We start from the raw sequence: 55,701 nt of genomic DNA on the forward strand, positions 1-55,701 counted from the left end.
GTTCTAATGTATATGCAGGATAATAGCGCTTTTCGCTCATCTCTTTATCTTTTGCCACAATTTCTTCCCACATCTCTTTTACTTCTCGAGAAACTAAACAATCAATTCGTGCTTTTTCCTCCACATGTGGAGCTGTTAGGTTCACATGTGGACCTGAATTATTTTTGGACATTTTGTACCCTTCTTTCCCTCACTGAACATTGATATTTATACTCATCCCAAGTAGTAAACAAATAGATAAATAACAAAAAGAAAATAACTAATTTAATCAACAACGGCAAAAATTGCATTAACATACCACATAAAATCATTGCGACCACCAATCGTTTATTCATCTTGTATTCACGTCCTTTTTTCAGTAAAATATAGTTAGCTTTTTTATTTTGATCCCTTTGTTTTCGGTACTTGTTGCGAACAAGTACCTTTTTCTTATTCATTACTTTTATCCCCTCCAGATATAGTTTTTACAAACTTCATCCAACTTTGTAGCTCTCCTTCAGAAATCAGCTTATCAGCCTCAAAAGAAGTATCCCAACGTACAAATATCTGATGCGCATTCAACCATTCAGCCAATTCGCCATACGTTTTTACTTCAGATAAAGGGATGTCTGACATTTATATCATTCCTTCCTATTACTCCATATACCTAAATGTTGTTGCTGCGCTAATGCTTGTTTTTCTTCTAACTGTTCTAAGTATTTTGCTTCTTTATTTTTTACGTAAGCAACTTTTGCTAAACCTTCACTTACTAAGGTTTCCTGCAATAACTGACCATCCACAAACACATACGCCAATAATCGACCATAGCGATCTGTTTTATTTGCTTCATCAAATTCTAGTTGGATTTCTTTCGCATTACTCAACAATGTTTTTGTTCTGTTACTCGCCTCTTTACCAAATGGTTGAACAGGTGTATTTGGTTTAACTGTTTCAGGGGTATCTATTAATAAATATCTAACTTTTTGTTCCTTGCCATTTACAAGAAACACGCTTGTATCACCGTCTACATGTCTAACAAAATCTACAGCTACTCTTTCTGAAGAAGTTTGTTTTTGCTCGATTTGTTGTATCGATTGGTGTAGTTCTTGCGTTAATCCACCGATTATTTCTTGTGTGCTACAGCCCGTCAATAAAAGAAAGCTAAGAAAAGAAACAAAAAAGAAGCTTATTTTATTTAGTCGTTTCCTCATTTTTTATCCTTTCTATAAATTCTTGCTCTATGCTTGCTTTATTTAAACATAGAGCAAGACTATTTATATTTTCATAAAACATTACTTAACAAAGCTCTCAGAACGGTAAGTCATCATCTGAAATATTTATTGGATTTCCATCAAATGGGTCATCATTTGGCATTGGATTAACTGCTGAAGAATGGTTGCCTATATTGTCTACAGTATCATTCATAGGTGGATTCTGATTCGTTGACGTTCTTTGTTTTTGTTCTCTTTCTTCTGCTTGAGAACGTGATTCTAACAACTGAAAACTTTCCACGATTACTTCAGTTACATAAACACGCTGACCTTGTTGGTTCTCATAAAATCGAGTTTGAATTCTTCCTACTATTCCAACCAACGTGCCTTTTCTAACATAGTTCGCAAATGTCTCTGCCGGCTTACGCCAAATCACACAGTTGATAAAGTCTGCTTCACGATCACCATTTTGGTTTTTATAATTACGATTTACAGCTAAAGTAAACGTTGCAACAGCTATTCCACTAGCTGTATAGCGTAAATCAGGCTCTTTCGTTGCTCTACCAATCAATGTCACATTATTTATCATTTATTGTTCCTTCTTTCTTTTTATTTACTTTACTGCATGAATAAATTTCTGATATAGTCGCAAACATTGCTTTTTAATCAACAAATACACAATAATAACGACTGCTATTGTAAGTAATCCTTTTATCAATACAGATAAAAGAGGCACGAAAAAAATAAGTATTGGTACAAAATATATCCAAAAATAACAAAATGCCGTCAAAAGAAGCGCACATAAGCTAATAAACGCCAGAAAATAACAAACTCTTTCTAATCCATGCGTTTGACTAAGCCCTTTCATCACATGTAGAATCGGCCAACCAACAATACGAATAACCAACGACAATAGAAAATCAATCCCTGCACTAATCAAATCATATAGATTCTCAAAAAATAAACGGATTATTTCCATAGAAATTCCTCCCCTCACTGACTCCTTTTATCATTGGAAAGGAGCAGCTACGCTGCCCACTGTTCCAATCGTTCAATTGCTTTTTTATCATGTTCAAAGTCGGTTGTAGTGTACCATTTAGGTAATTCCTTCTCAGAGAATAAACTATAGAGAAATGTTAATATTTCCATACTTTCTTTAGCTTTACTGACAGATCCGCATTGATTCACGTAAAATCGAACTTCTTGTCTTAACCTATCAACATAAGCATAATGAAAGGTTTTATTTTCTTTTACCATGTTTTTGAGTTTGTTTTTTTCTTCTTTTGTAAGCATTTTTTCGTTCTCTCCTCTGTTTTCTTTATGATTGTATTATAGCATATCAACTATAGTCTTACAACTATAAATTGATTTTTCTATAGTACTTATGCTATAGTTAAAAAGGAGGGATATTATGAATACGCTGTATGAAAAAGAAATTCAAGAATGGATATATAAAAACTTAGTAGATAAACATAAAGGTGCAGAAATTACCGGACAATCCGTTAAAGGGTTTGAACAATCTGTTCGCTTAAAATACATTACGCCTTTTTATGAAAATGAAGGAGCTGGACCTGCAAAAATACGTTTATATAAAAGATCTGATTTAGAAGAGTATGCTAAAACAAAGAAAAAATAAAGAACCTTTATATGATAAAGGTTCCTCACTAGTATTTATCCTATAGATATGCTAAAATATACATGAAAAGAGAGCTGTGCGCTAACACAACTCTCTAGTGTAGAACCGTTAAAAAGACGGTAGCTATCGAAAAAATAGTTTTTTAACCATCTTAACGACCTGCTAAAGTGTTAGAAGATGGTTATTTTTTTGTGTTCGTATGATCTATAATCAGCAAAACTAACGTTGCAAATGCAATCATTAGCGATAATGCTTCAAATACAGACATGCTTACTCCCTTCTAGGGATAAAGCTATGAACCATAGGCATCACCCCTTTATTCAAGAGATTAGCCACCATCTTTTCACTTTTCTACTAAGCTAGTATACCATATCTTTTTTTACAGAAAAACACTCGCTTCTACAGTGTTTAACGACCACTCAATGGTTTCTAGGTTGAGTGGTCGTTAAATTTACACGCGAGCCATTTCTTTTGCTTTCGCATATTTTCTTTGGTCTTGTTTATCTACTGCTTGATACCCGTAATTTTTAATTAAGAAGGCCATTTCATGCGCTGACTCTGCCTCATAAAATCCAACGGTCTGTTCAAACCGTTTGCGGGTTGCCACAACCGTCTGTTTCCCTTCTTTTTGCTGCATCGTTACTTCTAAGTGTTCTCCGTCTTTTCGCTCATAACTTTCTTCCAGTAATTTTTGTTCAACACTCCGTGCTGTTCGAACTTTTAAAATATCATTCCAATCCTTATAAATGACATCCATCGGCTTGTAACGTTCCTCTTTATATTGTGTATGATACGTGGTTATTTTCGATTCTAGGCGACGTAACGCTTCGTCTGTTATTTCTAGTTGTGGCTTTCTTAAAAAGGCTTGAAGGTCGATATAGCCTGTGTTTGGATTACGAGACTCATTCAACGCTTTTGCTACCTGTATAGAAGCTGCGCGCACGTCTATCTCATGATCATTTCTTTTTTCTGGATCTTTTGCCGCATAATACCCACGATAGTTCCATCCATTGCCCACTGTCGTTTTATTAGACATATTCGTCAACGCTTTATGAACTCCTGCAATCAACTCCCAATCCACCGCACCATTTACGGCAGCTGAAGCCGCTTGGTAATGTTGAATGTTTTCTTTTAATATCCAATGGTCTAAAGGAATAAGAGAATGAAAATGTTCATAGTGACTCATTCGATCCCAAAACTCATGACCTGTTGGATCATTATCCAGACCAAAATAAACACCTGCCGTCGGTCGCGTTCCTTTGGTTTCTTTCATGTATTTCATCGCAGATACAACCGTTTCAATATTCATGCCGTGCCGACCGTCTAAACAGAACAACATACAATCTTTTAATCGGTCTTTATTTAACGACCAATACGACAAAGCATCGATAGGCGCTTCAAAAAATAAAATCCTATCTGGGTTTTTACCAATCGTCACATTAAAGCCAAAGTGTTTTTGCGAATTTTTAGCAATTTTCTTTACTACGCCTCGTGGCTCATTCTTATCTGGTGCAATGCCTTGAACAGTGGCACCTACGCGTCTTCCTGCATCATTCCAAACAAAAATGGCTTGGCCTAACACGTCTTGTTGAATCATTCCTTTTTTTATTAGTCCCCGGACAATCTCTTCATCCAATCCCCGCTTGTTGATTAAATAGTTCTCTACTTGTTCTGTTGATGGTGCGTGTTTGAAATAATAACGAAACGGTTCTTTTTTCTCTTCTTTGATAGTGGCTTTTGGAAATTCTGTTTGTGTTAATAGCGCCACACACTCTTTAAACGAACCTAACTGTAAATAATGTTGCGCAAAAGAAATCGTATCTCCGCCCAGCGTCTTACCGTCTGAATTGACCACTGAATTTTGCCACCACTGATTGGTGAACTTATTAATACGTAAGCTATCATGTGCAGCATCCGTTGCCCACTTGTTCCCTAAGTCAATAATTTCTACTCCTTGGGCTCGGGCAAAGTCGACAATCGACACTTGTTTCGCTTTTTCCTTCAATTCCGTAAATGTTGGCATCGGTCTTCCTCCTTTAATTTTCATACACAAAAAGCACAGCGTATATGCCTTACGCTGTGCTTTTTATCGACTATTTTCTTGTTCACGGAGTAATTGTTGATAGATTCGTTGGTTCCGGGCATGTTCAACCTGTCTATCTAATCCCCGCTTGATTTTATTTAGTTGCTTCTGACTCACTAACGGTTTTTGCTTAGTGGTTTTCTCCCACTCCTCTTGATTCGTTTCATACTGACGAGGGGCACGCTTCTTTCGTTCCTGGTCTTGTTCCTTCATATCTCGCAATAAGGAATTTCCTAACCGCGTATACAACTCATGATATTTATTTTTCCGATAATCCAGAATTCGTTTGTACTCTATATCCCCTGTTCCGTATGCTCGTTCCCGAACATCCATTTCTTCTTGTAACTGTTGGTCTAATTGCGAAACTAAATAAGGTTGATACTCCGACAAGTACCGCTCAATGTATTGATCAATGAACGGACGCGCTTCTCGTAATACGTGATTGTTGTACTTCCATAAACGTCGATCGTTTGGCAAGCGATCATAAATTTGTGTATACAATTGACGATACGGTTCTTCTCGTAACGCTGCTTTCCACGAATAACCAGGACCTGTAATTTCTTTCCGTATTAAAGTAGAAATTTTTGCTAACGATTGATCACGGTCTAAGAGATTACTCACCATACGACTTCGCACATGGTCCAAGGTCTTTTTGTGCCAGCTCCCCTTTCTAGCCTGATACGTTTCTCCTGTTTTTCGATTCGTATAAATCCCATAGGGGCGTGTTGGTGCTGGTTCTACAATCGCAAAATGGATATGAATGTTATCAGTATTGTAATGAATAGAAGCCGCCCAATTCGCCGAGTCTGCCAACTGTTCTTCCACTAACGTTTCTTTCATCATATGTCGAAACGCATTTTTTATATCGTCTGCTTGTAACTGCTTTGTCCGAGGATTCCAAAAACCATAGTGGGCTAACCAGTCATTGTCAAACGACACCACCCCTTGCCACATAACCGAGTCTTTCTCTTGTGCCTGTTGAAAGACTTCTTTAATCGATCGCCGTTCTTTGGTAGTTAATTGATCTTTATTCGCAGTGAACAGACCATCGCTTTTTTCAGGGTTGCCCATGTATTCTAAGTACCCATCTTTGTCTTTGGTTGCGGCATTGAATTTCTCAAAGTGTTCATTACGAACAGCCTCGTCTCGGTCCAAATAATCCACATACGTTTTAAAGGTTTCTGCTTTTCCTGTGACATATTGAAACGCAAAGACCACACCAGGTCGTTTCTTCTCGGTCATTCATTCCCCTCCTGTGGTCCCTTGTATCGTTCACGGTTTAACTTCTTCGTTCGATACGCAGCAATCTCATCACTCACTCGTTGGATTGCCTGCTTCATTGGCTTAGCTACCAAGTCACTCATACCACCTAGAGAAGAAATTCCCTCTTTGATTAACCGACCATTCTCGATCTCCATCAGCACACGCGTATTTTTATCGATGTATCCTGTCCGAATACGTATCGGGTCCAGCTCTTTTTTTACGTCTGCAAGAATTGCCTCACGCAGCTCTTGCATCGTTGCAACCTCTTCGCGCAGTTCAGTCAGTTCCATGCATAAGTCCTGCAAGATATCTGCTTTTGTTTTCTCTTTATCTTCTTCCAATAGCTTTGAATAAAACTCAATAGCAAACGCATGTGTCTCAGGTATAAATTTCGCTTCAAAGCGGACACGTTCTTCCATTTACACACCCTCCCCAAATTCTTTGAGGAAGCGATCAATGACCGCATCCTGTTGTTGAATGATACGCAACGCTTCAGACAAAACCCGCTCGTGGTTTTTGACCAGCGCCTCCCACTCCAAACGTTCGCCGGTGAACTCGGCGCCTGCCACGTGAGAGGCAAGCACAGTCTTTGCGTAAGCTTCTCGGCTGACGCCTTTTTTTGTCGCTAGGTCGTCCAGACCCGCCACCGTTTTTTTTGAGAGCTTCCTTAATAAAATATCTGCCATAAGTGTCTTCCTTTCGTTCAAAATATCAAGCGAAGCACGATAGAGGAAGCGGAGCTTCCTGCTATCGCGTTACAGAGAGTCTGTGGGCTTGGCCACAAGTGCACAGACTCTTTGTAAGAGCATAAGGGGAACCTGATATCAAAATTGATATAAACCGCAGTGCGGTTTGGTTTTAGCGTGATATCAATTTTTTCGTGAAAATCGGCTGAAATGCCCTTCTAGCCGACTGGCTCTAGCCGTCTAAATAGCAATTCTAGCCGACCAGTCGGCTAAAACCTTACATTAGCCGGCTGATTTCCCTTAATTTTCTTTATTTTTCTTTCAATTTTTCAGCTAATTTTTGGTACTGAACCATCATTTTTTCCTGTTCCTCCACTCGTTTTTGCTCTTCCTCTATGCTCTGAGTCAACGAACGAATCTTGGATTGGTTCTGAGAAATTTTCCCTTCGTCCGTCGTTCGTTGCTCACTTGTTTTGAGGGAGAGGTGCTCTTTCATTTCTTGATTGGCTACTTCTAAAATTTTAATATCTTGCCTTGCTTTTTGGATCGTCGCTTCCGATTTTTTAACTTCTTTCTGTGCTTCTTTTTCTAGAAAAACATACAAGGTTTTCAAGTAAGCCTCTTCTGTTTTTGGCTGGAATTTCTTCTGATGGTTCGCCCTTTTTATAGAGACTGGAAAGAACTCAGAGCCACTAATCAAACTCTTCTGTTCACTCTTTGTATACATCACCGCAAGGACAAAATCTCTATCTTTTTTTACGGATTTTACAAACAGTTGATAGTAATCGTCTGTGATTTTTTCCACCTTGACGTCTAGCTTACTCAACATGTTTTTAGTCTTTTGGACGACGGGTTGAATAGGGTCTAGCGGGTCAATTTTGTTGACCTTAAAGTACACACCTAGCTGTAGAAGCTCTTGGTCTTCGTAGTAGTTGGCTTCCACTAACTGAACCACATTTTGCCCTTGTTCAATGTCCTCTCCAATCTTTACTCCTTTGTCTTTTTCATTGCCTGAATAGAAAAATAAACTACCAAACAAAACAAAAAAAATCGTTAAAAGGACTCCACCCATTCGCCGATATTTTTTTACACGTCCATCCTTTAATGACAGTTCTGGAATCATGGTTTCTCCTCCTCTCACACATTATTTTTTACGCACCAGACTCGTTACAATTGGGTATTCTTTTCCCCAATGACGCGTGTATTTTACAGCTACACGCCCCTGCTCTGCGTTCTGTTCATAGATGGTAAGTTGACCGTTTCCGTCAACGCTGGCTACCACACCGGTATGGCCATAAACTTGTGGGGCATACCCACCTTGACCAAAATTAATAACGTCTCCGGCACGCACGTCATTGTAGCTAGGATTCAAGATAACTTCCCACCCATAGGCAGCCCAATCATAGTCTGTTCCTATCTGTGAGGCATACCATTTATTGGATCCCATCAATTGCGGACCACCTAATTGTGTGACATAGTAAGCCGTGAGCCCGTAACACTCTCCATTGTTCAAAGTTTGACCTAAAACACCATCAAGCGTATTAATCGCACCTGTACTTCCTTCTTGTTGTTGCGACGTCACATAGCGTTTTACCTTGTCACAATAAAAGAAGTTCCCGCCATTCAAATAGAGGTACCCACCATTGTACGCAACAGCGATTGGATCATTGTAGGTGTATCTTGCTCCAGTGGTATTTCCTAAAGACGGCGCCACCACCGTTAACGAATATTTATCCGCCAATTCTGTCGAGTGCTTCTTGCCATTTTGAGAAACAAACACATTGTAATTACTCCCGAAGTTGTACGATTGAACAGCCGTCCAACGGTCATTGCCTAACGCTCGCGCTTGGTTCAAGCACTGCTTGTAATACCGAACCCCTTGTCGTATCGACGACTCAGAATCTGCCAACGCAAACTGAGGCAAGCCTGCCGACTCACTACTCTGCATAGGGTCAGGTTCTTTCCCTCCAGACTCCACCATCATGATGGCCAATAAGACGGGGACTTCTTCAGAAATGTTTTCCTCTTTGGCATATTTTTCAACGATGGCTTTTTTTGCCAACACTTCTGGACTAAGGTTTTGATTCCCCAAAACCCCTGAAACATTTCCTCCTTGTCCGCTACTTGCACTGTCTGCTTGCGCTAAAAACAAAGCACCTGTCGCAAGAAGTATCACCGTGAAAAAAATAGCGATCGTGAGAAAAAAACTACCAGGAAGAAGCCAACATAATAACTTATGCTTTAGGAGTTTTTTCACTAGGCATTACCTCTTTTCTTCAAAAGAAACCTCTTCGATTTTCCAGTCATTCCCACTTTGGCCAAACAATAATTTTCCAGTCATTAATACGCCTCGATTCTGTTTATCTACACTCATAAAGGAGTAAATCAATTGCTCTTTTGCCCCATAATGAACCACTTCTTCCTTCTCTATGTTTTGAATAAACTGATAAAGAGGAATCTGTCCAGAAGCCAATTGTTTCTGAACAGATTCGCTTGTGATGGCTTTAATTGCTGGGTCTTTTTTCACGTCTGGGTTCATTAATGAAACGATAAATTGCGTGCCTAGCGCTTCTAATTTACTAATCGTATCCAAAGACGACGCATTCCAATTGGCTTGGTCTACAGCACGTTTAGAAGGCTCTTTTTCTACTGAGGAGGACGACGTTTCCATTGACTCAGACGAACGGTTAATCGTTGAAGCATCTTCTTTCATGGTGGAAGAAAGAACATATTCTTCAACGTCGCCTTTTCCTTCATTACGGAAGAAAAGCGAAACCATGCCTATAAGTAAAAACACGACAAAAAAGCACGCAATAAACACCCGAAATTCTTTTGGCTGTTTCATTACGCACCACCTCCAAAGAGAAGTATTTCTTCTTGCGTACGTTCAGTCGTCATTAATAAATTTTCTGCGCCATCAATACAGAGAAGTCCTTGTCCAACCTTTAAATTCGGCAACAACTCATATTGAAGTTCGGAAATACTATCTCCAAACAATTCTCGAATAATCTTTAAAGAAACTTGACTATGTTTCAATAAGAAACGATACTGACACAACCCATACAATTGCGAAATATCATTCGCAGCTTCTGCCATGTCTTTGTCTGACACCTGATCCATATTTGGAAACATTCGCTCCAAGCGTTGGGTCGCTAACCAAATGCCTCCAAACAACTTCCGTGCTTCAGACATCATGGTCATAAAGAACCGTGTAACATAGGACTTCGTTGTATTGATCCAATTGTGGCACTCGTCTACCGCTATCACAAAATGCCGAGCCAAATCAAGGGCTTCTTCTGAATTCATTGTTTTTATCCGTTCGTTATACAAATCAAATTCTTTCAACCCTTGACGCATACACGCTTCATGCGTTTGGTCAATGGCATTGTACATTTGTAAATCTTGAATTTCTCCTGAAAGCTGTCCCAAAGTATTCGTGTTATAACAAACAACCTGCACATTGCTTAAATCTTTAAACGTCGTATGACCATTAAACATGTTGCCATACTGCTTTCTTAATTTGGTTAACGAAAGAAGAATACTTGAATAATAGCTTTGATACTCTGGATCACTTTCTTCTTCCTTTCGTTTTTCAAAATAAGCGATCACGTCACTTAAAATAGGATATTCTTCCACTGGAAGCGACGTGACAGGTTGTGTTTGTCGTTCTCCAATCAACCCAATGTCTTCATAAAAATCATGGAGAGTATTCGTATAAAGGGTTACTACGTCCTCTTTCGCTTCTTTGTTAAACATACGATACTTAATTCCTGCTTTTGAAATATGTTGCTGAAAAGACGCTTTTTCGTCCACCGTGCCGTCCTCACGGACGACCGTTGGAAATACTTGATACATATTAATCATGCCGTCTGTGCCATCTAAATTAACGACTGCGCCCTGAAACAAGCGAACCAACGCATTGGCTTCCTTCGTTGTGCCAAAAATACGAATCAAATCACCACGCATTGCGCGATCAAATAACATCGCTTTTAATAGCGTTGATTTTCCCGCGCCCATATCTCCAGATAAAAACACATTGTAGTAAGTGCGTTTGTCTGTTTTCGCAAAAAAATCAATGTACACCGTTCCACCAGAAAACGTCGTACCATAATAGCGCCCTCGTCGGTCATTTAACGCTGTTTGGTTATGAGAAAAACCTAACCCCATGACTTCACCAGGCAAAGGCAAACTTTCCCTGGAATTAGATAGTTTTTCTTGTTCATGAATTGGTAAAAACATCGAACGGTATTCATCGTCGTTTTCATCCATGAATACCGTTCCTGTATACCCATCACTACCCAAAGTCTGCATAATCGTATTGACGCGCTTTTCTAGCCCTTCTAATGTGGCATCATACACAAAAATTCGTAAATGAACTTGTTTGATTTGTTCTCCTGTTTGACTCAATGCCAAAGACCATTCCCGTGAAATTTGCTCTTCTGCCGCTAAATCATCCGCTGTAGTTTGATTAGGGGCACGTCGTCTTTGAGAGGCAATTTCACTGACAGAATCAGAAATTGCTTTTTTATAGTCTTTGTCTTCAGGCGTATAATAATCTACAATTAACAACGTATGTGGCATTACTAAATTTTTAATCCAGGTATCTGTAAACAACGTGGGGCGATCCACCACATGAATACACGTATTGTAACTATCCCCAAAACGTAAGAAAAACTCATGAGCAGTAGATACGCCACCTTTTGGTTGCGTATCATAAATCAACTGAAGATCTCTTCGTGTTTGTTGGGTATGTTCTGTTCGATCTTTTATCTGTTTATTCTTCTTCCACAAGTCGAATCCCTCCCGTATTATTCATTAGTTGTAAGACCAACACTTTATCTTGTTCAGAAATTACCTGATAGTCATATACTTTGTACTTCTTAATTTTGCTTAAATTATTTTCTAACTCTTTGATGGTATCTCCGAAAAACCACGTAAATGAGGTGAATCGCATCACATTTTTTTCTAACCACTTTAATTTTTCTAATTCCGTGTGTAAGAGTCGTAAATGAACGGGATCTGTCGTTGAATCAATCATTTTTTTATAATATTGTTGTTGCGTTTGATTTCGTTCAGGGAAATTCATATACACTTCTTTGACGGAACGTTTGTATTCCCGCATAAATTCCCACGCATTCTCTTCAATGTAATCTAGTTCATCATAAGTTAGATAATCCAAATCATACTTTTTAGGCACTGTAATTTCTGCATACAATTCCCGGTAACTATTTCTTAACTTGATGTACCCTTCTGGTGTCATGCCTGCAACGGGATACAATTTCGTTAATTCCAAAATCCGCTTTTGATTTTTCTTTGCTTCTCGGGTTTGTTTTTTCTTTCGTTCTGCAATCGCATCAATTCCCATGGTTTTCCTCCTCTTCTTTTGGTGGGTGAATAGGGTGATAGACCCCGCGTGTTTTATAAAACGCGCGGAGAATCACCTGAAAATTCTTTTTGTTGTGTACTTCAGACGGACTAATCAAAAAATAAACCGTTATTGGAAACAAAATCAGCACAATCACTTTGAATATTCCTACAAAAAAGGTAGACAGTAAAAAGCCAAAAGGAATAGCTAAAACCGCAAGAAGAGCGTCTTTTAAGCTTAATTTTTGATTGTATTTTTCTTTTTCAATCAATCGTTTTGGCACAGGAATTTGTCTTCTCATGGTTTATCTCTCCATTTCTCTCCTGTATTTTTTCCTAATTCATAACTTCGTACGCCACCACGTACCAGTTTGGTTTGTGCAAGATTTTGGCGTGTAGAAATGTATTTATCTACCATAGCGTCTTTGAATGTATCGTCAGAGCTTGGTGTAGATAAATCTCTTTCCAATCTTGCTCTTGCCTCTTTAGCAGCCATTGGTAAGGTCGCTGGATTAGCCTTCGGTTCTGGTTGTTCAGCTAAATTGCCTGCTTGATACGCAGCTAAATGTCCTGGAGAAACCGAAACTTGTTTTTTCACTCCATTTTTGGAGAAATCATTTGCCGGTGTTGCTTTTCCAGCTCCTTCTCCTAGTTTCGGAGGTGTCCCTGTAGAATCTGGTTTGGCTCCAGTTAAATCATTTAGTAAATTAGCCGCTTCTTTAGGATCCGTAATCATTGGTGGTGTAGATTGTTCACCATTGCCTCCTGAAGGTGTCCCCTCTTCCCCAAAGCCATTCGCAGAAAGATTGGTCTTTGGTTCTGGCGAATGATTAGGTTCTGTGTTTTCTTTGTTTCCTGCTGTTGGTGGGTTGTCTTTTGTGCCATTTGTTTGAGTAGTCTTTTCAGGTTTAGCTTTTGGCCCTGTGGAAGCACCGTCTTCTGGAAGAGGACCTCCTTTAAAGCCTTTCAATAAACCGCCTAAACCTGCACCAGTATTCGTTGCGCCTCGTATAGCTTTTCCTCCAACAGATTTTGCCGTCTGCATAGATTTAGATACGCCACTTGCCATGGCTTTTCCTGCGCTAGTTGCGGCCATACTGCTCTGTGTAAAGCCAACTAAGCTTCTTCCTACAGAACTTAAGCCTGCATCAATGCCAAATAACTGTTCTACAATATTTGGACCATCAATAGCGGCCATTGCACCAGCAAGAATCGCAATGATATCCCATGGTTTTTCTAACGACAGTTCTTTTACCGTAGTCATATACAAAACAAAAATGTTCAATAAAACAGAAAGCAAGTACAAAACAATAAACGAATCTCTGATTTTAAACAATAAGGTCTTGTTTCGTTGGCCATTCTCTAAATCCGTCAGTGTCACACCATAACCCAACACCCGCATAACACCAATTTCATAACAAATTTTTCCTGTTTTAAAAATGGTAAACACTAAAACAAGCCCGTAAGCAAGCAGTTCTAATAAGATATACCAAGGGTGCCAAGAATAACGGTAATAATACTCGTCCCACTTTGTGATGCCTTTCATTTTGGCAAGTTTGGCTTCACCATTTACTTCTAGTACTTTCTTCGTTAAAGTTTCTTTTCCCTCTTTCGATAGTGGCGATTCTTTAAACAAATGTAAATCGGTATCTACTTTTTCAGATATATCCAATAGGTTTAAATTTTGTACTTTTTGAATATCATTTACACCTACATCATTGGTTGGATATTGCCACCCTTGTTTGTCAATGGTATACAAATCCGTAATATTGTCTTTAAAGATCTGTAACGTGGCTTCGGAAGGCTGTTGTAGTCCTTCTCGACCAGCTGAAACCAATTCTCCCGCTTTGCCCATAAAAAAAGGCAATCCTACAAACATTAGAATTGCCATCAATATATTATTCACGATTTTTTGTTTGTCTTTTTTCGGGTCACCGATTAAGCGAAAGGCGATCCACAACATCGCCAACGTCATTAACGAAATGACTACCGGACGATACGGATCAATAAAATTTCTAACTGCTTGACTGTCCCAAAAATTCATCAATTGATACATTTGGGACACACCTTCACCTAAAGCATCCACAAACCCTTTTATACCAAGCAATAGATTGAATGAGATATCTCGAAAAGCGCTGACCCAAAATTTTTCGATATTCAATAACGGGTCAAACTCTAACAATCGAGCAATGATTTCTTCATTGGACATCGATTCCTATTCCTCCTTCCTAGCGTTCTACCATACTGTAAAATAGTTCTTGAACCTCAGGAATATCGAAATAAATCAACCAATTTTCTACTTCTTCCACTGTATCTAAAGAAAGAAAACGATCGTATTGGTCTTCTTCCACGGAACGTTGAACAATGGCGCGCATCAAGGTTAATTGATCCTCACTGAACACGTTGGTTAATAAGGTAAACGTGTCATGAATAGGTTCTAACTCTTCAATCATGGTAGAAACTTCTTCTTCTGGCAACGTTTCTTCTGTTGTCCCATGTATATACTCCACTTCTTCCACCTCCCTTGGCTCTTCTATTTCATCATGAGAAATTTTTGGTTGCGGATCTTTTGTATAAACCCCTGTATCTTCTATATCAACTGTATCAATCTTAAAGTCGATAATTAGCTCCTCCATGCAAAGATACGCATGTGGACTTGGTTCTCCATGTAATTCCTCAAAAGTCATTTTGTGATCAAACCGAGGATTTAAATACTCATAGCGGTGCAACATTTTGGTTCCCTCTACTTCACACGCTCGAATCGGTCGTGGCTCAACGCCATTCCCTTTTAAGTCTCTACGCATTTTCGTCCGATAAACAATCCATTCTCCAGGCTTCAATAATCGTAGCTCTTCTTCTTTTAACAATTCACGTCCGTCTTCTGATTCACCATAACTTTTATCCATGCTTAATGGATCCCCATGTCGGCTAGTAGAAATAACCGTTGTTTCCCCTAACATACTACAGAAATACTTCGCATCGTCTTCTCCGTCACCCATAATATAAATCTTATTTCCACACGCATTTAACAAGGCACGGGCACCTTCTTTTCCATAGTTTTTGTCTAATTGTACCATTGATTGGGTGATCAAATAATAAATCATGCCACGCTCTAATCCAACATTCATATGGCGTTCTAAGCCTGGTACAGCTGGAAAATTGGCTACCTCTTCCAAGACACTTTTTACTCTACGTGGCAATTTAGATTCTCTAGATAAGGTCGCACATTTCGCCAATACAAAATTCATTTGTGTCAAGAAAGTGGAAATTAACGCATAATTGGAGTCGTCGTAGTCTGGATAAACAATAAACAACGCCACTGGTTTTTCCCCATACGCCAATTGCTCAAAATCAAAATCACTTTTTGCCGTTAAACGAGCAATGCTATTAAATGTAAAATTCTTTAATTTTCCCATTGTTCCTACATAAATACCAGAACGAGTAACTCCTTGAGAAAATTTAATCAAAGAATATTGAAGCTTCGCGGGATTCGTTGGCTCTAAATCGCTGAAAAATGCGTCCAAAGACGTCATACCATTTTCGTCTGGATCTTGGCCCAATTCACTTAACATAACCGAAACGGTATACATAGTAACTTTCTCAGGTTCGTTGTTCTCTTTACAAATGAAACATACTGCTAAAATCAATGCATTCACTAACGCAATAGACGACTCTTCCCAAATTGGATCCGTATTAGATTTATCATTATGATAAATAGAATAAGATAACGAATTACATAACAACTCAGCAGTATCATAATCGCCTTCCCAATACGCTTTTTTGATTAATTCTAGTGGATTATAACCCATTGAATACTTTGGCTTCACTAAATTTAAACACCAAACATCATAGCCAAAACGCTCAAACTCTGCTTTGGTATTTTTAATCATATTCCCCTTTAAGTCAGTGATAATCGCTGAATCTTTTATTTTTGCGCGCATAATCAGGTCTAGCGTAGGATAAGTATACATTTCTGTTTTTCCTGATTGTGTTCCTGCGTCTACCCATGCGTTGGTTTTATTTCTGTCTATAAATACATACCCATTTGAACAAAAAGGCAGTGAAAATCCTTTAAGTTTCCAGAAAAGATACTTCACAGGGGACAAATTAAAATGAAGGACGGGAATCCCACTTTCTCCTTCATATTCTTCCTCATTCAACGCCACGATTGGATATTGTTCAAGCATTTCTTTAAAGGTTGTCCATCGAGCAACCCCTTTTGTGCCTTTGTTTAAATCCCGATAAGCAATCCGCATTTGGTATAGTTTTTTTGGTACAAGCAATAACCAAATAACCAAAACTGCTAGTGGGAAAAAGCGCATGTACGCACCGAATAAAGGAGCCGGTTGTAACGGAGACGTTTGTAAGAGATAGGTCCCTAATTGTTGCCCAATAGACGGCCCGTTTTCCATCAGTTCTGGCGATATTCCTTGATTTTTTACCGTAACTAACGCAAATAAGCCTACATAAAGAAGCTTTGTGAGAACATTTAATCCTATAAGCAATGCAAAATAAGAGACTACACCAACAAAAGCAATCACCAAAGGATGGGAAAGAAACACTTTCCATTGTTTATATTTCTTATGCATGAATCTCCCTCCTTAACGACCAAGACCTTGCGTCCTCTTTTTAGCGGTCGGTGCAGGTTCTTTTCGTGTACTAGAGGGGGCCTGTGTTTTTTCTTGTTCATTGGTCTTGGCTAAGCTTTTTTCGTACTGTTGATCAATTTCTTGTATAAATTGTTTACATGTTTTTTGAATATCTCCTAAAATAGCCACTTGTTCTTCTGCGTTTTCCTCATAAAACATTTGGCCATTTTTCGTCCAGTTAGCAATGTAAGGAATCGCATGTTCTTTCGTATCTATCCCATAATGACTCGAAACAACATATGACACCATTTCTGCTTGTAATTCCTTGATATTGGTCGTTTGCGCCGTTACTTGTTTGGTGGACCAGTACGAATTCGGCTCATTTTGTCGCGTACGATCATGTAATTGCGCATGGGCCAATTCATGTATCAAAGTAGCCACTTCTTCTGTTGGCGTGTTTCTTGGATTGAGTACAATTTCTTTTTGTTTACCGTCTATACTTGTCGCAAAAACGCCTTTAGCCAAACCCAACTCCCGAAAACCCAGACGAGACGTTTGCGGCGTACGAATAGGTACCTGCATTTTTTCTGAAACATGGATCAACGATTGTTTTAAAGCAGCTAAATCAGTTGTTTTTTCTATTGAAAAGGCAAACCGTTTATTAGGAAACAGCTTAGGATAATCCTCAGGTTTCGCATTGGTTTGCGTAATATCAAATACAGTTGTTGGCGAAAACGAATAAATACTATGTTTCGTTAATTCTCCTGTTTGAATCTTTTCTTTTTGTTCTTTGGTGGCTTTCGATAAAGGAATACATTGCCCATTTTCTCCTTTAATGTATTCAAAAATATTGGGTTTTAAAATACGAATCCCTTTCTCGCCTCGTTGAACAGAGAAGCCCATTTTTTTGAAAAAGGCAAAGCTTCCTACTGCCTGAGCACCTTCAAATTGCGCCTGAATCAATGCTTGATTCCGAAAAGAATACTCATAGAAACGATCCATAAACCGCAATAACTCTAATTGATCTTCAATTGTTTTGGTATGGTTTTGAATGTAGGTCAAGCTTTTTTCAGTCATTTGTTGGACTTCTTGTTCAATTTCTTCTTTTGTCCGTTTTTGCCACTTAGCCATTTAGAAACTCCTCTCTAGTCATAAAGACCCCTTCGCCAAATTGATGTTTTTCTTTTAGTATTCGTTGGAAATCTTCCGAAATCACTTCGTCTACTTCCAACGTTAATTCTTCTTTTGTTTCTAAATCTTTCGCGTATAGCCGATTAGGCTCCACCTTTGTGATTCGAACTAGCTTATTTTTATTCATTTGTTCCTCCTAAAAACGTTATTTTTAGATACAAAAAAAGTCCCTGCAAATAGGCAAGGACTCTTTTATTCATTACAATGTGTAGTTCATGTTATACCTCTACTAATGCCGCTTTCGCATGTTGTAGCGCACTTACTGCGTCATTTACTTGTTCTTGTGTTGCTTGTGGATCTGCCATTACTTGATTGGCTGTTTGCAACGCTTGAGCCAATATTGACCAACTATCCGACGTATAGTTTGAAGCTTCTAACTGAGTAACTTCTTGAATCAGCTGTGTTAAGACGGTCTTATCTGTTTTCTTTACCAATTGCTCTTTGGCTTGTTGTAAAGCTGCTAATTGTGCTTGTGCTGCTTCTTCTGTTACTTCACCACTAGAAACAAAGGCTTTCGCTCTAGCCAATTCTGCTGTAAATACCGCTACTGATTGTTCCGTATACTCGGTTAAATCCATTTGTTCGCAAACTTCAATCAAACGAGTCAACTGTAATAGACTATAATCTGGTTCACCAATCGTTTGTAATTGAGCTAACGCTGCTTGAACCAATTGAACACTTTCGTCCACTTGGGCTTGTGTAGCATCCCCAAATTGCAAGACTTGTTGTGCTTGACCTACCGCTTCGTCTAATATTTGTAAACTTTCAGCTGTATACAACGCACGATCAATGCCTTTAGCTTGCTCAACAATCGCTTGAAGCGCTGCTTTTTCTCCACGTTCTACTAAGTGCATAATCGCTTGATTCAACTGATTTAATGCTTCATCAATACGTTCTTGTGTCGCTTCACCTTCCTGAATCAACGCTGTTGCTTGTTCATACGCTTGATCTAAGCGTTGGGCACTTTCTGTCGTATAGTTTTCTCGTTGAATGAGCTTCACTTGTGCGACCAACTGCTCTAAATCAGAAAAATTGCCTCGTAGTACCAATTGATCAATGGCTGCTTGTAAGGCTTCTACTTGTGCATTCACTTGAGCTTGCGTTGCTTGACGTTCTTCTAACATAGTTTTAGCTACCTTCAGTTGGTTTTGCATCGCTTGATAAGAAGCTGTCATATAAGCAGAAGCTGGTAAGCCTCCCGCATTTTCAACTAAGCGTTCCAATACTTGATAATCCACAATCGCTACTGGTGGCTGCGGATCAGGTTGTGGCGTTGGTTCTTGCGGTGTTTCTGGTTGAACAGGTGGCAATGGAACAACTGGTTTGTCCGTTTCTTCGCTTGGTTTTGTTTGTGTATTATCCGTTACTGGTTTTTGCGGAGATTTTTCTGGTTTAAAAATTGCTGGTTGTTGCAATACTTGATCAAGAATTGTTGGTTGTTTTGTTGCTTCCTTGTCTTTGATTGATTGTGCAACAGCGACCAGTTCTTTCGGCGATAAGGAGGACTTCGTTGTTCCTTTATTGTCTGAATCTTTCGCTGTTTCTACCAAGCCAAACCGTTCAAAAACATCCATTGAAACGTCTGTGGTTGTTTTGTTTTTCTTTGCTTGACTTTTTTTAGTCGTAATACTTGATTTTTTTCGGCGATCTTCAGGAATAATCCAAGAATCAGTTTCTTTTTCTTCCTCTCCAGAAAATTTTTCAGTTGCTTGCTGCTTTGGTGGGGTAAATGCTTGGTAAGTCGCATAACCGACAGTTCCCGTACAAACCGTCACAGCGGCTACAATACCTAATAATTTCTTGTTTTTTAATAACTCCTTGTCAAAAATTGGCTTATTCATTTTCATAATAAAGCTCCTCTCCTAATTGTGTTAAACGTTGTTTCCACAGTTTTTCATTTTCTGAATCTTTCTTTTCCCGATAAAGAGCGATCATTTCTTGACATGTTTTTCCCGTCTCGATCAATTCCTTTATTTCTTCACTTTTCAAGCGCTTATTGATTGATTCAGCTTCTGAAAATGCTTCTTTTCGAATCGCTCGAATGGCTTTTTTTGTCCAAGCTTTTTTTAATTCTGTGGCTAATTGGGTACTTTTTAAAGTTTTATTCAAGATTTCTGCTTCTTCTAATTGATCCAGTTGAATATACGCATAGGCCAACATTACTTTTCGATCCGTATTTAATTCTGACCCTTCAGTTTGAATGACCTTTTTCCATTCTTTTTGGTAGAAAGCCAAATCAAAGGTTCCCTCATCAGTGGGAAATTGCGCATTAAATGTTTTCAACTCCTGAAACGCTTGTTGTTCCACTAAATATTGTTCAATGGCTTCCCGTTTATCAGGAAAGGCAACAGCTGCTTCCGCATATTTTTCTTCTTTTAACAATTGTTCATAGGTTGGCTTGCTTTGTACGTCTTGCTTTGAAAAAGAACTTACCCAAAAACCACCTATTCCAAGAAAAACGAGAAGAAGTACCCCTAGGATTATTCCTTGGGTACTTCTTACTGAAAAGGTTGGCAAAGAAAAAGAACGCTTTGACGCGTTCACTGCGGGCTTACGATTCCTTTTTTCCTTTTGTTTTTTCTCTCGTTTTTTTGGTTCTTCTAAAGTATCTGGCGCTTCTAATGCTTGTTGGATACTAGCTAACAGCTCTTGGCATTCGGCAGAATCTGTCCGTTTGTGTAACGTGGTAAATGTATGTTGGACAACTAAAAGAAGGTTGCGTGAATGACCTTCTCCTATTACACAGTCATCCCGAAAAAGAATGTCTTTGTCTTCCATAATGGTTAATCGGATCGTATCTTTTTTTCCAGTATCTTCTGCAAACGTTTCTAACTTTTGCAAAAGCAAGTTGGCTTCTTTCACCGTTAATCGTTTTCTTTTAGAAGGGAGAAGTGTCTTCACCTTCCTCCCTCCTGTTATCTGAACATACATAAATTCTCCTCCGTTACGCGCTCATTAACCAAGAAACAATCGCTGCTCCCGCTACAGCAATACAAATTCCTAATACAATGTGTTCTATATGTTCTTTGGCTTCTTCTACTTTTCGTTGATTTTTACGCATAATATTCCAAGCCGCCATTAAAATCTGTAACGTTGCCCAAGAACCCACAAGACCTGAAAAACCACCGATAAGAAAAGTTAAAACTGTTTGAATTCGTTCCATTAAGCTTGTCCTCCTCCATGATTTTTATGATTAGAATAAAAAGACCCTTGCGTTTTTTCCGCTTGTGTTTGTTTGGTCATCATCGCTAACGCTTCTGTCAACGTGTCTTGGTTCGTGGAGATATATTGTTGATACAATTCCCCCAACCACGTATCATGGTCTTCTTTTTTTGCTGCCATGATTGCTTTTGCTAATTTTCGCCGATTGTTTAATTCGGTTTGTGTAATTTTCATTTGTTTAAGTGCCTCCTAATAACTTACTTTTCGTTTATTTCGTTTTAATTGCTTCGCTTGTTGTTTCTTTTCCTGACGTTCACTTCCAAATGTCGGGGTAAATCGTTGGCCAATCAAGCGCAACTCATGTAAAAATGCTAATTCCTCGTTATATTGACCGACAGGAACTTTTTTCACCCATTCTCTTTTTCGACCATAGCCTTGCCAGATATAGCCTGCTTGGTAAAGGGCTTGTTTGCAATGAAACCCTCCTGAAACGCCGATATAGTAATGCATACACAAAAGTGCTTCAACGGGTCGCAAAACACTTATTTGACTCATTGGAAACTGTTGCTTTAGAAAGGCTGCTTCTTGTTCCGCTTCTTGCTTTGTTGAAAATTCCTTTTCCCAAGCTTTACCTAACGTAAAGTAGCGGTAACTTCGATTTTTTAATAGCATTCGTGCCTCGTAACTATTCGTTACATGGACGGTAAAACCATTGTTTGTCGTTTGATTGGGCAACTCCCACGAAGAAACCTCACCAAATCGTTCCACTAGTTGATCATATTCTTTCACTGCATGGATAAGCAGTGTGTCTTCTGTCAACAAATCCATCGCCATAGCCGTACTCACCAACAAAAAGAATCGTTCATAAAACGCGTCTTTTTGTTTCAGCTCTCCTTCATCCATGAACAACACATGACGTGTCAATTCTCGTAATAGCGTTAATACCGTAGCTTCAGGAGACTGCGTAAGAGTAAACAATTCAATTTTTCGGTCATTCGGTACATATTGGGCCTGCTTACTTTTTAATTCCTTTGGGACAATAGAAACAGTAAAATCCAAATAAGGCGTTGCGTCCTCATACGTATTGGTTAATACCGTACACAACAAGTGATGCAAGGTTTGTTCTTCTCCAACCATTCCTTTCACCCCCTTTCAAAGCAACAAAAAAAGCAAGTAAAAACTACTTGCTTCAAAAATTGCTTTATGTTATAAAATAGTTATAAATATCACCAATCTTTATGGTGTTGTCACTAAACAAACTCCTTTAAAGTCCAGTATTTGCGGTACTGGACATTTTTCTTTTTTTGCTTGAAATAACAAATAAACTTATGGTATAAATGAAGAAAGAATGGCGATTCTTTGTCACACTCGAACGCCCGTTAGCGGAAACTAGCGGGCGTTTCTTTCTGGTTTAATAGTCTAATTATTTATAAAAATACCCCGTCAATCAGTGGTCGATTGGCTGGGTATTTTTTATATTGACTGTTCCTCTTTTTTTTATATAATAATAATTAACTTTGTATTAACTACCATCACATTTTTCACTGTCTCAACTACATTTATTGAGGCAGTGAATTTTTTATTGAAAAATTTTTAAATTTTTGATATAAAGTAGTTAAGCCAGTAAACTCAAACATATAGTGTAATCCTTAGTAAATTCAACGCATCGAATTTACGACTGCCAGTCTAAAAGACTGGTATTTTTTATTGAATTTAAAAAAAAAATATGTTATATAAATAACATACTTACCTCAAAAAAAAAAAAATTAGAAACTATTTTCTAAAACGCTGTTGAAGCAATCAGTCATGATTGCTTCTCTTTTTTATTTCCTTTACTCAGAAGCTTCTTGTTTTAGAAACTATTAGCTTTTCACTTTTTAAATACCTCTTTTCTTTTTATTCTCATTCACTAGCTTCTTCTAAAGTGAATGATGAATCAGTTTCAAGCACACATTCTTGCACCGATAAACTTTTCGGTTCGATAATTGACCACTTCAATTTCACAATAACAAATGTTTCTTTTAGATATTTTCCTATATGAATATGAGAAGATTGTCCTTCTATATAGGCAGGTTGTATTTCGCTCTCATGTTCAACGATTTTAAAACCAACTGGAACAAAAATCTGCCCAGCATAATCAAATAAAATAACTTGATCTTGAATACGTTTAGGAATAGAAGCAGCATCTCTTTTTTCTCTGTAATCTGTAATAACAGCTAAATAGTTCCTTGCTCTTTTCCAAAAAAGATAAATTGCAAGGCTACTTAAAAGAAACGTTACTAAATTGGAAAGGAAGGTAACATCAAATTCCCTTGGAATATCATCAAATGTTTGGATATTCGGAATTTGTTTTTGCCAAGCGGAATAAACTCTCAATACACAACTATAGCTAATAAAAAATTTTACTAAATGACAGAATCTCTCTCTTTTATAATCTGAGTTAGATATGTCCCATAACAAACCTACAAAATGGCCAAAAAACCAAATAAGTAAAAAACTACTTAACGTGGTGACTACAGCAGTAAACAGCTGTTGTTTAGATAATCCAAGACTTTTGTCTAATTCATAACAAAGTAGAATAAAATTCAAAGCATACAATAGACAAACTATCATTGCACGATATCTAATAAAATAAATAAGATTCATCAATTGCACGCGATAAAATGCAGAACTTGTTAGGGTTGCTACACATTTATTTTTCGTTTCTTTCATTTCCCTTTTTAACTCGTTGAACATTTTTTTAACATCATTTTTCATTTGTTAACCTTCTTCCTTCACAAATTCTACAGAGTGACTGTTTGCTTGTCGCAACGCACGATTTTGTGAACGTAATTCTTCATTTTCTAGTTGAACTCGTTGTATTTCATCGTTGAGCTGCTTTAAAAAATCCAACGACTCTTGAATTGCTTTTTGTTTGTCAGTCAATAAACCGAGTTGAGGATCTTCTACCTGTGAAAATCCACTTGATAGTTGTTCTTCTAGCTTTTCTGAATGCTTCTGTTGTTCTTTTAAATGATTTTTAGATTCTTCCAATAGTCGACGTTCTCTAAATTTTTCCCCCATGAAACTACTTAATGTCAATGATAATACCGTTGATATCGGTAGTAGCAATACCAATAAAAAATGGTTCATTGTTTGAGTTTCTCCCTTCTACTTTTCTTCTTATTATTTTTGTAATTTTGAATAACAAAAAACTACTAACATCCCATTTGTTAGTAGCTAGTGTTGACTTAATTCATCTTTTTTCAATTGCTTGAGCGATTTCTTCAATTGTACTATGTTCATAATCAATATACTTTAAATTCCCCAATCCAAACATAATATCATAAGGGTCTACTTGGTCTAGTTTTTCAAAATCCTTTCTCGTAGAAACAAAAGAAAAGCAGACACATTGTCTGCTTTTCTCTGTTTCTTTATTTGGGCATGATATAACTCAACATACTTGTTTGAGTTGCTGCAATTGTACGAGTAGATACGACGTTTAAGCCTTGTACATTCATTTCTGAAATGTAAATTGAACCGTCTTGATTCACTTTTTCTACAAATGCGACATGACCATAAACTGGGTCTGCACCTAACACGCCTGCAGGAAAGGAAACAGCTGTTCCAGCTTGTGGTGTGCGACTCACTTCATAACCTCGAGCTTGGCCAGTCACGCCCCAATCTTTTCCATTTCCCATGGTTAAATCAATGTGTTTGCCTAATTGCGTGATTCGATTATAGACATATTGCGTACAATTTCCCCACGCGTAACTATTAGACGTATCATAGTTTTCCCCGTTATACGCTGGAAAATCAGATCCTGTCATTTCTACTGTTGCTTTCGGATGATCATACATGGTTAAGTCGTAGGTTTCAATTAAGCCGTTTAATTTCTGATTGTACTGACTATCTGTCGCATAACGTCCTGTCAAATACTGAGTTGCTTCTTGATAGGTTTTCGCTTTACTTTTCCAGACACCTTCATAAAAAGAAGCGTTCCCTGCCAAGCCTTCTTTTAACAGTTTCGCATAATCTTTTAGGCTCTCCTCGTAGCTCTGATATTGTCTAAAGGTTGCTTGGGTAGTATAAAGTGTTCCATTGCCTAAATCCTCTTGTGTCGCAAAAGAGACCCCTTTTCCGTTATGTGTGCCTTTAATGCCAAATAAATTATAGTTTGGTGCTTTTGATAGTAAACTTTGACCACTAGCAGATTCTAAAATCGCCTGTGCAATCATAACAGAAGCATACAAATCATTTTCTTGCCCCACTTTTCTAGCTGCTTCTCCAATTTTTTGAATAAATTGTTCTACACTTTCATTTTTTTCAAAGTGAATTGTTCCATCTGAAGAAAGCGTACTTTCTGGTACTAACTCTTGAATAGGCGCTGATGGAGCTTGGTGGTATTCTTTGACTTCGTCTACAACAGGTGCTGCTGTTTCTTGATTTGTGGTGCTTGTTTCTGTATTAGTAGAAACACCAGATTGAGTGGACACATTTGGCTGATTCGTCGGCGTTTCTGTTGGTTTTTGTGGTGTTTGTGTCGTTGTAGAATCCGTTGGCTTAGACTCTTCCACAGGCTGATTTTCTTCTGGTTTTTGTTCGGGTTCTACGGGTGTCGTTTCTGGTTTGCTTGAATCTGGCACTGTAGGCGTTTCTGGTTCTACTGGCTGTTCAGGCGTAGTCGGTTGTTCCTCCGTGGAAGAATCTGTTGGTGGTACTTCTGGCGTTGTTTCTGGTGTAGAATCAACGGTTTCTTCTGTTTGTCCTCCAGTACTTCCTTCTTGAACCGTCGCAGATTCTGAAGAAAGTGTCGGCGACGTAGGTTCTTCATTTGCAAAAACTGCTGGTGTATAGCCGAACACTTGGCTAACAACTAATAATGCAGACAATAATTTACTTGTTTTCTTCATGACTTTTCCTCCATTTATTTCATTTTTTTCTTACCAAACAGAAGTATATACATCTGTTTGTGAAAGCTTTTTTAATACACTGTAAAAATTTTTTTAATTTTTTGCTTTTAGGTGCCACTTGTTTAATTTTCGTTTCTTTATTTTGGATGATTTTGGTACGTCAAATCCAAACAAATCTTTCCAAACTCCATGACTTCCTTGTACAATCGGTATCGGCAAACACTTACCTGAATGTATCAAAAGTATCTGGGTGTATGCCCTTAACTGATCTGGCTTCAACAAGCCGTTCTTCTGAAATTCCAACACTTTATTCGGTAAAAGTGAAATCCGAATAAGATAATTGTTTTCATCATAATAAAGTTTTACATCTGTTTCTCTCACTGCCAAAGCTTTTCCTTCGGCTTTAAAAATACTTCCCATAAAGTTCCTCCTAAAATTTTATCAATAACTATAAGTAAAAACAGTGAACTTCACTGTCAAAAAATACTATGTTACTCAACGTGTAAAGCTAGATAACTTAAGCATACGCCTAAGAAAAGACCAACAAGTAAGCCACAAGCAAAAAGAATGCCACTCATTTGTGAACTTCCCCTTCTATTTTCTTATCATTTACAAACAACTCTGTTCCATCTTGATTGACACGTACTTTTTGATTATCAGTTGTAATTCCGCTTAACTCTCCTGAATATAAAAAGTCCACTTGATACAAATCAATAGCATTGTCTGCAAGTTTTTTAAATTGTTTTTGTTTATTTAGATAGACCTCATTAACAACTTGAATATTTTTTACTTCTTTTCCTCGAAGCTCTCCTATTAAATAAAATTTTGGAAAACTTGCCCTTTTTGACATGTTCTCTATATTAAAAGTAACAGCAAAAGAAGGTCCTTCTTTTTTTAGCCTATCTTGAATCTTTATAATTGGTTCAAACTTCCTATTTACCTTTTCTGGTAACAGATAATGTTTTTCTTCTAAACTCTGGTGAATCGTATCTTTCCACTCGTGCTCTTGCTGAATATAAAAATAGCTAGTTGTACATATAGCAATAAGAAAAAGGCCTAATATTATTAGAAAATTTCTTGTTTTCATTTGTAAATACAAGGCAAAAAAAACATAGCCTAAACCATATAAAACCAATAGTACTAACAGCAAAAAAAACAAAGGCCTTACTATCTTTAACAAAACATCTATTATCAATAACATGCTCTCTTGAATAATCGAAAAAGCTAACATTTATCATTCCTCCCAATTTCACTTCAAATATCATAACAAAACTAGAGATAGCCTCTTTGACTATCTCTAGTTCGTTTCATTATTCTTTTTTCGTTGGCAAACAATACAAAACCATTAACACAATTGAGCCAATATATGAAACAAAAGTAAAAAAAATGAATGCCCAATGAAGTCCTGCATCTCGTAAACGTCGTACACTAATAGAGATAGACGGAATGAAAACTAGGAGACAATAAGCCACTAATACGCCAATCAAGCTAACAATTATTGTTCCAGAATCATTTAGTGCGCTTGTAACTCCTATCAATATACCGAATCCAACACCAATGAGAACATTCATTAATGCAACAAGCCAATACTCTTTCCTGGTTGCTCTTCCTGTATAATTGAAACTATTTTGCCAAAATTTTTTGTAATTTGTAAACATACATTGCTTTCCTTTCTTTCGCAAAAAAATATATATTCATTCAAACTTATTTAAAAAACTAGAGATAGTCATTTTAAGCTATCTCTAGTTCGCTTCATTATTCTTTGACTTTACGACAAACCAAAACAACACTTGCGCATACAAAAAGAAACAGCCCTAATGCCACATATGCAACATTTGCTGTTTCTCCTGTTTTTGGTAATGCTTTTGGTGTTTTGAAGGTAACTGTTTGGTCTTTATTGGCCAAGTTATCTTCTTTACCAACAAGTTTTGTTTTTTCTTTATCGTAATAGATATAGTGAGTAGCTACCCCTTTTTGACCGTCTTTCATTGTATTTTTCGCAATTGGAATATCTACATGGATCGTTTCATTTTCGGCTTTTGCTGTATACGTTGATTCGACAGTCGTAATCACTTTTTTCGTTTCTGGATCTACGTATGGAGTAACGATAGTGTACGTGTGGCCAACTTCTGCACCTTTGATTTTCACTTCATCACGTAACGTATTGTCAATCGTTGGATTCGCTTCTTTCTTACCGTCTACAGTCGCTAAAAGTGTCGTAATTTCAATTGGTTTGCGTTTATTGACTGCTTTAAGGGAAATGACTTGACCATTTGTTTCTGGCGTTACTTCAAAGCTCAAATCGTCGGCATTTGGATAGTACCAGCTCAATGGTTTTGTTTCTTTAAAGCGATAGTTTCCAGTTGGCAATTTCTTCACAGCGATTTTTCCGTCTTTATCTGTTTTGTACGTATTTACCACAGTTTCTTTTTTACCGTCTACACGGATCAATTGGAACTCAACGCCTTCAAGAGGTTTGTTTCCTAAATTATCCGTTTTGATTAGCTCTACGTCTGTATACGCTAATTTGTTTTCAATCTCTTTTCGAGCCATTTTCGTCAAGATTTCTTTATTTTCAGCGTATCCGTCCGCAAATACATGAATCGTATGCTCTTTTTCATTCGTAGAAGGCACATATTTAAATCCATATTTGGTTTCGTCCAACACATGGTCATTACCTGCATCAATTTCCTTCAAGTAGAAATTACTTTCTACGTTTGGTAATGTTAAGCCTTCAAAAGCTAATTTACCGTCTTTTACTTTCGCAAAAGCTAATGCTGTGTCGTGAGGTAAAATATCAAAGCCAATTTGAATACCACCTTCACCAACAAACAAGCCAAAGACTTGGCCATTCTTCGCATTTTCTAGCTCAATTACTGGTTTGCCTTCTTCCCAACCAGTCACAACTTCTTGTTTCTTATATCCATATACGTTGATTTTTTGTAGTGGGTTTTCTACTTTCACATCAATAGAAGCTAATTCCACTAGTTGGCCAGCATATTTAATCTCAAAAGGAATTGGTTCTTCTAACATCACAAAACCATTTGGTGCTTCAATTTCAACTGCTTCGTATTTACCTAAATATAGATTCGGATCAGACTTCGCCATTCCTAAATCGTCTGTGATCAATTCAAAATCTTTGCCGTCTTTTTGAACATATTCACCTTTGGCCAAACGAACAGTACCATCAGGCGTTGTAATATCTTCTCTTGCACGGATTTTGAATTTCACACCTGCTAAATCCACTTGGTCATATTGAATTTCCGCATATTTTCCATACTCACATTCTTTTTCAACAGTAGAAATGCCTTTTTCGCCCGTTTTATGGATCATTACTTGACCTTTTTGTGGCATATTCTCGAATTTGATCGTAATTACACCACCTGCGTCGGCTTCAGTAACAGAGAAAACAACTGGTTCAGTCGCAATTAAATATCCTTCTGGCGCACGTAACTCACGAATTTCATAACGATCTTTACCGAATGGTAAGCTATCGCTTGTCACCAATTCCCCTTTTTCATTGGTTTTGAATTCGTCACTAATTTCTAATGAGTTTGGTACACGCATGGAAACATAATCGCCTTTGCCATCATTTGCCCAACGGTCCCAAATTTTGAACGTTGTATCGCGTAGCGGAATATTTTTTCCTGTTTCTGCGTCAACTTTCACTAAATGTAGACGGGCTTCAATGATTTTATCTTCCAATACCCAGAAGAATTTTTGGTCTTCCTCTGAAATGGTAAATTCGATTGGCTCAATTGGTAAATAACCTTCTGGCGTTTTAGTTTCTTCCATAACGTAAGAATCGTACGGCAATGTTTTACCTGTACTTGCTTTACCATCTTTATCGGTTGTAATTACTTTGACTGGTTTCCCTGTTGTTTTAGAAGTGATAGTAAATTCTGCCCTTTCTAGCTTAGGTTTCACATTATCAGACTTACCAGTCAATTTATCCATCATTTTATTCACTAATGGTTTATTACCAATTTTAACAATTTCCACGCCACCTTTAATCACTTGGTCTTTTAGCGTCATTGTTTTTACTGCGACAGTTTTATCTTGCCCTGCATATGCAATGTTTACTGGATATTTTGTTTTATCTAACGTATATCCTTCTGGTGCTTTGATTTCTTGAACATAATAGTCATGCATAATTTGAATGTTTTCAAAAGAACCTGTGACTTTGTCTCCAGATTTTTTCAACGTCACTTCTTTTACTTTTTGACCGTTTGTTTCAAATAAACCATACACAGCACCTTCCAACTTAGCAGAACCTTGCGCTTGATTGCCTGTTTCCTTATCTTCTTTGATAAGATCTAAGCGTCCCACTTGTTTTTTATTTTTGAAAGTAACTGTAATTGTTTTATTTGCTTCAATTGTGATTGTTTGTGGTGTTTTGTTAAGAACGTAGCCGTTCGCTGCTTGAATTTCTTGAATAGTTACTTTTGTGCCATGTAAAACATCTTTTAAATCAGCTTCTCCATTGGCATTTGTGACAACTTCTACATTTTTGCCACCATAAGAAAGTTTGAATTTTGCGCCAGAAATAGCTTTTCCCGTATCCGCATCTACTTTCTTGATTTTAGCATTTCCATTTTTTAGAACTTTGATTGGAATACTAATTTTAGCTCTATCAGGATCTCCTAAAACTGCAACTGTCTGACTTCCTGGTTTAACATATGCAATATTATTAGGATCTTCTGAATAACGTAAAAAACTAACATTTCCTGTTTCATTACTTGAGGCAGTTGCTGTTAGCTTTAATTGATTGCCATTTTTCTCTACTTTTACTCCTGCCGTGTTACTACTCATTTTTTGATAATCTTTAAATACACCATTTGTATCTGTTAACGTTACAGATTGGCCTACTTTTAATGTTACTTGTTGATTGTTAAATGAAGGTCGTTTTGCAAGATTCGCAATTCCATTATGGATTTCATTAATAATCTCTTGATTGCGTCCACTGTTTTGAATCCATTGAACACCTAGTTCATCCCACAAAAATGTTTGGGTATTCCAATAATGTGGAATATCTTTAGTTTTAGTATAGCCAATTGTAGCTCCTTGTTTCATTCTTGTAGTAATTTGACTAGGCATTACCGTTTGCGTATAACCACCAAAACCATTAACCAAAAGCCCTGGTTCAATACAAAAAAGTGGTTTTCCATTTGGAGTAGCCATTTCATCATAAACTGATCCCCATGTTTCTAAGCCACTATTAGGCATCCGAATATGCCAATTAACTGCAAATTGACGAACAACTTGAATCGTTATTCCTGCTCGTTCTTCTACTGCTCTACGCAATCTAGACGCTGATTCAACTGGAGTGAATTCATACAACTTACCATTTGAAGCAGTAAATCCTACGTGTGCTTCGTAAGAAGCGCCTTTAATCGCTTGAATTTCTTGTGTATGTGCGTCCATGAAAGCAAGTAATTCTGCTTTTACAAGCTCTGTTTCATTTCCTACTAAATAAGTATAGGCAGATCTATCAGAAGAATACAGTTGTTCTTCACCTTTTGCCACATCTGGACTTGAATTATCAGTGTTAACTATTGATTCACTCATTTCCGTATCTGTAGACGGCTGAATTTGTGTACTTGTTTCATTCTCTTTTGTCTCACTTGTCTTCTCTTTTTCAGAAGAACTTGTTTGAGTTTTTTCTGTTGTTTCTTCTTTTGAATTTTCAGTTGTACTAGACGTACTTTCAGAAGCAGTTGTTTCTGTAGTCGCCATAGACGGAAATCCTTCCGCTACAACTTGTGTTACAGGAGTTAAAGAATTCATTCCTAACACTGCTAAAGCAAAGAGTGTACATAATTTTTTTAATCGCATTTGTTTGCCCCCTTAATTAAAAATTTATCTATATAAACACCTAAATTGGTGAAATTTTTGTACAAAAAAAAGACCTTTAACATAAACGTTAAAGATCTTTCATAAGTATAGTGCCTATCTTAATTTAATGTTACACAATATCTGATTGTACCATCAGAAAATGAGCTAGTGGCAAGACCTGATCTATTGTATTCTTCATCAGTTAGATTTTTTTCTGCCCAAGCTTCAGCTTCCTCATATGTCATGAACCAAGGACTTACACGTCCAGCTGGTTCATTATCTGGCGTTGGTTCTTGTGGAGTTTCTGGTTGCTCAGGAGTAGTTGTTCCTCCATTTGAACCACCTTGATTGCCTCCACCAGGTTGGCTTGGTTGTTCTGGTGTTGTCGTTCCCCCATTTTCCGGAGTTGACGGTTGATTATTTTCTGGTGTAGAAGGCGTTGTTTGTTCGCCTTGGCCCCCATTATCTGGTTGAACTGGCGTTTGTTCTGGTGTACTTGGTGCTGCTTCAACATTTCCAGTTTGTGTGTTATCTGTTACTACATTATTCGTTGTTGTTTCTTGTGCAGGTTGGCCTACTGGCTGACTTGGATTTACTTTGTCTTTATCTTGAATCACTGTTTGAGCCACAGTTTCACCTGCGCTGTTTTGCACGCTTGCTACATTGCCATCAAAGCTCAATTTGTTTCCTGCGTAGATTAAATCTACATTTGCAATTTTGTTCATATCTGCTAATTTTTGCACTGTAATATTTGTTGCTTGGCTAATAGCACTTAGTGTATCTCCCCAAACAATTGTATATTCATTTCCTTTAATTTCAGCTTTGATTTGTTCTGCTGTACGTGGTGTCCATTCTGCTGCTTCAGCTTTTTCACTATTCATTGCTAACGCAATTCCACCCACTGTTACTCCGATAGTTAATACTTTCATGATTTTCATGTTCAATTCCTCCAAACTTATCAATAATTTTTATTCTTAATGATTACAAATTTATGATACCAAACTTATAATCATTTGTAAACACTTTTTGAAAACTTTTTTTGATTTTGATATAATAAATTTATAATCATAAAATCGAGGTGAATGTATATTGGATAAAAAAAGTTTAGAAACTTTTCAAGCATGGGCACAAGAAAACCTTGTTACTCGAAAAGGTGCCGCTAAAATCACAGGACAAAGTTATGCTGGCTTTTCTCAAGCTATCAATCGAAAAGTCCTTACTCCATTTCTTGAATTTGACGGTGAACCTGCTACATCACTCGTAAGACTATATCTGAAAAGCGATGTTGAAAAATATGCCGAACAGCTCAAAGAAAAAAGACAGAAACGGCAATAAGTCGTTTTCTGTCTTGCATTATACTTAAAACAATAATAAACAATTTTACAACGGAGGTTCTATGAATAAGAAATACATTGTTGCTATTGGTGCAATCTTACTGATTGTACTTACTATTATTGCTTTTACTGTATCTAACAAAACAGAAACACAGTCACAAAATACTGTTCAATCAACTACTACAAGCCATTCTAGCGAGCTTGTCATTTATCCTTCACTAAGTAGCTTGAAAGAAAAATATGGACCAGATTTAACCGATCTTGGTTCTTCTCAAATCACTACTGTCTTGTTTGAAAAGAAAAACGTAGCTTTTATCACTTCTGAAAAAGAAAATGATATTGAATTTTCACTTACCGTGACAGATAAAGCAAAAAACCTTTTTTCAATTCCTAGTATCAAACATACCCCTAATAACTTAAAGATAGGTGATACTTTTGGTCTTGCAAAAATCCATGAACAATACCTTGCATACTCCCGTTAAGTAACAAGAGAAGCTCTCTTGTTACTTTTATCACATAACCGTTATTATTATACCAACTTTTAAAAAACGCTTCAATATTATAGCTAATATATAATTTAAATAGTTACATAGTTGTTAACTTTATTAAATAAATGACTTCTTATCTACAATAAGCTAAGCGCTTCTTTTTTTCTTAATTTTATAACAGCGAGCGTACGTCTACTTTTCAATAGTTCCACTTCTATTTGTTGCTTCCCTGTAACTTGTTTTAAAAAAGGAGATTTTTCTTCATATTGGTAAAGATACGAGGAGTAGCGACTCAATTTCACATAATCTCCATCATGAAGTTGTTTTCCTGTAATATCATTCATAGCTTCACCTCAAAAAACTTAGTTGTATTTAACTTTTTTACTAAGTATCGAATTTTTATCAAAAGTTCTAACATCAATGCCCCAAACAAAAATAGTGGTAAGACAATCGGCGCACAGACATAAAATTGAATAGCTTTCATAATAATTTCTCCCAAGTTAGATTAACACTCATGTTTCTCAATTGATTCACGAATTGTTGAACAATCAAACGTATTGTGGCCTTCTGAATTACATTTCAATGTTGTATACTGCGGGATAAGTTTGTCTTCTTCAGTTGCATACACGGAAAAATAATCAATACCTGGTTCCGCTACTGCTCGTTCAAAATAGTATACATATTCAGCTGGAATCTCCCCAATTCTAAAACTATCTGGATCAAATCCTTCTTTTTCCAACATTTTACGCACTTTCAAAAAGTGCTTTTTTTCTGGAACATCTGGAAATGATTGAATGGTATCCAACGTTAATAATTTTCCTTCAAATTCTCTACAAATACTATATTCTGACATATGATTTTCTCCTTTTTAAGAACAAAGCAACCGATCGATTCCTAATACTTTTGCTTTTTTCTGTTTGATGGCATTCGTGATACTTCTCATTGCTTCTTCCATTCCAATTGGCTGCATGGTTTCTTCACTAATCGTTTTGGCCATCACTTTAATAGCCTCATTTCTATTTAACGGAATTAACTCGTTGAAAAATTCATTACGATCTTCTACTTCACCTATCCACTCTTCATAAAGTGGCAAACAGTCTTCTTTCTTTTCAACAATAAGCAATGCCCAAAAAGGCGAGTCTACTTGATAAAAAATCATATAATTCACTCCTCTATTTCTTTTCCGTAACTGTCCATGGAACGATCGATTCTGGCATGTAATTTACTTCGTATTTATATTTATCGACTTCTGCTCCAGCCAAATCTTCTACCACGTACATGTTCCAATCAGTCATATTTACTAAATGTTTTTTGTAGACACCTTTATCTGTTTCTGCAATAATTACTAATTTATTTTTGTCACTTGTATCTACAGAAATGTTCCCGATTACTTCAAATTCTACCTTATCTGTACGCGTATTAATCACCGCAACACGTCGAATTACATTGAAATTATCTGCTTCTTGACTCACATTATAAGAAACTTTTTCCGCTTCTGTACAAGCAGTCAACGCACTTCCCAACACACATAAGCTTAATAAAACAATGATTTTTTTCTTCATTTTTTCTCCTTTACTAAATTGACAATCCTTGTTCAAATCGCCATTTTCTAAGTTTAGTTTCGCTAATATTTAGTGCACGACGAATATCCATCACTCGATAACCTATCTCACGAAGTTCTTGATATCTTTTAACAGTTAGAGTTTCTAACGTCATTTTTGGTAATGGTTTAGAATCAAAAATGTATTCAGAGCTGATTCGTTTTGCTAATTTTTGTACTTCTTGCAATTCTTCTGGACTTAAATCTAGAATAGAACGATTAGCAATGATCTCATACATTTCTTTTCGAATCTGCTGTTTTTCTTGTTTAGATAACATGTTCTTCCTCCCTCTTATTTAACCTTCTTCAATTCTTTTCCTCTAACACTTATTTTATCCCCAGCCTGAAAATTTGGTTTTTTTTCTAAATTATAACTAGCTGAAACTAAAATAGGTTTACCATCAATTTTTGATTCAACAACGATTTCCCAATAGGTACCAATGCCACTGTGCATCCTTCTTTTAGTTGATATTTCTGGATGAAATTCGATTTTTTTTACAATTACATTATCTTGTTTCTCTAAAAATTTTTGATTTTTACTATTGATAAACGTGCTAAAAATAGTAAAAAATATAGTAATGATAGTAATGATTAGAAAAACAACTACGATTCGTATTTGATATTTTAGAAAAACATTACCAAAGAACAATCTATCACTCCTATCAGATTTCTTTCTCGACTTCGTAGCCGTGAATCCAAGCATATTCAAAAATGGTTTCATTTTTATTAACCCAATTTGCTAGTTCTAACTCTTTTCCCTCAAGATAAACAGTTCCGTTATTTAACCAATTAACGTCACTAGCATAAAGGTCTCTTAACGTTAGATATTTATCTGCTCAAATAATCAAGGCTACACGTAGAAACTTCTAAGCATTCTAACTCTTCAATCAATTCTTGTTTATCCATCGCTGTTTCCTTCCTACAATAAACCGCTATCGATTAACAATACTTCGCCGTTTGCTTCAAGATTTTCTAACTGATTGAAAGCTTCTTCTGCGCCCAATTCTCCACCATCTTCAATATGACTTTTAGCAAGCATTTTGAACGCTTCGTATTTATCAATTGTTTTCATATCATCGAAAAATTCTTTTTCGTCTTCGACTTCACAAACAATATCCTTGTAAAGTTTTAAACATTGTTTTTCATCTTCAGCAACGATTAATGCAAAATAAGGTTCTTTAATTTCGTAAAATTTCATGTGTTTTTCCTCCTCAGTTTTTACTCTAAATAAACGACCTTTACCAGTTACTCCCTCTATATTTCCATTTTCTTACTTATCAGAATATCTAACACAGTTGATACAACAAATGAAATAATCAGTAAAAAATACCAACAAAAAAAGGTATCTAACACACTTTTAATAGCACTATAGTATATAAAACCTTTTACTAATAAACTTATCAAAATGAGAAGGAATAGCCTCTTCTCATTTTTTATCTTCACAAATTTTCTATTCACTTCTCTTTACTCCTTTCTTTAGCTCTTTATAAACTTTTAAAACAGTTAATACCGATTATTCACCACACATCAAAGCATAATCAATTAGCAAGACTTCGCCTTCTTTACTAAAGTTCTCAATCTCATTCAGAAATTCTTCCATGCTAAATTCTCCAAACTCGTCGTTATGACATTCAGAAAGCAAGTGAAATGCTTCGGATTTATCAATTGTTTTCATGTTAGCGAAAAACTCTTTTTCATCTTCGACTTCGCAGCCAATTCCTCTATAACGTTCTAAACACTGCTTTTGATTTTCAGCAGCAATTAATGCATAGTAAGGGGATTTAATTTCGTAGAATTTCATTTCTTCTTCCAACATCACACTATAGTCTAATGATTCAGTTTCCCAATCACTTATTTCACCTACAATTGGCTGATCTTCTTTTAGGATAATTGCTCCTAATTCTTCCAAAGTCCTCGCAACATTTTCTTCGTAAGGCGAAATTTCTACATAATGTAACAATTCAGCAACATCTTCGTCGTATTCGACCTCAATGTACCGTGTCGCACTCAATGTTTCGTTTACTGCGATTTTGTATTTCATTTTTCTGACTCCTCAATTTTCACTCTAAACAAACGACCTTTACCAGAAAACTCATGTGGATTTCCAAATTCATCTAATATAACAAACGTATTCTCAAGATAATCAATTGAATCTATTTCAAGCCATACAGAAAAATTGTGCAACCATACTTCTATTTTGGAAATCATTCTTCTTCCTCCTCCACAAAATCAACAATTTCCACGCCTACAATATAATCTTTCAAACATTCCCACTCATCATTAACTAACAATTTGTCGCCTTTATCATTTTTCAAAGTCATTGTAAACCAGTCTTCGCCATCATCATCTGTATCAACCCATTCAAAATTGACTGGGTTTTCTTTAAATTTCATGTCATATAAATCGTCTTCGTCTATTCTTAATACGACTAAGCCTTTACAATTTCCACTTTTTACAAAGGTTAAATATCCTTTATAGTCCCACTGTTGAAAACTTACCTTGATAGTATGCAGGCCCCATCGGATGTTTGGATCATAATTTTTCATTGCTTTTAGCCTCCTTAATAACCTTTTCAATATTTTTTATTGGCGTGGTAGGAGTCGAACCTACATTTGAATAGAAAGGAAGGATTTTTTGCATCCCCGATGCGTCACGCCAACCAAAAGGAGCAACCTTTTAGTATTTTTTTGAGATCGACCAGTATTGTCAACCTCGATATCGCTGGCAAGGATTTGCACCTTGCATGGTTTTATTCGTAAGAGCACCCACAACGAAGCCGTTGCCTGAAACGCAAAAACCTTATCTTTCCTATAAGCGTCTGCCTTTTCCGCTCCAGCGATTTATCTTATGTAAACACAGAGCGAATTTGAACATATAAGCAAAGCAAAAAAATTATTCAAATTCGCCATTAACACATTTTTGCACATTCAGTTACACATTTAGCAGTTCAGCAAAAGCCCGCTAAATAGCTTATTTCTCTATTTGTTAGCACAAAAACAAATAAACGAAAATCTTTCATTAATAAAATGATATTCAGTTTTTTTCTTTTTTTGTTAAGCATCTATGCCATCAAATTAAAACTAACCGAAAGGTTGTGTTCACATCCTTTCTTTTTATTATTTTTTTAAGATTGGCCAATCTTAATATCGCTGGAGTGGGATTGCACCACTCATGTACTCACCCTAGTTTTGTACAAGGTGCAATAGTGCGCTTACGCTTTCTATCTTCACCTTTGCGTCTCTCTACTTCCGCCACAGCGATCGTTTCTTTTAATTTTTATAAGATAAACAACATATTTTGTAGTCATTTTATACTCCAAAAATAGATTTATTGCTCCACTTTTTCTGTATTTTTTGAATATGGCCAATAAGTTGAATCAATTATTTCAGTGTATACACGTAAGACATCTTCTGCGACAGTCGCAAAATTCTCCTTATTTTTTTGCTCATCAAAAAAAATTTTACTAATAAATCCTTCTGGATAACTCATTAATTGAAATAACTCTATTTTCATATTTTCTACAACCCAAAACATTTCTTCAGGCATTTCTTTTTTCTTTAATTCATGAAGAATTACGCATTCTTTATTTAATTTTTCCAGTGTTTGGTCAAAATAAATTTGTTCTTTTTGAACCCTTCCACCTAACGTAAACGCACCTATAATCATTCCTACACATGCTATTAGTAAAGAAACTCTCATTATTATTTTTGCTTTTCTACACTTTAACTGCTCAAGCAATTTTCGTGTATTCATTGCTGCTCCTCCAATTCAGTTAAGCTAAAATAAAAAGCTTCTGCTTCAGCTTTGTTATTGAAATTTCGATACAGCTGAGTACAATAATTTTTTAGATTATCGATACAAATACTTACAGAATAGCCACCTTTACTGTATACCATGCTAATTTCAGTATCTTGTCCTATAAACTGTTTATGAATTACTTTCATTTGCTTCCTCCCGTTCGTTGCACCATTCACCAAATACTTGTAAGACTTACGCTTGTTGCTTATTATCTAAACTAGTAATCGCTAAACTTGAAACCTATTTTCTTCACTAGCTTTCTTAATCCGCCCAATAGCAATATCAAAATATTCCTTTTCTTTTTCAAAGCCAATAAATTGACGATTAGTGTTAATTGCAGCAACTGCTGTAGTGCCTGAACCGATGCAGTTATCTAATACAACTTCATTTTCATTTGTGTATGTTTTGATTAAGTATTCAAACAATGCAACCGGTTTTTGGGTAGGGTGTCCTGTACGCTCATGGGCATTACTTTTCACTTGATTAATATCTAAAATACTAATCGGATTTTTCCAATCTTTATCGTAGTGTCTCGAATCTACTACACCTCGTATAATTCCGTAATTATCCGAATTAGTGGATTCTGGTAAAACATAACCGTTTGCTTGATGTTCTGCTATTCGTTTGCTTATTCTTGGAATCATCTGTTTGTTGTAGGTTGGAAGCTTTTTGTAAAAAACAAGAATGTTCTCATGCACCTTCAAAGGCATCTTATTAGCTAAGAAAAAATTAGTAGAATGTTTTTTGTTCCAAATTAATTCGTATCTAAATAATTTTCTGTTACTCATGATTATGTCTGTCGTAAATGGTTGTGAGCCTGTTAAGACAATTGCGCCATTGTCCTTGATGATTCGCTCATATTGTTCCCACAATTTCTCAAACGGAATAATACTATCCCACTTATTTTTCGTAGTCCCATACGGTAAATCACACAAAATCATGTCTATGCTTTTATCTGGTATTCGTTTCATTCCTTCCAAACAATCTTCGTTATATATCTTGTTTAATTCCATATTTTTAAAGGAGCAAAAAGCTTTTTCTTGCGGCCGCAAATCTCCACTCCTTTCATTTATTCATTCTTTCAGCTGACTTTTATGCAACACTTTGACCACTTTTATTGCATAACGAACAATCTGTTGTCATTAGCCTCCTCAATCAAAATGTTTAGAAGCTTTTAAAGCAAGCTCTCCAAAACCAAAACAGTCGTTTATGAAATCTTCAATATCTCTTTCTAATTCCTCAGTTAGCATCTTTCGCTTCCTCCCGTTCGTTGCACCATTCACCAAACACTTGTAATACTTGAGCTTGTTGCTTTGGATTCAAACGACAATAAGATATATCTACGCTCCTAAGCTCTTTTGAACCTATCCGCGTCTGCCATTCTCCAAGAAGAAATACAGCGCACATTGAACTTACGTTATCTTGTTCAACATTTGCTTTCAGCCAATCAAGGACAGTTTGTTGATCAGGATTGAGTTCTGATTGAGTTCTTTCAGAAGCTCTTTTATTCCAAAGAACTGATAATTTTTCCAAACAAACTTCATCATGCTCTTTTTCATCCATGCCGTCCCATGGAACAGATATTTCAATGCTTGCATTACACTGTTCACACAATACATAGGCATCTGATGAAATACTAAACGAATTGAAACTAATATTTTCTGAACCACAAAATGGACATGGCTTTAAATGACTATTACTCATTTATTTTCCTCCAGAATAAAAATTAATGATAAAATGAATGCACTATTTCTTGACAACCGTCTTTAAGAGTAATGACTCCGTTTTTATATAAATACCAACAAAATTTTTCAAAATTCAGCCTTTCAAATCCAAAAAGTTCATACAATCTTTTTGCTATTGAATATTTCATTGTGCTTTCTCCTCCTGTCAAATTCTTTCATGCTTTCTCTAAACAATTTTTTTGAAAAAATCATATTTCCTTACTAAAATAGTTTTAGAAACTAAATCGAAAGGACGAACTACTATGCAACTAACTGTTTTTATTTTATTTCTTGCTTTTTTAGTGTTTGCTGTTGCCTTTTTATTACATAAAATCAGTTTAGGCATTTTCTTGCTATTCTTCCCTGTAGCTCTGCTTCTATGGTTTAGCCTCCCAGCCATTAAGAAACGTAAAGCAGACAAAAACACGCACTGATTTTTCACTTTGTCTTCTTGGACCCACTTAAAAATTAATTTCGACTAGTTTATGGCGTCCGAAACTAGAAACCCTAATAGACAACGGTAAATGTAATGTCCTGTTTTTCATTACAAGTGTCTACATGTAGTGCAGCACACAACCTACCTTTTCCAGATAAGCGCTTCCCCATTACGAGAAGCCTTTTCTTTTTTATCAAAAGAAGTGTCAAAGCCTAGATCCCTTAGTAGCTGCTCTGATAAATCTAGGCGCTATAGGTTACTTTCCTTTTGGCATCCTTTCTACGTGCTCCAATTGTTTACCAAGAATCGTCATCATTCTTGTTCATTTACAAAAGTTATTCGCAAGCGTGTACTTCTATGCACCAATTCGTTGTTGTACATAGACTAAGAACGACCTTCGTTCATTCTAAAAAGGACTGGCAATCGTTTGCCCTAACTTTAACCGCTGACCGCTCACGCCACCTTCTTGTGTCCAACATTTCTCTTTTTCACATCACAGAAATCAACCAAAAGTTCCATAACATTTTCAAGCACGTCCAAGAAGACAAATCGTTTTTTATTTAGTTTTCATAACGTAAAAATTTGCTCATTCCTTTTCCCGTAGGTTTTAAGGGAGCGCCACGTTGAATTCTACGGCCAATCAAAATACCGTTATGATCATAGACATGTTTAATTTCAGGATAGACATCTTTTAACAAAATTCTCGCCCTTTCTCTTACTTTTTTCTTGGTTCCTTCGAAATAATGCTCAATTTCAATCGCTTCTAACCCATCAATCCGATAGTTTTTACTGCTTTTATGCGTTTCAGAACGTGTATTTCTTAACTGGCGTTTTTCCCTAGACGAAAATGTCGTCACTCTTGCGCCATAATACCCAATATCCTCTTTACGTAAGACTCTAATCACAAAAATTCCTCCTCGACATCATCATGAAAAGTTAGCACGCAACAAAAAAAGGGGAGATTGCGCCAAATTGCACAATCTCCCCTTTGAAACATCCTACGTACAGCAAAAACAGATTATACCAAAATAAGCGTCCCAAAATTCAGTTTCTCAAATGAGAAGAGAAAAAGAATTCAAAGGAAATCAAGAAAAAATGTTTTTCTTTTTGCGCATAAATTGATATAATACAGTTTGTTGTAACGCAGGTTGCAACAAAAGGACCGTTGGCAATTCAGGCCGGCAAGCTGATGAATTGTCTTAATCTCCCTCTAGGGTTGGTAGCCCTATGGAGACGGTTCTTTTTTTTGTTGCCTGCTAGCTTCTCATGCTTATTTTTAAGCCGGAAACTCAACAAACAATGTTACTATGTATGATTTCTTGCTTTAAATTACAAAAAAATCATATCATGAGTTATTAAATAAAGTCAAACGCTTTTATTAAAAATTTCGACTTTATTCATGCTAATCGAAAAATTCTTTCCCTTCTCAATTAGCTCAAGCAGATTATACCTAATAATATCAACTAGTTTCAACTAACTTCATACGTTATAAATTCATTTATGCCCTTCTTGGTATAATTTGCATTATATCCAGAACAAGAACTCTTTATTTTATAACGTTTTTCACCTTAAAATTATTGTTAATTTTTGTAAAAAAAATAATAAAATTTCCCTTTTTTTAGCAAAAAATGTAAGCCGTTTATTTATTTGTTATTGGCTTTTTTTATAGAATTTGCACAAAAATAAACTTCCATATCTTTTTTTATGTATTTCATAATCTCTGTATTTTGAAAAAATTCTGCAATACACAAAGTTTGTTTGTACTCAAAGTCTGCATTTTTACCTAATTGATATAAATTAAATGCCTTTTCATATAACAAATACTCTAAGAATTTTCCTGAACAACTTTGCCGAATCACATCTAATCCTTTTTCGCTGTAAGAGACAGCAATTGAATATTCTTTTATTTCTGAATAAAATTTAGCAGTATTATAAAACATGCGACATGCTTCAACTGGATATTGATATTTAAATTTATCAAGTAACCGCATTGATTTTTCATAATAAATTTCAGCTTGCGCATAATTGTGCTCTAACTCATAGACTGTTCCCAATGTATTTAAACTTAATATATTATAAATGGTTATAAAACCATTTTCAGATTTTGAGCTCTTTAATAAAAAATTTCTTGCTTGATTTAAATCATTAATTCCTAATAAGTTTGTAAGACCTTTAAAATATAAAAATTTGATATATAGCTCTTGATTACTTTTTGTTTTATCCAAATGAATAGGCTGAATTAATTGATAGGCTTGTTTATGCTTTAACTGTATACATAATGTATTCACCATATTTAGTAAATTTTCAAGATATTGTATATCGTTTTGTGATATACACTCTTGTATGTTTAAATTTAATCGTTCACATAAGGCTATCAAAACAGAAAAATCCTTACAAATCCCTATATTTTCAATATTACTAAGTGTAGATTGAGAACAAATTCCACTAGCTAATTGTTTTTGCGACAATTTTTTTAATTTTCTAGTGTTCTTTATTGTTTGTCCTCTTACTATCACGCGTATCCCCCTTAAATAGTATATTAAAAGGTCTTACTTAAATAGTAAGACCCTTTTTCTCTAAACGTGTGGGAGATTCCCATAAGGAGAAGCTCCAAAAATTAATGAAATTAAAGAACCCATAGTTTATACCTCCTCTCATTTATCATATAATTAATTATATCATTACAAAAAGAACACAGAAAAGGAGTTTATTATATGAGAGTTCGAGGGCGGTTAATACGGGCAGTACGCAATAAAAAAAACCTCAGTCAATCAGATTTAGCTAATGAAATTTGTACACAGTCAACTATTAGCAATATTGAAAAAAAAGGCTTTTGTGATAATGTTTTAATTTTTTCACGAATATGTAAGCGATTAGAATTAGACATGAGTAATTGTATTATTGATCCTACAGAAAAATATCTCATTCAACTATTAACTGAAGCAGAGCAGTTATGTGTTTTACTAAAACATAAACAGGCATATTACCTTCTAAAAACAATCGATAAAAACACTATTTTTCTAAATGATTTAATAAAAAAAAAGTATCTCTATCTTAAAGGAATTACTTGTCTTTTAGGAAAAATAAATAAAACGGAAGCTTTATTTTATTTACATCAAGGCGCTGAAATTACTCATAAAGCAAATATTTTTAATTATCTTAGTTTAAATGCATTAGGTATTTTTTATGAATTAGAAAAAGAATACCAAAAAGCAGAAGGCTATTTCAATAGATCGCTTTCTCAATTAAGAAAATTTAAAAAAAATTATCCATTCGAAGCTTGTCGCATTTATTACAATTCAGCAAAATTTTATTCCGAAATAAAAATGTATCAAAAAAGTGTTGAATTATGTGATTTGGGAATGGAAATTTGTAAAAGCAATAAATCAATTTATTTACTTGATTTTCTTTTATATGAACGAGCATATAACAAAAGAAAACTTGGAGAAAATACTACTGAAGATTACTTACAAGCTTATTATTTCTCTAAATTTTTTAATAACAAAAAAGCCGTAACCTGTTTAAAACATGAATTGAAACACTTAAATATAAATTATTCATAAAATTCTCTAGAAATAGAAAAAAGTCTATGATAAAATTTATTTAAGTAAATCAAACAAGGTATGTCCTTGTCGCCTCCATACTGTGCATTAGCAGTATGGAGGTTTTTTATTGATTTTCAATCCAATTGTGAGTAACTATTTGTGGTCGATTTTCTATTTTGTTTTGATTTAACTGGTTCTTTTTCTCAATTGCACATTCAACAAATAAGTTGTAAAAAGACTTATAAAATAATCCTTTAGGACTTTTAACAGTAGCATCCGTTTTAATTTTATGCATCACTCTTCGTAAACATTTGTCAATTTCTTCTTGATAATTTTCTCCAATCAAAACAACGTTATAGTCTTTTTCAGCTTTAGTTTTAGCTCGAATAATGGTCCCTACTTGTTCATGGGCTTCTTGAATAGTATTAGAGAACGCAGCAATAAATTTTAAGCTATCTTTGTTAAGAAAGGTGTTCTCTTGAACTTCTGGAAACTGATCGAGCAATAATTGTTGTTGCAGCTCCTCTTTTTTAGTATCTATTGTATCTATTGTATCTAAATTATTTATATATAGATTGGGTTGGTTTTTCCCACTTTCGAAAAAAGTACTGGTATTAGTGGATTCTTCTGGACGTTGGTTTTTCCCACTTTCGAAAAAAACGTTGAATTTATCGTGTTTATCCGAAGGTTGGTTTTTCCCACTTTCGGGAAACTCATTAGTATGGCTAGCTTTATTGAAGGCATAAACATCAGTTGCAGTAACTTCAAGCTTCCCTAAATACAAACGATTTGGATAATTTTTGAATTCACCAGTAGGAAGTTTTTTAGGAGGAATACGTTTTTCATAAAGTAAATTTTTACTTTTTAATTCTTTTTTTATTTTTGCAATTTTATTTTCTTTACATCCTAAAATTTCCATCAGTTCATTTCGGGTAAAGATAAAATAAATATGTCCATCTTGATCTATCCAATTATTTTGAATTGAATATTCACATCGGTCTTGTAGCATTGCGTAAGCTATTTTACTATCGTTAGACATGCTTTTATAAAATTCTGATGTAAAAAGTACTTTAGGCAGTTGGTAATACAAATTTCTATAGGTTTCATTAGCTGAAATGAATTGAAACTCATTCATAGTTCTATCCTCTTTTCTGGAATTAAATTTGAATAAATATTTTTAAGTCAATTATAGATATACCATAAGTATATTTAATGCACAACAGAAGTCAGTTATTGTGTTATAAGTTATAAGTAAAAAAAACAGACATAACTTATAACTTAAAAAGTATAAAATTATAAGTTATAAGAAAATAAAAACTTATAACTTATAATTTTATACTTTTTTATTATATCTTTTTTTCTTGATAATAGGGGATTAGGGTTGAATATAGATAAATAAGTTATAAGTTATAAATAAATCCTAACTTATAACTTATAACTTATTTAGATTTTTTGGTTATTTTTTTATAACTTATAACTTTATTTTAGTAGAAAAATTATTCATTATTTAATTTATCGAAAGCTTTTTCAATTTCTTCTCGCAAGTGTTCTTCTTTAGCAACACCTAACTTTGTTTTGATATATGCTTCGGCTAAAGTGTCTATATACTTTTCAAAAGTAATTCGACCTGTCTCAACTTGAAATTCTTCCACATAATCTTTTAAAGTTTCTAGTTTACTTTCTAATGCGGGAGAAATCATTTTAGGTCGACATACTTTATAACGAGAATCAGTTATTTTTTTAGGACGTCCTCTTTTTTTGGTTGTAGGTGTAATTGTCGTATTTGGTAAATGTGTTTGAGAAGGAGATATATATTTTTTTAAAGCACTATTTAATAATGTGTCGCTGCTAAAATTCATTTCCCCATCCATTTTAACTCTTTTTTTTGGTTCTTTAATTAATTTGTTGAATTGTTTAGGAGTAGAATACGCTGAAGTATTAAAAGTTTTTCTATCATTTGACAACATCATTCAATCCCTTCTAATAAAAAATCTGTTCTAGCTTCAATTTCATTTAAGAGGTTTATGAATACAGAATGAGCTTTGAAATCCCATTGATCATAATTTCCATTTTTGTGTACAAATAAATGAATTCCATCAGTTGAATATCCTTTTAATCTTTCTTGGTAGGTAATCACAGTGTCTAATACAGCGCTATCATATTCTTCTTTTGCTTCATTCATGATTTTATTATCAATGGTTGAATCAGGTTTTAACATACAAGCAATAATTCCAACAACTTGTAAATCAATGTTGTATCTATCAACCATAAAATTTTGATAACCTATATATTTTCTTACACCTTCAAAGGATTCTTCTTGAGTTTGAAAAGCAATAATACTATAATCAGCTGCTACCATTGCATTATCAGAGTATTCAGAGATAGTAGGGGGAACATCTATAAAAATAGTATCATATTGTTCTTTTATAGGCTCTAACAATTTTTTTATAACAGATACTTGTTCTAATTCAGATTCATAACTTTTGATTACAAATTTAGTAAAGGAACGAAAACTAGTATCACAAGCAATTAAATCTAAATTTTCCATAATAGGTGTAATACAGTTTTTTAGTGACATTTCTTGAATACCATCAGTTATAGTTTTATCGATATGTTCGATATTTGCTGTTCTAGCTAAGGTTTGAGAAGCGTTACCTTGGGGGTCCATATCAAGTACAAGAGTCTTTTTATTTTTAATCAGTGCGTTGTCAAATGCAAGCATAGTAACAATTTTAGTTTTACCTACGCCCCCTTTAAAGTTTCCTACAACATATGTGGATGTCATATCAATCGTCTCCTTAAAATTATTCTGTATAAATATTATAAGTTATAATTAAATACAAGTCAATAACTTATAACTTATAAAATAATAATTTTGTTAGACAAATACTAATTAAATACCTAGTAGAATACTTTTTAATTTAAAAGTTATAAGTTTAATAATAGGTTTGATTCAGCAAGAAATGTTAGCAATATTAGAGAGAAAGAAAATGAAAAAACAAATAGTTACAAAAATACACAATTGTAAATGCCCACATTTACAAAAGTACACATATATACTAACGACAGTAAAATTTTCTAAATAATATAGCTATCTTTCATCAATAATTTTTTTAGTACGTCTGTGACGTTCTAAGTGTAGCAAATAATCGTCTTGCAGTTTTAAAAGGTCTGAATAAACCTGATCCATAGTCTTGCTGGCAGATAGAGAAAGAGAATAAATAAATGAGATAGGAAGTGTTTCAATTTTTTTGTTGCGAGTAATCCAAGAAGAAACAGTTCCTTGAGAGAAAGCGTGTAATTCACAAAATTCTTCTACAGTAATCCCTAGTTGCTTGATAATGTATGTGTTGATAGGATGTGGATACACAAAGGTTTTTCTAGGCATGGTGGGAAATCCTCCTTTTTTAATAAATATTAATGCGTTTGCAGTGATATTGTACTAAAACCCATGCAATAAGGGAAGGGTGTATCTGTTTCTTTTTGGTTGACCTACTTTAATAATATGTTATACTGAAAGTGCGAAATGATAAAAACTCGTGCGAACAGCACAAAAGCCAATCCCTACCTGCGACGAAAGGGATTGGCTTTTTTTTCGTTCGTTGCGACTCCGAACGTGTGGGTTAGAGACAACTTGCTTAGTTATCATCTTTCTCTTCTAACCAGTGAGAAACTAGTTCTAAAACTAGGCCAACAAAAAGAGGTGCGATAACCAATGATAAAAACTCATACACGAACAACACCACCTTTAGCGGCAAGTTGCCGTACTAATTATAACATAATCTTAAAATCTATATAAAAACAAAAAATTTTAGATTTCTTTTTTTAGTATGTATACTCGTTTACATAATGAGCATTTATACTTGTCTGAATCACTCATAACTCTACTTGCAAGGCAGCCACACGAACACTGCACATAGGCAATACTAGTTGTATTATTATCTTCTTTGATTAGTTTGCCTTGGTAATCATATGTCTTCATAAAAATCTCCGTCACTGTAGTATTCATCGATAAAAACATCGATGGTGCTGTTTTCTTCTTCTGTTAATCCGGTAAACTCTATTTTTGATTTTCTATTTTTATCTTTCCAAACCAATATTACCTCCAGCATGCCCACCAACCAATCCTGCACGATTCACAGCTGTTGCTCCATCTAAAAGAGAAGAAGCATGTATCAATGCTTTAAAGCCAAATTTTTGACGTATTTTGTCAATCAAATAATCCAACTGACTATCTACAATTTGTTCTTCTGGAACAGAAAAGAGATCTAACTGAAGGGTAGTATCCCAAACCAACTTTCCAAATGAAACGCCTAAATTACGAACGTCTATTCCAGGAACATAGTTTTCTCGAAAAAGCTTTAAAACATACTCAGTTAACACTTTTGTGTTGTTACTACGAGCGATTTTAAGCTGTTTTCGCCAACCAGACCTGCCCAGTACATCAACTTGTCCTTTAGAATAACCAACAAAAATTGAAACACACTCAGTTTGACAGTTTGCATTCCTCAATCTAGTTGCTACCTGGTCAGCAAGTTCCTTCAGTACTAATTCAACTTGATCCCTTCGTGCATAGTCTTTAGGCAATACTTGACTATTCCCAAATGATTTTTCTTTGGGAGTTTGTTTCTTTTCCCCTAAAAAACTTCGATCAATACCCCAAGAATGAGCGTACAGCTGTAATCCCATGACACCAAAACGTTGCTTTAAAATGTAAGGATCTGCATCAGCTAAATCGTAAATCGATTGAATTCCAGACATCTTTAATCGAGCAGCCATGCGTTTACCGATTCCACAAAATTCCGTAATAGGGGAGATAGTCCAAACTTTTTCTTGAACATCTTCATATCTCCACTCTGCTACAAAACCAGGTGTATTTTTTGCTTCATTGTCTAATGCTAATTTAGCTAGCAAAGGATTATCACCAATTCCAATAGTTACGTACAATCCCATATGATTATAAATCACACGCTGTATAATTCGGGCCAACTTAAATGCTGAATCACAATTAAAGTAGGAGAGAGAAGCAGTAATATCTAAAAAGCTTTCATCTACACTAAAGACAGAATGATCTTCGTCGGCAACGAATCTTTTGTATAAATTATTGATTTCTTGATTCTTTTTCATATACACATTCATTCTTGGTGGTACAACTAATAAATCAGGGTGATCAGGGACTTCGTCTTTACGAGTCACATTAGAAATTCCCAGAACTTTTTTTGCCATTGGAGAAGCAGCAAGCACTAATCCACCTGCATTATCCGCACCACTCATTACCACGAGCATTGTTTTGAGGGGATCTAAGCCACGTTCTACACACTCTACGCTTGCGTAAAAGGATTTTACATCTATACACAAAATCTCGCGTCTAGGTTCTTTGGAGTAATCAAATTTCATGTCAAAAACCACCTTTCCACTCAATATTATACGAACTAGAGTTCGTATAATCAAGCGAACAGCGTTCATTTTTAACAGTAAAATTTTTTATTATACATAGTAGTTTTTTCCAAACAGAACAAAAAAGAATCCCACTGTCATCCAAGACAGTGGGGAAATACAAAGACATAATTGATTTATTTAGTACTTCTATACTAGAATATCATCTTATTACTTTCTTTTTTAAGCGTAAAACTACAAAAATTGAAGTATATAAAAGTAATAGTACGCCAGACACAAAAATGAAACTAGATGTTTTTTCTCCTGTAGAAGGTAAAAACTTAGATTTTGATTTAGAAAAATTTGAATTTTTTGAAGAAGCTACTATATTTTGTTTCTTATTATCAGTATTAGTGATATTACTATTTTCTGTCATTGTTTTATGAAGTACCGTTACTTCAATTTCTTTTTGTGCACCATTATAACTGTATGTTACTTTATATTTACCAGGTTGAGTAGTATCTACGCTTCCAGTTACCTGAACATCTTCGAAGTTAACAGAATTACCATCTTTATCTGTAGCGCGATCAAAATTATCCTTAGCTACCCACTTATCTCCTACATATAAAGTAGAATCGTGTGCTTCTATGCTTGTTTGGTTCTGAAGTACCGTTACTTCAATTTCTTTTTGTGCACCATTATAGCTGTATGTTACTTTATATTTACCAGGTTGAGTAGTATCTACGCTTCCAGTTACCTGAACATCTTCGAAGTTAACAGAATTACCATCTTTATCTGTAGCGCGATCAAAATTATCCTTAGCTACCCACTTATCTCCTACATATAAAGTAGAATCGTGTGCTTCTATGCTTGTTTGGTTCTGAAGTACCGTTACTTCAATTTCTTTTTGTGCACCATTATAACTGTATGTTACTTTATATTTACCAGGTTGAGTAGTATCTACGCTTCCAGTTACCTGAACATCTTCGAAGTTAACAGAATTACCATCTTTATCTGTAGCGCGATCAAAATTATCCTTAGCTACCCACTTATCTCCTACATATAAAGTAGAATCGTGTGCTTCTATGCTTGTTTGGTTCTGAAGTACCGTTACTTCAATTTCTTTTTGTGCACCATTATAGCTGTATGTTACTTTATATTTACCAGGTTGAGTAGTATCTACGCTTCCAGTTACCTGAACATCTTCGAAGTTAACAGAATTACCATCTTTATCTGTAGCGCGATCAAAATTATCCTTAGCTACCCACTTATCTCCTACATATAAAGTAGAATCGTGTGCTTCTATGCTTGTTTGGTTCTGAAGTACCGTTACTTCAATTTCTTTTTGTGCACCATTATAACTGTATGTTACTTTATATTTACCAGGTTGAGTAGTATCTACGCTTCCAGTTACCTGAACATCTTCGAAGTTAACAGAATTACCATCTTTATCTGTAGCGCGATCAAAATTATCCTTAGCTACCCACTTATCTCCTACATATAAAGTAGAATCATGTGCTTCTATGCTTGTTTGGTTCTTAAAAGTTGAAACTTTTTCATAATACATAGCTACTCCCCCTGATTTCACAGAGAAAGGAAGTGATAATTTATATATATTATTAGGTAGCAATAACTTTCCAGTTGTATATTCTGCTTCGGTAGTTTGTATTGTCCCATCCACGCCAATAATTGACGGAAAAGTTACTGTATAATGAGCTCCAGTACTTGGTACTTCAAAATAGTTAACATTTTTACTCAAAAAACATTGCTGATAAGATAAACCTACCTCTAGCGTATCAGGTAACATTGAAAAATCAATAATTTCATTGGCAGCCACGTTAAGGGTCTTTAAATTTTTTAAAGCGGATAAAGGTGAAATATCAGTTATTTTTCCAGTATATGTAGGAAAATCTGTATAACTTTGACCATTACAATATCCTTGTAATTGCAAATTAATTATATTCGGAAATTTTTCACTTATCTGTTTTACCGAATCATTATCATAAAGGGTTTCTACATCCGTACTTCTATTTGAATCTGCATAAGGCTTTGAAGGACCCAGTCTTAAGCTTTTTAAAGAATAATTTACATCAAAAACCGAAAAATCTGAAACACTACTATCTATCAATGATAATTCTTCCAAAGAACTACTTGATTTAATAGGACTTAAATTTGTTAATCCTTTTGCCCTTATTCTTAACGCTTTTATATTTTTAGCATATTGTAAACCTTCTAAATCTTGTATATTTCCTGAACTTCTATATTCAATTTCCTCTAGAGTTTCTAAACTTTTTTTTGTTATATTTTGAATAGGGATATTTAAAGCGTTAGATATAGCTTGTTGTAAATTCTTATCTGGCATCCAATCATCAATATTTTCCGTAACATTCTCTTCATTACTATTAGCTACATCTATATGATTTTCCTGAAGAGAGTCTGAATCTGAATGCTCTTGCTGTTCTCCTATTATTTTTTCAGAAGATTGTTGAGTTTCATTAAGGTTAGCCTCTTTTGCTTGCAATGTTTCTTTTTTCGATAAAACTGTAGTCTCTTGTTTATCCACCTCTTCTGCTATTGCCACTATAGGTAATGACATTGTACTAAATATAGAAATTACTGTTATTATAGACAATGTTTTTCTCAAATTATTTCCTCCTCTTTTTCTAATCTTTATAATCAATTAATTTCCAAAAAAGGCAATAACCAAAAAAAGTATTACTTTATACATACTAATACTATTTGAGAAAGTAGTTGTTGCCCATCATTATTTTAGCAAAATTTTCCCCTTTTTCAATTATTGTGCATATTTCTACATAAAAATCGTTACTTAATTTATATTCTTTTTTGCAACTACTATACTACTTAAAATGATTGTATTTTCCTAACTCTCTTCTTGCCAATTGGCCACAATCAAGGCCAACGTAAGCAACTACATTTGTCTTAATTTGCTATTTATTAATTAAAGTATATACCATTTAAAAATAAAAGTGACAATATAGTCAAAAAACTTACTTCTCTAATCGAAAGTGAGTTTTTTTGTAATACATTCTGATTTATATTTAATTAAAATCCTGACCATCCTTTTGAGAGGTGTATCAAAGTTAGTAATTCTAATAATTCACTAGGCGTTTGAAAGTTATTTCTTAACGTAAATCCGCTAACTGTCGGTTGTAACTCTTTTTTTAAATCATAAAATACTTCTCCTGATAAAGCTTTGTTTCTTATTCTTAATAAAAGGTCATTTAAGTTTTTATCTGAAGAAATTTGTGGATTCGCTAATGCATTATTTGTTAATTGAATAATTTTTTCCAACGCTTCTTTTTTCTTGATGTCCATAAACTCTCCTAAAAAAACGATTGTTTAACTCCAAATACCGATAGACGCCCAGCCTCTATATTTTTGGCCCTCTTTAGTCACAAATTTTTGCAATTCAATAATTGATTTAGGCATTTCAAAATGATGTCTTGCTAAATACTCACTATTAATTGTACTTAATTTATAACAGACTTCACCGATATTTGTTTCATTAGTTGTCAATCTTTTGGCACATTCAAATAACTTATCTTTTAACCCCTCATATTCATTTATTTTAGGATCATTATACGCTTTACTAAGTAAATCTAGTAATTCTTGTTGTTTATCCATTTTAAACTAATCCTTCCTATCTAGGAGCCCAAGGGCCATGTTGTACCCAACCATTAACAATAATTTTTCCAATTTCCCTTGAAGCTTTATTCCAGTCTACCCAACATTTTTGCTTATTACAATATAAACCATTTCCGTAATACGTGGCGGCTTCTACATTTGTTCCTAATACTGTAAAACCAATCCCAATCATCCCACAAATAACTAAGCCTTTAACTAATTTCTTTTTCATGAATGTTCACCTCGAAAAATAAAAATTAGAAAACGTCTTCTATATAGAAATTATAGAACTATTGGTATAGTTTTGTAAATGTTAAAACAAAAGAATTTTCCTAACATTTTTGTAAGTTGGTATCCATCAATTTCAATTGTTTTTTACCTGATTATTGTACCATTTCATTCGAAACAAATATTGCCATCAATACTTTCTTTTTATAAAATAACCTTGATGTCTATATATAAATTTTCAAATTAACAAGGAGAAATGAAACCGATGCTTATCATGCTGTTAGTCATTGTTGCTATGTATTTTTATCTGTTTCGTACACAAAAAAAGCAACAAAAAGAACGACAAGATTTTTTTAACAATTTACAACCAGGAGACGCTGTTGTGACTATTGGTGGGTTACATGGAGTAATTTCTGAAATATCTTCAGATAAAAAGAAGGTAACTCTCGACTGTGAAGGGGCGTTTTTCGACTTTGATCAACAATCTATACGAGCGAAAAAATAAGCAGAAAGGGGTTCCTCTCTGCTTATTTTTTTCTTTTATTTGATAAAGAATAGCCTAACTCTTTCAACTGTTTTTTCGTGACCACATGACGAAATTCTCCATCAAAAACGATCACTGTATATTGATTTATCACTTCAACTTTTCCTTTAATCGTTTGTCCCAAAACAGATTGACAATGCACAAATGAGCCAATATTTATTAAATCCTTACTTTTTTTGGCCAAAACACAACCTCCGAAAATAATGATTAAAACCACCTATCTAGTAGGTGGTTTGGAAGAAATAGTCTCTGAAGAACAATTTCAACGTATCAGGCTATAAAAATTTTATCGTATTTACTTTCCTATTTCAATCTTAATTTCCCTAAAAAAATCTTAGTACAATTATTCATGACTTTCATTTAACTAGGAGGGAACCATGAATATACTCTTCTTAAGTATCTGCCTTTTTATATAGCCACTATCTTAACAGGAGTTTATCACTGGCGAAATAACAAAAAGAAATAAAGAGAACATTTTCTTTATAAATCAATTTCTCTATCTGAAGATTAGATATATAATTCATACCCTTTTAGTTTTCCATTTGAGAATGTTAATTTTGCATAATGATCTGTATCCTCTTGATACGTTAAAATTGCAAAACCACTATCTCCAGTGTATTCATCTTTGGGCTCTCCATACATCTCCTTTACCTTCTCGATAGTAGTCCCCCATGTTAAACCACCCGGAAAGAAAACTGTCAAATCTTTATTGGTAGTATCCGTTATATTAATAGATGTCATACTTGACTCTTTAATATCAATTGTTTTATCAGTTAAATTTGAATACGTACCAGAAATAGTATTACCTTTTTTATTTGTTAAATGTGTTCCTGCAACTGAATCTTTTGGGTTTAATACGTAAGAATCTGAATATTTCAATTCAAAACCTAACTTATTTAAATCTTTTAATTCTATAGGCATAGTCAACACTTGGCTATCTATTTGTATTTGATTATCATACCAATTCTTAGATAAATCTTTAGAAATTGCACCATTACTTTGTTTTTCTTCAATAGACGTAGATGTTTCATTCGTACTTAAACTTTCACTAATTTTAGTTGAACTTGTTTTGGTAGTTTCTTGCGTTGATTG

70 protein-coding genes and 1 pseudogene (1 of these 71 only partly in view) are annotated in these 55,701 nt (G+C 35.1%); 5 read left to right on the forward strand and 66 right to left on the reverse strand.

Going from position 1 to position 55,701, the window contains the following annotated elements; all coding sequences use genetic code 11:
- Window positions 1–158: 158 nt before the first annotated feature.
- The 6 genes from IGJ90_RS14640 to IGJ90_RS14665 all read right to left on the reverse strand — a co-directional run bounded on the left by IGJ90_RS14640 (window position 159) and on the right by IGJ90_RS14665 (window position 2,483).
- Window positions 159–437, reverse strand: coding sequence for a hypothetical protein (locus tag IGJ90_RS14640; protein WP_438768452.1), 279 nt, complete (start codon window positions 435–437; stop codon window positions 159–161).
- On the reverse strand, window positions 430–615 hold the full coding sequence (locus IGJ90_RS14645) for a hypothetical protein (protein ID WP_438768454.1): 186 nt from the start codon (window positions 613–615) through the stop codon (window positions 430–432). The genes IGJ90_RS14640 and IGJ90_RS14645 overlap by 8 nt, the downstream gene beginning before the upstream one ends.
- 5 nt (window positions 616–620) lie before the next feature.
- Window positions 621–1,190: a thermonuclease family protein gene (locus IGJ90_RS14650; protein ID WP_014862510.1), complete on the reverse strand. Its 570-nt coding sequence runs from the start codon at window positions 1,188–1,190 to the stop codon at window positions 621–623.
- A 97-nt stretch (window positions 1,191–1,287) separates the two neighbouring features.
- Window positions 1,288–1,779 (reverse strand): single-stranded DNA-binding protein, encoded by a 492-nt coding sequence (ssb, locus tag IGJ90_RS14655; protein ID WP_438768456.1) that lies wholly within the window; start codon window positions 1,777–1,779, stop codon window positions 1,288–1,290.
- Between the two features lie 24 nt (window positions 1,780–1,803).
- Window positions 1,804–2,169 carry a hypothetical protein gene (locus tag IGJ90_RS14660; protein WP_438768458.1) on the reverse strand — a complete coding sequence of 122 codons (366 nt, stop codon included), beginning with the start codon at window positions 2,167–2,169 and terminating at the stop codon, window positions 1,804–1,806.
- A gap of 47 nt (window positions 2,170–2,216) precedes the next feature.
- Window positions 2,217–2,483, reverse strand: coding sequence for a hypothetical protein (locus IGJ90_RS14665; protein ID WP_438768460.1), 267 nt, complete (start codon window positions 2,481–2,483; stop codon window positions 2,217–2,219).
- 118 nt (window positions 2,484–2,601) lie between these two features.
- Between IGJ90_RS14665 and IGJ90_RS14670 the strand changes: the two genes are divergently transcribed.
- Entirely contained in the window at window positions 2,602–2,826 is a 225-nt protein-coding gene (locus tag IGJ90_RS14670) for a hypothetical protein (protein WP_014862507.1), read from the forward strand.
- Between the two features lie 181 nt (window positions 2,827–3,007).
- Here the strand turns inward: IGJ90_RS14670 and IGJ90_RS14675 are convergent, their stop codons facing one another.
- From IGJ90_RS14675 to IGJ90_RS14810, 28 genes are all read right to left on the reverse strand, one after another.
- Window positions 3,008–3,094, reverse strand: a complete 87-nt coding sequence (locus IGJ90_RS14675; RefSeq protein ID WP_219376566.1) for a putative holin-like toxin — start codon at window positions 3,092–3,094, stop codon at window positions 3,008–3,010.
- 183 nt (window positions 3,095–3,277) lie between these two features.
- Window positions 3,278–4,849, reverse strand: coding sequence for a DUF3991 domain-containing protein (locus IGJ90_RS14680; RefSeq protein WP_438768462.1), 1,572 nt, complete (start codon window positions 4,847–4,849; stop codon window positions 3,278–3,280).
- 63 nt (window positions 4,850–4,912) lie between these two features.
- Window positions 4,913–6,151, reverse strand: coding sequence for a MobP2 family relaxase (mobP2, locus tag IGJ90_RS14685; protein WP_438768464.1), 1,239 nt, complete (start codon window positions 6,149–6,151; stop codon window positions 4,913–4,915).
- On the reverse strand, window positions 6,148–6,591 hold the full coding sequence (locus tag IGJ90_RS14690) for a hypothetical protein (RefSeq protein WP_016616629.1): 444 nt from the start codon (window positions 6,589–6,591) through the stop codon (window positions 6,148–6,150). Before IGJ90_RS14690 ends, mobP2 begins: the two co-directional genes overlap by 4 nt.
- A complete protein-coding gene (locus IGJ90_RS14695) occupies window positions 6,592–6,858 on the reverse strand; it encodes a hypothetical protein (protein ID WP_014862503.1) in 267 nt (88 codons plus the stop codon).
- Window positions 6,859–7,168: 310 nt separating this feature from the next.
- Complete coding sequence (locus tag IGJ90_RS14700) at window positions 7,169–7,981, reverse strand: hypothetical protein (protein ID WP_438768466.1); 813 nt, start codon at window positions 7,979–7,981, stop codon at window positions 7,169–7,171.
- Window positions 7,982–8,002: 21 nt separating this feature from the next.
- Window positions 8,003–9,115: a lysozyme family protein gene (locus IGJ90_RS14705; protein WP_438768468.1), complete on the reverse strand. Its 1,113-nt coding sequence runs from the start codon at window positions 9,113–9,115 to the stop codon at window positions 8,003–8,005.
- Window positions 9,116–9,121: 6 nt separating this feature from the next.
- On the reverse strand, window positions 9,122–9,703 hold the full coding sequence (locus tag IGJ90_RS14710; protein ID WP_192411308.1) for a hypothetical protein: 582 nt from the start codon (window positions 9,701–9,703) through the stop codon (window positions 9,122–9,124).
- The gene (locus tag IGJ90_RS14715; RefSeq protein ID WP_431449841.1) at window positions 9,703–11,649 is read right to left on the reverse strand and encodes a type IV secretion system protein VirB4; all 1,947 of its coding nucleotides are present in this window, start codon (window positions 11,647–11,649) and stop codon (window positions 9,703–9,705) included. Before IGJ90_RS14715 ends, IGJ90_RS14710 begins: the two co-directional genes overlap by 1 nt.
- Window positions 11,633–12,223 carry a hypothetical protein gene (locus IGJ90_RS14720; protein WP_014862498.1) on the reverse strand — a complete coding sequence of 197 codons (591 nt, stop codon included), beginning with the start codon at window positions 12,221–12,223 and terminating at the stop codon, window positions 11,633–11,635. Before IGJ90_RS14720 ends, IGJ90_RS14715 begins: the two co-directional genes overlap by 17 nt.
- Window positions 12,213–12,494, reverse strand: coding sequence for a hypothetical protein (locus tag IGJ90_RS14725; protein WP_263306536.1), 282 nt, complete (start codon window positions 12,492–12,494; stop codon window positions 12,213–12,215). Before IGJ90_RS14725 ends, IGJ90_RS14720 begins: the two co-directional genes overlap by 11 nt.
- A 26-nt stretch (window positions 12,495–12,520) precedes the next feature.
- Window positions 12,521–14,431 (reverse strand): pLS20_p028 family conjugation system transmembrane protein, encoded by a 1,911-nt coding sequence (locus tag IGJ90_RS14730; RefSeq protein ID WP_438768470.1) that lies wholly within the window; start codon window positions 14,429–14,431, stop codon window positions 12,521–12,523.
- Between the two features lie 19 nt (window positions 14,432–14,450).
- On the reverse strand, window positions 14,451–16,811 hold the full coding sequence (locus tag IGJ90_RS14735) for a VirD4-like conjugal transfer protein, CD1115 family (RefSeq protein WP_438768472.1): 2,361 nt from the start codon (window positions 16,809–16,811) through the stop codon (window positions 14,451–14,453).
- A 12-nt stretch (window positions 16,812–16,823) separates the two neighbouring features.
- Entirely contained in the window at window positions 16,824–17,942 is a 1,119-nt protein-coding gene (locus tag IGJ90_RS14740; protein ID WP_438768474.1) for an ArdC-like ssDNA-binding domain-containing protein, read from the reverse strand.
- Window positions 17,935–18,129: a hypothetical protein gene (locus IGJ90_RS14745; protein WP_438768476.1), complete on the reverse strand. Its 195-nt coding sequence runs from the start codon at window positions 18,127–18,129 to the stop codon at window positions 17,935–17,937. Before IGJ90_RS14745 ends, IGJ90_RS14740 begins: the two co-directional genes overlap by 8 nt.
- A 91-nt stretch (window positions 18,130–18,220) precedes the next feature.
- Complete coding sequence (locus IGJ90_RS14750; RefSeq protein ID WP_438768478.1) at window positions 18,221–19,849, reverse strand: hypothetical protein; 1,629 nt, start codon at window positions 19,847–19,849, stop codon at window positions 18,221–18,223.
- Window positions 19,836–20,903 carry a response regulator gene (locus IGJ90_RS14755; protein WP_438768480.1) on the reverse strand — a complete coding sequence of 356 codons (1,068 nt, stop codon included), beginning with the start codon at window positions 20,901–20,903 and terminating at the stop codon, window positions 19,836–19,838. The genes IGJ90_RS14750 and IGJ90_RS14755 overlap by 14 nt, the downstream gene beginning before the upstream one ends.
- Window positions 20,904–20,946: 43 nt before the next feature.
- On the reverse strand, window positions 20,947–21,165 hold the full coding sequence (locus IGJ90_RS14760) for a hypothetical protein (RefSeq protein ID WP_070363838.1): 219 nt from the start codon (window positions 21,163–21,165) through the stop codon (window positions 20,947–20,949).
- A complete protein-coding gene (locus IGJ90_RS14765) occupies window positions 21,165–21,398 on the reverse strand; it encodes a hypothetical protein (RefSeq protein ID WP_014862488.1) in 234 nt (77 codons plus the stop codon). Before IGJ90_RS14765 ends, IGJ90_RS14760 begins: the two co-directional genes overlap by 1 nt.
- Before the next feature lie 15 nt (window positions 21,399–21,413).
- A complete protein-coding gene (locus tag IGJ90_RS14770; RefSeq protein ID WP_431449833.1) occupies window positions 21,414–22,301 on the reverse strand; it encodes a hypothetical protein in 888 nt (295 codons plus the stop codon).
- A 765-nt stretch (window positions 22,302–23,066) separates the two neighbouring features.
- Entirely contained in the window at window positions 23,067–23,921 is an 855-nt protein-coding gene (locus tag IGJ90_RS14775) for a hypothetical protein (protein WP_438768483.1), read from the reverse strand.
- 3 nt (window positions 23,922–23,924) lie between these two features.
- The gene (locus IGJ90_RS14780; RefSeq protein WP_438768486.1) at window positions 23,925–24,296 is read right to left on the reverse strand and encodes a hypothetical protein; all 372 of its coding nucleotides are present in this window, start codon (window positions 24,294–24,296) and stop codon (window positions 23,925–23,927) included.
- Between the two features lie 281 nt (window positions 24,297–24,577).
- Entirely contained in the window at window positions 24,578–26,056 is a 1,479-nt protein-coding gene (locus IGJ90_RS14785) for a glucosaminidase domain-containing protein (protein ID WP_438768488.1), read from the reverse strand.
- 93 nt (window positions 26,057–26,149) lie between these two features.
- Window positions 26,150–26,476, reverse strand: a complete 327-nt coding sequence (locus tag IGJ90_RS14790; protein ID WP_016633158.1) for a hypothetical protein — start codon at window positions 26,474–26,476, stop codon at window positions 26,150–26,152.
- 154 nt (window positions 26,477–26,630) lie between these two features.
- On the reverse strand, window positions 26,631–27,287 hold the full coding sequence (locus IGJ90_RS14795; RefSeq protein WP_438760894.1) for a hypothetical protein: 657 nt from the start codon (window positions 27,285–27,287) through the stop codon (window positions 26,631–26,633).
- A 79-nt stretch (window positions 27,288–27,366) separates the two neighbouring features.
- Window positions 27,367–27,714 carry a DUF805 domain-containing protein gene (locus IGJ90_RS14800; RefSeq protein WP_438760896.1) on the reverse strand — a complete coding sequence of 116 codons (348 nt, stop codon included), beginning with the start codon at window positions 27,712–27,714 and terminating at the stop codon, window positions 27,367–27,369.
- A 97-nt stretch (window positions 27,715–27,811) separates the two neighbouring features.
- Entirely contained in the window at window positions 27,812–31,891 is a 4,080-nt protein-coding gene (locus IGJ90_RS14805; RefSeq protein WP_438768490.1) for a SpaA isopeptide-forming pilin-related protein, read from the reverse strand.
- Window positions 31,892–32,010: 119 nt separating this feature from the next.
- On the reverse strand, window positions 32,011–32,829 hold the full coding sequence (locus tag IGJ90_RS14810; RefSeq protein WP_438768492.1) for a LysM peptidoglycan-binding domain-containing protein: 819 nt from the start codon (window positions 32,827–32,829) through the stop codon (window positions 32,011–32,013).
- A gap of 151 nt (window positions 32,830–32,980) precedes the next feature.
- Here IGJ90_RS14810 and IGJ90_RS14815 point away from each other — a divergent pair, with 151 nt between their 5' ends.
- Both IGJ90_RS14815 and IGJ90_RS14820 read left to right on the forward strand, forming a co-directional pair.
- Window positions 32,981–33,226, forward strand: a complete 246-nt coding sequence (locus IGJ90_RS14815; RefSeq protein WP_016617603.1) for a hypothetical protein — start codon at window positions 32,981–32,983, stop codon at window positions 33,224–33,226.
- Window positions 33,227–33,287: 61 nt separating this feature from the next.
- Window positions 33,288–33,707, forward strand: a complete 420-nt coding sequence (locus tag IGJ90_RS14820; RefSeq protein ID WP_438768494.1) for a hypothetical protein — start codon at window positions 33,288–33,290, stop codon at window positions 33,705–33,707.
- Window positions 33,708–33,850: 143 nt separating this feature from the next.
- Here IGJ90_RS14820 and IGJ90_RS14825 read toward each other — a convergent pair whose 3' ends face one another.
- The 18 genes and pseudogenes from IGJ90_RS14825 to IGJ90_RS14910 all read right to left on the reverse strand — a co-directional run bounded on the left by IGJ90_RS14825 (window position 33,851) and on the right by IGJ90_RS14910 (window position 43,787).
- Window positions 33,851–34,057, reverse strand: coding sequence for a hypothetical protein (locus IGJ90_RS14825; RefSeq protein WP_174114307.1), 207 nt, complete (start codon window positions 34,055–34,057; stop codon window positions 33,851–33,853).
- A 161-nt stretch (window positions 34,058–34,218) separates the two neighbouring features.
- Window positions 34,219–34,566: a hypothetical protein gene (locus IGJ90_RS14830; protein WP_438768496.1), complete on the reverse strand. Its 348-nt coding sequence runs from the start codon at window positions 34,564–34,566 to the stop codon at window positions 34,219–34,221.
- Window positions 34,567–34,581: 15 nt separating this feature from the next.
- Complete coding sequence (locus tag IGJ90_RS14835; RefSeq protein ID WP_174114309.1) at window positions 34,582–34,872, reverse strand: hypothetical protein; 291 nt, start codon at window positions 34,870–34,872, stop codon at window positions 34,582–34,584.
- 13 nt (window positions 34,873–34,885) lie between these two features.
- Window positions 34,886–35,275 carry a hypothetical protein gene (locus IGJ90_RS14840; protein ID WP_438768498.1) on the reverse strand — a complete coding sequence of 130 codons (390 nt, stop codon included), beginning with the start codon at window positions 35,273–35,275 and terminating at the stop codon, window positions 34,886–34,888.
- A 13-nt stretch (window positions 35,276–35,288) separates the two neighbouring features.
- Window positions 35,289–35,591 (reverse strand): hypothetical protein, encoded by a 303-nt coding sequence (locus tag IGJ90_RS14845; protein ID WP_438768500.1) that lies wholly within the window; start codon window positions 35,589–35,591, stop codon window positions 35,289–35,291.
- A 14-nt stretch (window positions 35,592–35,605) separates the two neighbouring features.
- Entirely contained in the window at window positions 35,606–36,034 is a 429-nt protein-coding gene (locus IGJ90_RS14850) for a hypothetical protein (RefSeq protein ID WP_431449820.1), read from the reverse strand.
- A gap of 116 nt (window positions 36,035–36,150) precedes the next feature.
- Window positions 36,151–36,219: pseudogene (locus IGJ90_RS14855) on the reverse strand (DUF1642 domain-containing protein); the annotation flags it as partial.
- A 13-nt stretch (window positions 36,220–36,232) separates the two neighbouring features.
- Window positions 36,233–36,511, reverse strand: coding sequence for a hypothetical protein (locus IGJ90_RS14860; RefSeq protein WP_438768502.1), 279 nt, complete (start codon window positions 36,509–36,511; stop codon window positions 36,233–36,235).
- Window positions 36,512–36,826: 315 nt separating this feature from the next.
- Entirely contained in the window at window positions 36,827–37,354 is a 528-nt protein-coding gene (locus tag IGJ90_RS14865; RefSeq protein ID WP_438768504.1) for a hypothetical protein, read from the reverse strand.
- Window positions 37,351–37,521, reverse strand: coding sequence for a hypothetical protein (locus IGJ90_RS14870; protein ID WP_438768507.1), 171 nt, complete (start codon window positions 37,519–37,521; stop codon window positions 37,351–37,353). Before IGJ90_RS14870 ends, IGJ90_RS14865 begins: the two co-directional genes overlap by 4 nt.
- Window positions 37,518–37,859: a DUF5406 family protein gene (locus IGJ90_RS14875; RefSeq protein WP_438768509.1), complete on the reverse strand. Its 342-nt coding sequence runs from the start codon at window positions 37,857–37,859 to the stop codon at window positions 37,518–37,520. The genes IGJ90_RS14870 and IGJ90_RS14875 overlap by 4 nt, the downstream gene beginning before the upstream one ends.
- A 781-nt stretch (window positions 37,860–38,640) precedes the next feature.
- Complete coding sequence (locus IGJ90_RS14880) at window positions 38,641–39,066, reverse strand: hypothetical protein (protein ID WP_438768511.1); 426 nt, start codon at window positions 39,064–39,066, stop codon at window positions 38,641–38,643.
- Window positions 39,063–39,257, reverse strand: coding sequence for a hypothetical protein (locus IGJ90_RS14885; protein WP_014862465.1), 195 nt, complete (start codon window positions 39,255–39,257; stop codon window positions 39,063–39,065). Before IGJ90_RS14885 ends, IGJ90_RS14880 begins: the two co-directional genes overlap by 4 nt.
- A gap of 81 nt (window positions 39,258–39,338) precedes the next feature.
- On the reverse strand, window positions 39,339–40,124 hold the full coding sequence (locus IGJ90_RS14890; RefSeq protein ID WP_438768513.1) for a DNA-methyltransferase: 786 nt from the start codon (window positions 40,122–40,124) through the stop codon (window positions 39,339–39,341).
- A gap of 226 nt (window positions 40,125–40,350) precedes the next feature.
- Window positions 40,351–40,815 (reverse strand): Lar family restriction alleviation protein, encoded by a 465-nt coding sequence (locus IGJ90_RS14895; RefSeq protein ID WP_438768515.1) that lies wholly within the window; start codon window positions 40,813–40,815, stop codon window positions 40,351–40,353.
- Between the two features lie 207 nt (window positions 40,816–41,022).
- On the reverse strand, window positions 41,023–41,256 hold the full coding sequence (locus IGJ90_RS14900; protein WP_438768518.1) for a hypothetical protein: 234 nt from the start codon (window positions 41,254–41,256) through the stop codon (window positions 41,023–41,025).
- Window positions 41,257–41,831: 575 nt separating this feature from the next.
- Window positions 41,832–42,176 (reverse strand): type IV conjugative transfer system protein TraE, encoded by a 345-nt coding sequence (traE, locus tag IGJ90_RS14905; RefSeq protein ID WP_057086852.1) that lies wholly within the window; start codon window positions 42,174–42,176, stop codon window positions 41,832–41,834.
- A 738-nt stretch (window positions 42,177–42,914) separates the two neighbouring features.
- On the reverse strand, window positions 42,915–43,787 hold the full coding sequence (locus tag IGJ90_RS14910; RefSeq protein WP_202576258.1) for a helix-turn-helix domain-containing protein: 873 nt from the start codon (window positions 43,785–43,787) through the stop codon (window positions 42,915–42,917).
- 198 nt (window positions 43,788–43,985) lie between these two features.
- Between IGJ90_RS14910 and IGJ90_RS14915 the strand changes: the two genes are divergently transcribed.
- Window positions 43,986–44,834, forward strand: a complete 849-nt coding sequence (locus IGJ90_RS14915) for a helix-turn-helix domain-containing protein (RefSeq protein ID WP_438768520.1) — start codon at window positions 43,986–43,988, stop codon at window positions 44,832–44,834.
- A gap of 106 nt (window positions 44,835–44,940) precedes the next feature.
- On the opposite strand, the gene IGJ90_RS14920 is transcribed toward IGJ90_RS14915, so the two are convergent.
- From IGJ90_RS14920 to IGJ90_RS14975, 12 genes are all read right to left on the reverse strand, one after another.
- A complete protein-coding gene (locus IGJ90_RS14920; protein ID WP_438768521.1) occupies window positions 44,941–45,951 on the reverse strand; it encodes a replication initiator protein A in 1,011 nt (336 codons plus the stop codon).
- Window positions 45,952–46,312: 361 nt separating this feature from the next.
- Complete coding sequence (locus tag IGJ90_RS14925; protein ID WP_438768522.1) at window positions 46,313–46,786, reverse strand: hypothetical protein; 474 nt, start codon at window positions 46,784–46,786, stop codon at window positions 46,313–46,315.
- Window positions 46,783–47,601, reverse strand: coding sequence for a ParA family protein (locus IGJ90_RS14930; RefSeq protein ID WP_016622437.1), 819 nt, complete (start codon window positions 47,599–47,601; stop codon window positions 46,783–46,785). Before IGJ90_RS14930 ends, IGJ90_RS14925 begins: the two co-directional genes overlap by 4 nt.
- A 306-nt stretch (window positions 47,602–47,907) precedes the next feature.
- Window positions 47,908–48,204 carry a type III secretion system protein PrgN gene (locus tag IGJ90_RS14935; RefSeq protein ID WP_236919468.1) on the reverse strand — a complete coding sequence of 99 codons (297 nt, stop codon included), beginning with the start codon at window positions 48,202–48,204 and terminating at the stop codon, window positions 47,908–47,910.
- A gap of 250 nt (window positions 48,205–48,454) precedes the next feature.
- Window positions 48,455–48,550 (reverse strand): type I toxin-antitoxin system Fst family toxin, encoded by a 96-nt coding sequence (locus tag IGJ90_RS14940; RefSeq protein ID WP_142665832.1) that lies wholly within the window; start codon window positions 48,548–48,550, stop codon window positions 48,455–48,457.
- A 77-nt stretch (window positions 48,551–48,627) separates the two neighbouring features.
- Window positions 48,628–48,825 carry an excinuclease ABC subunit C gene (locus IGJ90_RS14945; protein ID WP_438768523.1) on the reverse strand — a complete coding sequence of 66 codons (198 nt, stop codon included), beginning with the start codon at window positions 48,823–48,825 and terminating at the stop codon, window positions 48,628–48,630.
- Window positions 48,785–48,913, reverse strand: a complete 129-nt coding sequence (locus IGJ90_RS14950) for a hypothetical protein (protein ID WP_438768533.1) — start codon at window positions 48,911–48,913, stop codon at window positions 48,785–48,787. The genes IGJ90_RS14945 and IGJ90_RS14950 overlap by 41 nt, the downstream gene beginning before the upstream one ends.
- Entirely contained in the window at window positions 48,897–50,213 is a 1,317-nt protein-coding gene (locus IGJ90_RS14955) for a Y-family DNA polymerase (protein WP_438768524.1), read from the reverse strand. Before IGJ90_RS14955 ends, IGJ90_RS14950 begins: the two co-directional genes overlap by 17 nt.
- A 202-nt stretch (window positions 50,214–50,415) precedes the next feature.
- Window positions 50,416–52,836 carry a bacterial Ig-like domain-containing protein gene (locus IGJ90_RS14960; protein WP_438768525.1) on the reverse strand — a complete coding sequence of 807 codons (2,421 nt, stop codon included), beginning with the start codon at window positions 52,834–52,836 and terminating at the stop codon, window positions 50,416–50,418.
- A 419-nt stretch (window positions 52,837–53,255) separates the two neighbouring features.
- Window positions 53,256–53,528: a bacteriocin immunity protein gene (locus IGJ90_RS14965; RefSeq protein WP_438768526.1), complete on the reverse strand. Its 273-nt coding sequence runs from the start codon at window positions 53,526–53,528 to the stop codon at window positions 53,256–53,258.
- Between the two features lie 24 nt (window positions 53,529–53,552).
- Complete coding sequence (locus IGJ90_RS14970) at window positions 53,553–53,837, reverse strand: bacteriocin immunity protein (RefSeq protein WP_010717206.1); 285 nt, start codon at window positions 53,835–53,837, stop codon at window positions 53,553–53,555.
- Between the two features lie 16 nt (window positions 53,838–53,853).
- Complete coding sequence (locus IGJ90_RS14975) at window positions 53,854–54,069, reverse strand: class II bacteriocin (protein WP_438768527.1); 216 nt, start codon at window positions 54,067–54,069, stop codon at window positions 53,854–53,856.
- Window positions 54,070–54,321: 252 nt separating this feature from the next.
- Here IGJ90_RS14975 and yajC point away from each other — a divergent pair, with 252 nt between their 5' ends.
- Window positions 54,322–54,570 carry a preprotein translocase subunit YajC gene (gene yajC / locus IGJ90_RS14980; RefSeq protein WP_438768528.1) on the forward strand — a complete coding sequence of 83 codons (249 nt, stop codon included), beginning with the start codon at window positions 54,322–54,324 and terminating at the stop codon, window positions 54,568–54,570.
- A 22-nt stretch (window positions 54,571–54,592) separates the two neighbouring features.
- Here the strand turns inward: yajC and IGJ90_RS14985 are convergent, their stop codons facing one another.
- Entirely contained in the window at window positions 54,593–54,793 is a 201-nt protein-coding gene (locus IGJ90_RS14985; RefSeq protein WP_279257368.1) for a hypothetical protein, read from the reverse strand.
- Between the two features lie 323 nt (window positions 54,794–55,116).
- Window positions 55,117–55,701, reverse strand: partial view of a hypothetical protein gene (locus IGJ90_RS14990; protein ID WP_289868199.1) — the 3' portion only. The gene runs 84 nt beyond the window's last position; 585 of the gene's 669 nt are visible here — the last part of the coding sequence; its start codon lies beyond the right edge, outside the window; the stop codon is at window positions 55,117–55,119.

It is taken from the genome of Enterococcus sp. AZ129 (genome assembly GCF_051714505.1).
GTDB classification, from domain to species: domain Bacteria; phylum Bacillota; class Bacilli; order Lactobacillales; family Enterococcaceae; genus Enterococcus; species Enterococcus faecalis.

Excerpts from the sequence above, each read along its gene's own strand:
- IGJ90_RS14680 (WP_438768462.1), bottom strand. The coding sequence starts at position 4,849 with ATGCCAACATTTACGGAATTGAAGGAAAAAGCGAAACAAGTGTCGATT.
- IGJ90_RS14785 (WP_438768488.1), bottom strand. The coding sequence starts at position 26,056 with ATGAAGAAAACAAGTAAATTATTGTCTGCATTATTAGTTGTTAGCCAA.
- yajC (WP_438768528.1), top strand. The coding sequence starts at position 54,322 with ATGAAACCGATGCTTATCATGCTGTTAGTCATTGTTGCTATGTATTTT.
- IGJ90_RS14740 (WP_438768474.1), bottom strand. The coding sequence starts at position 17,942 with ATGGCTAAGTGGCAAAAACGGACAAAAGAAGAAATTGAACAAGAAGTC.
- IGJ90_RS14860 (WP_438768502.1), bottom strand. The coding sequence starts at position 36,511 with ATGAAATTTTACGAAATTAAAGAACCTTATTTTGCATTAATCGTTGCT.
- IGJ90_RS14880 (WP_438768511.1), bottom strand. The coding sequence starts at position 39,066 with ATGAATACACGAAAATTGCTTGAGCAGTTAAAGTGTAGAAAAGCAAAA.
- IGJ90_RS14820 (WP_438768494.1), top strand. The coding sequence starts at position 33,288 with ATGAATAAGAAATACATTGTTGCTATTGGTGCAATCTTACTGATTGTA.
- IGJ90_RS14935 (WP_236919468.1), bottom strand. The coding sequence starts at position 48,204 with ATGCCTAGAAAAACCTTTGTGTATCCACATCCTATCAACACATACATT.
- IGJ90_RS14780 (WP_438768486.1), bottom strand. The coding sequence starts at position 24,296 with ATGAACCATTTTTTATTGGTATTGCTACTACCGATATCAACGGTATTA.
- IGJ90_RS14845 (WP_438768500.1), bottom strand. The coding sequence starts at position 35,591 with ATGTTATCTAAACAAGAAAAACAGCAGATTCGAAAAGAAATGTATGAG.
- IGJ90_RS14695 (WP_014862503.1), bottom strand. The coding sequence starts at position 6,858 with ATGGCAGATATTTTATTAAGGAAGCTCTCAAAAAAAACGGTGGCGGGT.
- IGJ90_RS14915 (WP_438768520.1), top strand. The coding sequence starts at position 43,986 with ATGAGAGTTCGAGGGCGGTTAATACGGGCAGTACGCAATAAAAAAAAC.
- IGJ90_RS14675 (WP_219376566.1), bottom strand. The coding sequence starts at position 3,094 with ATGTCTGTATTTGAAGCATTATCGCTAATGATTGCATTTGCAACGTTA.
- IGJ90_RS14965 (WP_438768526.1), bottom strand. The coding sequence starts at position 53,528 with ATGGACATCAAGAAAAAAGAAGCGTTGGAAAAAATTATTCAATTAACA.
- IGJ90_RS14700 (WP_438768466.1), bottom strand. The coding sequence starts at position 7,981 with ATGATTCCAGAACTGTCATTAAAGGATGGACGTGTAAAAAAATATCGG.
- IGJ90_RS14760 (WP_070363838.1), bottom strand. The coding sequence starts at position 21,165 with ATGGAACGAATTCAAACAGTTTTAACTTTTCTTATCGGTGGTTTTTCA.
- IGJ90_RS14835 (WP_174114309.1), bottom strand. The coding sequence starts at position 34,872 with ATGATTTTTTATCAAGTAGACTCGCCTTTTTGGGCATTGCTTATTGTT.
- IGJ90_RS14720 (WP_014862498.1), bottom strand. The coding sequence starts at position 12,223 with ATGGGAATTGATGCGATTGCAGAACGAAAGAAAAAACAAACCCGAGAA.
- IGJ90_RS14885 (WP_014862465.1), bottom strand. The coding sequence starts at position 39,257 with ATGAAAGTAATTCATAAACAGTTTATAGGACAAGATACTGAAATTAGC.
- IGJ90_RS14970 (WP_010717206.1), bottom strand. The coding sequence starts at position 53,837 with ATGGATAAACAACAAGAATTACTAGATTTACTTAGTAAAGCGTATAAT.
- IGJ90_RS14770 (WP_431449833.1), bottom strand. The coding sequence starts at position 22,301 with ATGGTTGGAGAAGAACAAACCTTGCATCACTTGTTGTGTACGGTATTA.
- IGJ90_RS14805 (WP_438768490.1), bottom strand. The coding sequence starts at position 31,891 with ATGCGATTAAAAAAATTATGTACACTCTTTGCTTTAGCAGTGTTAGGA.
- IGJ90_RS14745 (WP_438768476.1), bottom strand. The coding sequence starts at position 18,129 with ATGAATAAAAATAAGCTAGTTCGAATCACAAAGGTGGAGCCTAATCGG.
- IGJ90_RS14975 (WP_438768527.1), bottom strand. The coding sequence starts at position 54,069 with ATGAAAAAGAAATTAGTTAAAGGCTTAGTTATTTGTGGGATGATTGGG.
- IGJ90_RS14870 (WP_438768507.1), bottom strand. The coding sequence starts at position 37,521 with ATGATTTCCAAAATAGAAGTATGGTTGCACAATTTTTCTGTATGGCTT.
- IGJ90_RS14890 (WP_438768513.1), bottom strand. The coding sequence starts at position 40,124 with ATGGAATTAAACAAGATATATAACGAAGATTGTTTGGAAGGAATGAAA.
- IGJ90_RS14955 (WP_438768524.1), bottom strand. The coding sequence starts at position 50,213 with ATGAAATTTGATTACTCCAAAGAACCTAGACGCGAGATTTTGTGTATA.
- IGJ90_RS14750 (WP_438768478.1), bottom strand. The coding sequence starts at position 19,849 with ATGAAAATGAATAAGCCAATTTTTGACAAGGAGTTATTAAAAAACAAG.
- IGJ90_RS14670 (WP_014862507.1), top strand. The coding sequence starts at position 2,602 with ATGAATACGCTGTATGAAAAAGAAATTCAAGAATGGATATATAAAAAC.
- IGJ90_RS14790 (WP_016633158.1), bottom strand. The coding sequence starts at position 26,476 with ATGGGAAGTATTTTTAAAGCCGAAGGAAAAGCTTTGGCAGTGAGAGAA.
- IGJ90_RS14945 (WP_438768523.1), bottom strand. The coding sequence starts at position 48,825 with ATGAATACTACAGTGACGGAGATTTTTATGAAGACATATGATTACCAA.
- IGJ90_RS14650 (WP_014862510.1), bottom strand. The coding sequence starts at position 1,190 with ATGAGGAAACGACTAAATAAAATAAGCTTCTTTTTTGTTTCTTTTCTT.
- IGJ90_RS14665 (WP_438768460.1), bottom strand. The coding sequence starts at position 2,483 with ATGCTTACAAAAGAAGAAAAAAACAAACTCAAAAACATGGTAAAAGAA.
- IGJ90_RS14645 (WP_438768454.1), bottom strand. The coding sequence starts at position 615 with ATGTCAGACATCCCTTTATCTGAAGTAAAAACGTATGGCGAATTGGCT.
- IGJ90_RS14810 (WP_438768492.1), bottom strand. The coding sequence starts at position 32,829 with ATGAAAATCATGAAAGTATTAACTATCGGAGTAACAGTGGGTGGAATT.
- IGJ90_RS14800 (WP_438760896.1), bottom strand. The coding sequence starts at position 27,714 with ATGTTTACAAATTACAAAAAATTTTGGCAAAATAGTTTCAATTATACA.
- IGJ90_RS14840 (WP_438768498.1), bottom strand. The coding sequence starts at position 35,275 with ATGAAGAAAAAAATCATTGTTTTATTAAGCTTATGTGTGTTGGGAAGT.
- IGJ90_RS14850 (WP_431449820.1), bottom strand. The coding sequence starts at position 36,034 with ATGAAACCATTTTTGAATATGCTTGGATTCACGGCTACGAAGTCGAGA.
- IGJ90_RS14730 (WP_438768470.1), bottom strand. The coding sequence starts at position 14,431 with ATGTCCAATGAAGAAATCATTGCTCGATTGTTAGAGTTTGACCCGTTA.
- IGJ90_RS14775 (WP_438768483.1), bottom strand. The coding sequence starts at position 23,921 with ATGAAAAATGATGTTAAAAAAATGTTCAACGAGTTAAAAAGGGAAATG.
- IGJ90_RS14930 (WP_016622437.1), bottom strand. The coding sequence starts at position 47,601 with ATGACATCCACATATGTTGTAGGAAACTTTAAAGGGGGCGTAGGTAAA.
- IGJ90_RS14710 (WP_192411308.1), bottom strand. The coding sequence starts at position 9,703 with ATGAAACAGCCAAAAGAATTTCGGGTGTTTATTGCGTGCTTTTTTGTC.
- IGJ90_RS14735 (WP_438768472.1), bottom strand. The coding sequence starts at position 16,811 with ATGCATAAGAAATATAAACAATGGAAAGTGTTTCTTTCCCATCCTTTG.
- ssb (WP_438768456.1), bottom strand. The coding sequence starts at position 1,779 with ATGATAAATAATGTGACATTGATTGGTAGAGCAACGAAAGAGCCTGAT.
- IGJ90_RS14925 (WP_438768522.1), bottom strand. The coding sequence starts at position 46,786 with ATGATGTTGTCAAATGATAGAAAAACTTTTAATACTTCAGCGTATTCT.
- IGJ90_RS14865 (WP_438768504.1), bottom strand. The coding sequence starts at position 37,354 with ATGAAATACAAAATCGCAGTAAACGAAACATTGAGTGCGACACGGTAC.
- IGJ90_RS14875 (WP_438768509.1), bottom strand. The coding sequence starts at position 37,859 with ATGAAAAATTATGATCCAAACATCCGATGGGGCCTGCATACTATCAAG.
- IGJ90_RS14920 (WP_438768521.1), bottom strand. The coding sequence starts at position 45,951 with ATGAATGAGTTTCAATTCATTTCAGCTAATGAAACCTATAGAAATTTG.
- IGJ90_RS14765 (WP_014862488.1), bottom strand. The coding sequence starts at position 21,398 with ATGAAAATTACACAAACCGAATTAAACAATCGGCGAAAATTAGCAAAA.
- IGJ90_RS14895 (WP_438768515.1), bottom strand. The coding sequence starts at position 40,815 with ATGAGTAATAGTCATTTAAAGCCATGTCCATTTTGTGGTTCAGAAAAT.
- IGJ90_RS14830 (WP_438768496.1), bottom strand. The coding sequence starts at position 34,566 with ATGTCAGAATATAGTATTTGTAGAGAATTTGAAGGAAAATTATTAACG.
- IGJ90_RS14660 (WP_438768458.1), bottom strand. The coding sequence starts at position 2,169 with ATGGAAATAATCCGTTTATTTTTTGAGAATCTATATGATTTGATTAGT.
- IGJ90_RS14690 (WP_016616629.1), bottom strand. The coding sequence starts at position 6,591 with ATGGAAGAACGTGTCCGCTTTGAAGCGAAATTTATACCTGAGACACAT.
- IGJ90_RS14640 (WP_438768452.1), bottom strand. The coding sequence starts at position 437 with ATGAATAAGAAAAAGGTACTTGTTCGCAACAAGTACCGAAAACAAAGG.
- IGJ90_RS14825 (WP_174114307.1), bottom strand. The coding sequence starts at position 34,057 with ATGAATGATATTACAGGAAAACAACTTCATGATGGAGATTATGTGAAA.
- mobP2 (WP_438768464.1), bottom strand. The coding sequence starts at position 6,151 with ATGACCGAGAAGAAACGACCTGGTGTGGTCTTTGCGTTTCAATATGTC.
- IGJ90_RS14795 (WP_438760894.1), bottom strand. The coding sequence starts at position 27,287 with ATGTTAGCTTTTTCGATTATTCAAGAGAGCATGTTATTGATAATAGAT.